The organism is Calothrix sp. NIES-2098 (assembly GCF_963875125.1).
In the GTDB taxonomy this organism is placed as follows: Bacteria; Cyanobacteriota; Cyanobacteriia; order Cyanobacteriales; family Nostocaceae; genus Aulosira.
This window is the reverse complement of record NZ_CAWNKJ010000001.1, coordinates 4,333,020-4,390,690: the sequence shown is the minus strand read 5'-3', so window position 1 is coordinate 4,390,690 and position 57,671 is coordinate 4,333,020. Positions and strand designations below refer to the sequence as shown.

46 protein-coding genes, 1 tRNA gene and 1 pseudogene (2 of these 48 cut by a window edge) are annotated in these 57,671 nt (G+C 41.0%); 24 read left to right on the top strand and 24 right to left on the bottom strand.

Annotation, left to right across the window (positions count from 1 at the left end):
* A protein-coding gene (locus AACU33_RS18335) for an HhoA/HhoB/HtrA family serine endopeptidase (RefSeq protein WP_096595294.1) crosses the window boundary here: on the bottom strand, positions 1–851 show its 5' portion. Its footprint begins 319 nt before the window's first position; only the first 851 of its 1,170 coding nucleotides appear in the window; it begins with the start codon at positions 849–851; its stop codon lies beyond the left edge, outside the window.
* Between the two features lie 448 nt (positions 852–1,299).
* On the opposite strand from AACU33_RS18335, the gene dnaA reads away from it, so the two are divergent.
* Positions 1,300–2,682 (top strand): chromosomal replication initiator protein DnaA, encoded by a 1,383-nt coding sequence (dnaA, locus tag AACU33_RS18330; protein WP_096590029.1) that lies wholly within the window; start codon positions 1,300–1,302, stop codon positions 2,680–2,682.
* A 448-nt stretch (positions 2,683–3,130) separates the two neighbouring features.
* Here dnaA and AACU33_RS18325 read toward each other — a convergent pair whose 3' ends face one another.
* The gene (locus AACU33_RS18325; RefSeq protein ID WP_096590028.1) at positions 3,131–3,433 is read right to left on the bottom strand and encodes an RNA recognition motif domain-containing protein; all 303 of its coding nucleotides are present in this window, start codon (positions 3,431–3,433) and stop codon (positions 3,131–3,133) included.
* 261 nt (positions 3,434–3,694) lie between these two features.
* Between AACU33_RS18325 and infC the strand changes: the two genes are divergently transcribed.
* The 4 genes from infC to dnaN all read left to right on the top strand — a co-directional run bounded on the left by infC (position 3,695) and on the right by dnaN (position 7,825).
* Positions 3,695–4,207 (top strand): translation initiation factor IF-3, encoded by a 513-nt coding sequence (gene infC, locus AACU33_RS18320; RefSeq protein ID WP_096590027.1) that lies wholly within the window; start codon positions 3,695–3,697, stop codon positions 4,205–4,207.
* Between the two features lie 387 nt (positions 4,208–4,594).
* Positions 4,595–4,867: a hypothetical protein gene (locus AACU33_RS18315; protein ID WP_096590026.1), complete on the top strand. Its 273-nt coding sequence runs from the start codon at positions 4,595–4,597 to the stop codon at positions 4,865–4,867.
* A gap of 79 nt (positions 4,868–4,946) precedes the next feature.
* The gene (locus AACU33_RS18310) at positions 4,947–6,536 is read left to right on the top strand and encodes a B12-binding domain-containing radical SAM protein (RefSeq protein ID WP_096590025.1); all 1,590 of its coding nucleotides are present in this window, start codon (positions 4,947–4,949) and stop codon (positions 6,534–6,536) included.
* 131 nt (positions 6,537–6,667) lie between these two features.
* Positions 6,668–7,825, top strand: coding sequence for a DNA polymerase III subunit beta (gene dnaN, locus AACU33_RS18305; RefSeq protein ID WP_096590024.1), 1,158 nt, complete (start codon positions 6,668–6,670; stop codon positions 7,823–7,825).
* A gap of 6 nt (positions 7,826–7,831) precedes the next feature.
* On the opposite strand, the gene AACU33_RS18300 is transcribed toward dnaN, so the two are convergent.
* The 7 genes from AACU33_RS18300 to AACU33_RS18270 form a co-directional block, all read right to left on the bottom strand.
* Positions 7,832–11,143: a GAF domain-containing protein gene (locus AACU33_RS18300; protein WP_096590023.1), complete on the bottom strand. Its 3,312-nt coding sequence runs from the start codon at positions 11,141–11,143 to the stop codon at positions 7,832–7,834.
* Between the two features lie 509 nt (positions 11,144–11,652).
* On the bottom strand, positions 11,653–12,825 hold the full coding sequence (locus AACU33_RS18295) for a TRC40/GET3/ArsA family transport-energizing ATPase (RefSeq protein WP_096590022.1): 1,173 nt from the start codon (positions 12,823–12,825) through the stop codon (positions 11,653–11,655).
* A 188-nt stretch (positions 12,826–13,013) separates the two neighbouring features.
* The gene (locus AACU33_RS18290) at positions 13,014–13,403 is read right to left on the bottom strand and encodes a DUF2358 domain-containing protein (RefSeq protein WP_096595293.1); all 390 of its coding nucleotides are present in this window, start codon (positions 13,401–13,403) and stop codon (positions 13,014–13,016) included.
* 47 nt (positions 13,404–13,450) lie between these two features.
* The gene (locus AACU33_RS18285; protein ID WP_096590021.1) at positions 13,451–14,020 is read right to left on the bottom strand and encodes a hypothetical protein; all 570 of its coding nucleotides are present in this window, start codon (positions 14,018–14,020) and stop codon (positions 13,451–13,453) included.
* 127 nt (positions 14,021–14,147) lie between these two features.
* Positions 14,148–15,071, bottom strand: a complete 924-nt coding sequence (locus AACU33_RS18280) for a phosphodiester glycosidase family protein (RefSeq protein ID WP_096590020.1) — start codon at positions 15,069–15,071, stop codon at positions 14,148–14,150.
* Between the two features lie 105 nt (positions 15,072–15,176).
* The gene (locus AACU33_RS18275) at positions 15,177–16,421 is read right to left on the bottom strand and encodes a DUF4912 domain-containing protein (RefSeq protein WP_096590019.1); all 1,245 of its coding nucleotides are present in this window, start codon (positions 16,419–16,421) and stop codon (positions 15,177–15,179) included.
* Positions 16,422–17,040: 619 nt separating this feature from the next.
* Entirely contained in the window at positions 17,041–19,362 is a 2,322-nt protein-coding gene (locus AACU33_RS18270) for an IMS domain-containing protein (protein ID WP_096590018.1), read from the bottom strand.
* 1,203 nt (positions 19,363–20,565) lie between these two features.
* Here AACU33_RS18270 and pdhA point away from each other — a divergent pair.
* The 3 genes from pdhA (at position 20,566) to AACU33_RS18255 (ending at position 22,769) form a co-directional block, all read left to right on the top strand.
* Positions 20,566–21,603 carry a pyruvate dehydrogenase (acetyl-transferring) E1 component subunit alpha gene (pdhA, locus tag AACU33_RS18265; RefSeq protein ID WP_096590017.1) on the top strand — a complete coding sequence of 346 codons (1,038 nt, stop codon included), beginning with the start codon at positions 20,566–20,568 and terminating at the stop codon, positions 21,601–21,603.
* Between the two features lie 163 nt (positions 21,604–21,766).
* Positions 21,767–22,636: an aldose epimerase family protein gene (locus AACU33_RS18260; RefSeq protein ID WP_096590016.1), complete on the top strand. Its 870-nt coding sequence runs from the start codon at positions 21,767–21,769 to the stop codon at positions 22,634–22,636.
* A 61-nt stretch (positions 22,637–22,697) separates the two neighbouring features.
* Positions 22,698–22,769, top strand: a tRNA-Lys gene (locus tag AACU33_RS18255).
* Between the two features lie 151 nt (positions 22,770–22,920).
* Here AACU33_RS18255 and AACU33_RS18250 read toward each other — a convergent pair.
* A complete protein-coding gene (locus tag AACU33_RS18250) occupies positions 22,921–23,337 on the bottom strand; it encodes a hypothetical protein (RefSeq protein ID WP_096590015.1) in 417 nt (138 codons plus the stop codon).
* Positions 23,338–23,417: 80 nt separating this feature from the next.
* Between AACU33_RS18250 and AACU33_RS18245 the strand changes: the two are divergent.
* Positions 23,418–23,690 (top strand): annotated as a pseudogene (locus AACU33_RS18245) (Uma2 family endonuclease); the annotation flags it as partial.
* Between the two features lie 279 nt (positions 23,691–23,969).
* Positions 23,970–25,049: a class II fructose-bisphosphate aldolase gene (gene fba, locus AACU33_RS18240; protein WP_096590014.1), complete on the top strand. Its 1,080-nt coding sequence runs from the start codon at positions 23,970–23,972 to the stop codon at positions 25,047–25,049.
* 190 nt (positions 25,050–25,239) lie between these two features.
* Here the strand turns inward: fba and hisD are convergent, their stop codons facing one another.
* From hisD to AACU33_RS18225, 3 genes are all read right to left on the bottom strand, one after another.
* A complete protein-coding gene (gene hisD / locus AACU33_RS18235) occupies positions 25,240–26,526 on the bottom strand; it encodes a histidinol dehydrogenase (protein WP_096590013.1) in 1,287 nt (428 codons plus the stop codon).
* A gap of 136 nt (positions 26,527–26,662) precedes the next feature.
* Positions 26,663–27,280, bottom strand: coding sequence for a hypothetical protein (locus AACU33_RS18230; RefSeq protein WP_339376120.1), 618 nt, complete (start codon positions 27,278–27,280; stop codon positions 26,663–26,665).
* Positions 27,281–27,650: 370 nt separating this feature from the next.
* Positions 27,651–27,953 (bottom strand): acylphosphatase, encoded by a 303-nt coding sequence (locus AACU33_RS18225; protein WP_096590011.1) that lies wholly within the window; start codon positions 27,951–27,953, stop codon positions 27,651–27,653.
* A 167-nt stretch (positions 27,954–28,120) separates the two neighbouring features.
* Between AACU33_RS18225 and AACU33_RS18220 the strand changes: the two genes are divergently transcribed.
* Positions 28,121–28,318 carry a hypothetical protein gene (locus AACU33_RS18220; RefSeq protein WP_096590010.1) on the top strand — a complete coding sequence of 66 codons (198 nt, stop codon included), beginning with the start codon at positions 28,121–28,123 and terminating at the stop codon, positions 28,316–28,318.
* A 303-nt stretch (positions 28,319–28,621) separates the two neighbouring features.
* On the opposite strand, the gene AACU33_RS18215 is transcribed toward AACU33_RS18220, so the two are convergent.
* Positions 28,622–29,395, bottom strand: coding sequence for a glucosamine-6-phosphate deaminase (locus AACU33_RS18215; protein WP_096590009.1), 774 nt, complete (start codon positions 29,393–29,395; stop codon positions 28,622–28,624).
* A gap of 224 nt (positions 29,396–29,619) precedes the next feature.
* Between AACU33_RS18215 and AACU33_RS18210 the strand changes: the two genes are divergently transcribed.
* Positions 29,620–30,306 (top strand): HAD family hydrolase, encoded by a 687-nt coding sequence (locus AACU33_RS18210; RefSeq protein ID WP_096590008.1) that lies wholly within the window; start codon positions 29,620–29,622, stop codon positions 30,304–30,306.
* 19 nt (positions 30,307–30,325) lie between these two features.
* Here the strand turns inward: AACU33_RS18210 and AACU33_RS18205 are convergent, their stop codons facing one another.
* A complete protein-coding gene (locus AACU33_RS18205) occupies positions 30,326–31,360 on the bottom strand; it encodes a hypothetical protein (protein ID WP_339376119.1) in 1,035 nt (344 codons plus the stop codon).
* A 205-nt stretch (positions 31,361–31,565) separates the two neighbouring features.
* Between AACU33_RS18205 and AACU33_RS18200 the strand changes: the two genes are divergently transcribed.
* The 5 genes from AACU33_RS18200 (at position 31,566) to AACU33_RS18180 (ending at position 38,155) form a co-directional block, all read left to right on the top strand.
* A complete protein-coding gene (locus tag AACU33_RS18200; protein ID WP_339376118.1) occupies positions 31,566–31,709 on the top strand; it encodes a hypothetical protein in 144 nt (47 codons plus the stop codon).
* A gap of 107 nt (positions 31,710–31,816) precedes the next feature.
* Positions 31,817–33,391, top strand: coding sequence for a CPBP family intramembrane glutamic endopeptidase (locus tag AACU33_RS18195; RefSeq protein ID WP_096590006.1), 1,575 nt, complete (start codon positions 31,817–31,819; stop codon positions 33,389–33,391).
* A gap of 806 nt (positions 33,392–34,197) precedes the next feature.
* Positions 34,198–34,473, top strand: coding sequence for a TM2 domain-containing protein (locus AACU33_RS18190; RefSeq protein ID WP_086760518.1), 276 nt, complete (start codon positions 34,198–34,200; stop codon positions 34,471–34,473).
* 391 nt (positions 34,474–34,864) lie between these two features.
* Positions 34,865–37,435, top strand: coding sequence for a heavy metal translocating P-type ATPase (locus AACU33_RS18185; RefSeq protein WP_096590004.1), 2,571 nt, complete (start codon positions 34,865–34,867; stop codon positions 37,433–37,435).
* A 216-nt stretch (positions 37,436–37,651) separates the two neighbouring features.
* Positions 37,652–38,155 carry an FHA domain-containing protein gene (locus AACU33_RS18180; RefSeq protein WP_096590003.1) on the top strand — a complete coding sequence of 168 codons (504 nt, stop codon included), beginning with the start codon at positions 37,652–37,654 and terminating at the stop codon, positions 38,153–38,155.
* A gap of 386 nt (positions 38,156–38,541) precedes the next feature.
* Here AACU33_RS18180 and AACU33_RS18175 read toward each other — a convergent pair whose 3' ends face one another.
* Positions 38,542–38,889: a hypothetical protein gene (locus tag AACU33_RS18175; protein WP_096590002.1), complete on the bottom strand. Its 348-nt coding sequence runs from the start codon at positions 38,887–38,889 to the stop codon at positions 38,542–38,544.
* 192 nt (positions 38,890–39,081) lie between these two features.
* Between AACU33_RS18175 and thyD the strand changes: the two genes are divergently transcribed.
* Positions 39,082–40,002 carry a thylakoid membrane protein ThyD gene (thyD, locus tag AACU33_RS18170; protein WP_096590001.1) on the top strand — a complete coding sequence of 307 codons (921 nt, stop codon included), beginning with the start codon at positions 39,082–39,084 and terminating at the stop codon, positions 40,000–40,002.
* 21 nt (positions 40,003–40,023) lie between these two features.
* Here thyD and AACU33_RS18165 read toward each other — a convergent pair whose 3' ends face one another.
* The 3 genes from AACU33_RS18165 to AACU33_RS18155 all read right to left on the bottom strand — a co-directional run bounded on the left by AACU33_RS18165 (position 40,024) and on the right by AACU33_RS18155 (position 41,232).
* Positions 40,024–40,266 carry a hypothetical protein gene (locus AACU33_RS18165; RefSeq protein ID WP_096590000.1) on the bottom strand — a complete coding sequence of 81 codons (243 nt, stop codon included), beginning with the start codon at positions 40,264–40,266 and terminating at the stop codon, positions 40,024–40,026.
* 101 nt (positions 40,267–40,367) lie between these two features.
* Positions 40,368–40,790 (bottom strand): tetratricopeptide repeat protein, encoded by a 423-nt coding sequence (locus AACU33_RS18160; RefSeq protein WP_096589999.1) that lies wholly within the window; start codon positions 40,788–40,790, stop codon positions 40,368–40,370.
* Between the two features lie 85 nt (positions 40,791–40,875).
* Positions 40,876–41,232 carry a HesB/IscA family protein gene (locus AACU33_RS18155; protein WP_096589998.1) on the bottom strand — a complete coding sequence of 119 codons (357 nt, stop codon included), beginning with the start codon at positions 41,230–41,232 and terminating at the stop codon, positions 40,876–40,878.
* Between the two features lie 303 nt (positions 41,233–41,535).
* On the opposite strand from AACU33_RS18155, the gene AACU33_RS18150 reads away from it, so the two are divergent.
* The 4 genes from AACU33_RS18150 to AACU33_RS18135 all read left to right on the top strand — a co-directional run bounded on the left by AACU33_RS18150 (position 41,536) and on the right by AACU33_RS18135 (position 47,281).
* Complete coding sequence (locus AACU33_RS18150; protein WP_096589997.1) at positions 41,536–43,173, top strand: DUF6930 domain-containing protein; 1,638 nt, start codon at positions 41,536–41,538, stop codon at positions 43,171–43,173.
* A gap of 1,765 nt (positions 43,174–44,938) precedes the next feature.
* A complete protein-coding gene (locus AACU33_RS18145) occupies positions 44,939–45,115 on the top strand; it encodes a ribbon-helix-helix protein, CopG family (RefSeq protein ID WP_339376117.1) in 177 nt (58 codons plus the stop codon).
* A 249-nt stretch (positions 45,116–45,364) separates the two neighbouring features.
* Positions 45,365–46,804 carry a 9,9'-di-cis-zeta-carotene desaturase gene (gene zds / locus AACU33_RS18140; protein WP_096589995.1) on the top strand — a complete coding sequence of 480 codons (1,440 nt, stop codon included), beginning with the start codon at positions 45,365–45,367 and terminating at the stop codon, positions 46,802–46,804.
* A gap of 42 nt (positions 46,805–46,846) precedes the next feature.
* On the top strand, positions 46,847–47,281 hold the full coding sequence (locus AACU33_RS18135) for an SRPBCC family protein (RefSeq protein ID WP_096589994.1): 435 nt from the start codon (positions 46,847–46,849) through the stop codon (positions 47,279–47,281).
* Positions 47,282–47,399: 118 nt separating this feature from the next.
* Here AACU33_RS18135 and AACU33_RS18130 read toward each other — a convergent pair whose 3' ends face one another.
* Positions 47,400–48,242 (bottom strand): M56 family metallopeptidase, encoded by an 843-nt coding sequence (locus tag AACU33_RS18130; RefSeq protein WP_096589993.1) that lies wholly within the window; start codon positions 48,240–48,242, stop codon positions 47,400–47,402.
* Positions 48,242–48,661 carry a BlaI/MecI/CopY family transcriptional regulator gene (locus AACU33_RS18125; protein ID WP_096589992.1) on the bottom strand — a complete coding sequence of 140 codons (420 nt, stop codon included), beginning with the start codon at positions 48,659–48,661 and terminating at the stop codon, positions 48,242–48,244. The genes AACU33_RS18130 and AACU33_RS18125 overlap by 1 nt, the downstream gene beginning before the upstream one ends.
* Before the next feature lie 1,334 nt (positions 48,662–49,995).
* On the opposite strand from AACU33_RS18125, the gene AACU33_RS18120 reads away from it, so the two are divergent.
* On the top strand, positions 49,996–50,973 hold the full coding sequence (locus tag AACU33_RS18120) for a sucrase ferredoxin (RefSeq protein WP_096589990.1): 978 nt from the start codon (positions 49,996–49,998) through the stop codon (positions 50,971–50,973).
* Positions 50,974–51,053: 80 nt separating this feature from the next.
* On the opposite strand, the gene AACU33_RS18115 is transcribed toward AACU33_RS18120, so the two are convergent.
* Both AACU33_RS18115 and AACU33_RS18110 read right to left on the bottom strand, forming a co-directional pair.
* On the bottom strand, positions 51,054–52,934 hold the full coding sequence (locus AACU33_RS18115) for an ABC transporter ATP-binding protein (protein ID WP_096589989.1): 1,881 nt from the start codon (positions 52,932–52,934) through the stop codon (positions 51,054–51,056).
* Between the two features lie 194 nt (positions 52,935–53,128).
* Positions 53,129–53,848 (bottom strand): class I SAM-dependent methyltransferase, encoded by a 720-nt coding sequence (locus tag AACU33_RS18110; protein ID WP_096589988.1) that lies wholly within the window; start codon positions 53,846–53,848, stop codon positions 53,129–53,131.
* Positions 53,849–54,071: 223 nt separating this feature from the next.
* On the opposite strand from AACU33_RS18110, the gene AACU33_RS18105 reads away from it, so the two are divergent.
* Positions 54,072–54,602: a GNAT family N-acetyltransferase gene (locus AACU33_RS18105; protein WP_096589987.1), complete on the top strand. Its 531-nt coding sequence runs from the start codon at positions 54,072–54,074 to the stop codon at positions 54,600–54,602.
* Between the two features lie 74 nt (positions 54,603–54,676).
* Here the strand turns inward: AACU33_RS18105 and AACU33_RS18100 are convergent, their stop codons facing one another.
* Positions 54,677–57,671 carry the end of a DUF4347 domain-containing protein gene (locus tag AACU33_RS18100; RefSeq protein ID WP_096589986.1) on the bottom strand. 12,317 nt of this gene lie beyond the right edge of the window, so only the last 2,995 of its 15,312 coding nucleotides appear in the window; its start codon lies beyond the right edge, outside the window — the gene reads right to left on this strand; it ends in the stop codon at positions 54,677–54,679.

Sequence of the window (57,671 nt, the reverse complement as noted above, 5' to 3'; positions counted from 1 at the left end):
CCCAAATAAGGATGCTCGACTTTGCCATTAGCAATTAATTCTTGGGCAATTCTTTGTGCAGTATTAATTGGAATTGCAAATCCTAAACCTTGAGCGCCGCGAATAATAGCTGTGTTCATCGCAATTACTTGACCGCGAACATTTAATAATGGGCCGCCAGAGTTACCGGGGTTAATTGCTGCGTCAGTTTGAATATAATCAACACGCTTGTCGCTAGCACCAATATCGCTACTAGAGCGACCTGTTGCACTGATAATTCCAGATGTTACAGTATTATTCAAACCTAAAGGATTACCAATAGCAATTACAGCTTCCCCTGGTTGCAAAGCATCGGAGTTACCTATAGACAGAGTAGGCAAGTTATTAGCAGCAATTTTAATTACAGCTACATCTGTTACTGGATCTTCTCCTAACACTTTGCCGTTAAAAGTCCGCCCATCTTTGAGGGTGACAGTTACAGTGTCAGCACCATCTACGACGTGAGAATTAGTCAAAATTTGACCAGAGGAGTTAATAATAAATCCTGAACCACTACCCCGTTCTACCCGTTGTCTAGGCTGAGATGGTACTGTATCGCCAAAAAACCGTCGGAAAAATGGATCTTCAAATTCTTCTGGGGTTTGGGAGGTGACAGTTCTGGAAGAATCAATCCGAACTACGGCAGATCCCACCTTTTGTACTACTCCCACCACAAAATTAGGATCGTTAGAGGATGCCAAAATTGGCGGTGGGGCAATAGTATTTTGAGGTACTACCTGAGACTGTGGATCGTTTTTTGGTGTCTCAAAGGTCTTAGCAGGTAAAAAAGAGCAGCCGCTAAGACATACCACGGCACTTATCTTAAATAGCATCGATAATATATGAGTTTTACCCCGTTTCTGGGGTAAACCTGGAGTCACAATATCTTGGGTTATACAAATACAGGTGTCGATCTTCATCAGTTTTCCGGCAGGATACCCCATCTAAACTTTGTTTAGGTAGGAAAGAATGCCGTCCTCCATAAGTTGTAAGTTGAAAAGTTAATCACTTAGGACTTGACTTTTTAGTACAGGTGTTTTCCTATGCTTTGAGAACTACCACCTATGTAGCACAAACCCCGTCCATGCTTGGTATAGATGCAGTAATTAACATATCTTTGCTTCTCCGTGTTAGTTAGTGGGTGGTAGGATATTGCCTACCAGGTAATGCCCCAAGATGATTACAACTTAAAAGCTTGTTCCAGGTCTAGAGCATCTGAGTGCTAACTTGGTACTTGCTTATAAATTCTATTGTGACGATGAGCAGCAAAGGTGGTAAAAAATGGAAATTTCCATAGAACATTTGTGGAGTCAGGTACTAGAGCGATTACAGCTAGAACTATCCCGTCCCACCTTTGAAACTTGGATAAAAACTGCTAGTGCAGAGCGATTAGAAAATAATTGCTTGGTAATATGCACTCCTAATCCTTTTGCTCGAAATTGGTTACAAAAATATTACATCAATACTATTGCTAATGTTGTGCAAGATATTTTAGGACATCCTGTGGAAATTTACATTACTGTTGCTCAAGGTGATGAAGTTTCTCATTTGCAGGAACGAGAAGTTTCTTGGGCTTTCCCAGCCGAAAATAATATTGCTGAAACTATTGCTAAACCCAAACAAAAAACTACAGAATTAAACGCTAAATATGTATTCTCAAGATTTGTAGTTGGTGCTAACAGTCGTATGGCTCACGCTGCATCATTAGCAGTTGCAGAATCTCCGGGTAGGGAGTTTAACCCTTTATTTTTATGTGGTGGCGTCGGTTTAGGTAAAACTCACCTGATGCAAGCTATTGGACATTATCGTTGGGAAATTTGTCCTGATTCTAAAATATTTTATGTTTCAACTGAGCAATTTACTAATGATTTAATTACAGCAATCCGTAAAGATAGTATGCAAAGTTTCCGAGAGCATTATCGGGCTGCTGATGTGTTATTAGTAGATGACATTCAATTTATTGAAGGTAAAGAGTATACTCAAGAAGAATTTTTTCATACTTTTAATACTTTACATGAAGCTGGCAAGCAAGTTGTCATCGCCTCAGACCGCCCACCTAACCAAATTCCTCGTCTTCAAGAAAGACTATGTTCTCGCTTTTCTATGGGTTTAATTGCTGATATTCAACCCCCCGATTTAGAAACGAGAATGGCAATTCTTCAGAAAAAAGCAGAATACGAAAAAATTAGGCTGTCTAAAGATGTAATTGAGTATATTGCTTCTAACTTTACTTCTAATATTCGAGAATTAGAAGGAGCTTTAATTAGGGCACTTGCTTATATTTCGATTTGGGGTTTACCGATGACAGTAGAAAGTATCGCCCCAGTTTTAGAAACCCCAAGCGAAAAAGTAGCAGCTACTCCAGAAGTAATATTAAAGGTCATTGCTGGTACATTTGAAGTTTCTATTGAAGACCTAAAAAGTAATTCACGACGGAGAGAAATTAGCTGGGCACGTCAAATAGGGATGTATCTTATGCGGCAACACACCGATTTGAGTCTACCTAGAATTGGCGAAGAGTTTGGTGGTAAAGACCATACAACAGTAATTTACAGTTGTGACAAAATTGCCCAACTGCGAGAAAGCGATCGCGCTTTAGCAACTACTCTTCGTCAACTGAGCGATCGCATTAATATGCATAGCCGTTCGCAAAAATCCACTTGATAAATGGCTTTGTGTTTTCCACAGCGATCGCTCTTGCTTATTCAGCTTTACATTCGATTACTTCAGCAAGAATATTAAGCCAAGTATAAAAATATATTAAAATTTAATTAACTTGTGGAAAATTTTGGGGAAAACTTGATACTTTTTAGCAAAAAAATTAAACTAAGTATAATTACCTTGTGGAAAACTTCGGGGGTTTTTCCACAAGTTTTCCACAAATAGTAAATGTCGAAATTATCTAAATTAGCAATTAGCAACAAGTTATCCACATTTTCCACAACTGCTAGCTAGAAACAGCAAATAAGGGAAAAAGCAAGCCGAAATTTTTGTTTGTAGTCTAAACTTTGTATCAAAAAAGCTCAAGCAGAAATGCCTGAGCCTTAATACAGAAAATTAATTTCCTGGTTTAGCAGATTAACTCAAAGAGTTAAATCTATAAAGCTAAAACTTAATAACGGTTACGTCCACCGCCGTAATTATTGCGGTTCCCACCAAACGAACCTCTATCTTCTCTGGGCTTTGCCTTATTTACTTTTAAGTCACGTCCCATCCACTCTGCACCATCAAGAGCTTCAATGGCAGCCGTTTCTTCAGCATCTGTACCCATTTCCACAAAACCAAAGCCGCGTAAACGACCAGTTTCACGGTCTGTGGGTAGCTGAACCCGCTTTACAGAACCATATTCTGCAAACACAGCATTCAAGCTTTCTTCTGTAACTTCATAAGAAAGATTGCCTACGTAAACTGACATAGATTGTCTCCGAAATCATAAGTATGTAGAGATTTAAGTTTCGGAGAAAAGTCTGTAAATACCAAAAACAAAAAGCCTGTCAATACTAAAAACAAACGAGGTCACCGAATTAACTCTCATTTACCACTATGGCATAGCGATCGAGTTTTAAGAAGGAAACTAGAAAAGCTTTATATAACTTTATGTAAGCAATTAACCCTAAGTAAGAACTTGCCAACTCTGACATTGTGTTACATTAGCATTACTTGCACTAGCAAAGTATTGAACAATAGAGAGGAAACGATTATCGTAGTCCAAAAGCAACTAATTAACTCGCAAATCAAGTCACCTCAAGTCTTCTTGATTGACCATGAAAATAATAACCGTGGTTTGACTGACACCTATGAAGCTTTACAACTAGCACAAAGCGTAGAGCTTGACCTAGTTCTAGTATCCGAAGGCAAAGACGCTCCAGTTGCCAAGATACTCAACTATGGTAAGCTTCAGTATCAAAAGAAAAAGCGTCAGGGACAGAGTGCTAGACCCACAGTTAAGGAAGTCCGGTTCCGTCCAAACGTAGGTGCAGCTGATTACAACTTACGCATCGAGCAAGCGCTTGGTTGGTTAAAAAAAGGCGATTCAGTGAAGTTTGCCATTCGCCTACGAGGTCGAGAACATCAATATCGCGACAAGGCTGGAGAACTACTAGACCGCATTGTCAGCGATCTCAGTCAAGTCGGCAAAGTTCAATCGCTCGATAAACGCTCGCTGATTGCGCAAGTTATTCCTGCCTAAATTAATTTTTTAGCATCATATCTCGATCGCCTCAAGCTCTAAATTAGTCTAAGTGAAGCAGGGGTTTTTGTACTTCAACTTTGTAAAAGTCAAAGTATCGTGCTGAACGTTATCTCACCCAGAACTAAAGTTCTGGGCGGGATGACAACAAAGTAAGAGATTTAAAAGTTATGGGTAATGGCTAGTCTCATAGTCTATGCACATTGAGAAGAATTAACTGTAAATTACCACTCTATAATTCCCTGATATACATTCATCAAAAGTTTGATTTTTTTAAATTAAAAATTGTTTTGCAATTCTTCTGAGATTTTTATCAATAATTAACCTTGAGTTTTTTCTCTCTTGTAATTGTTAAAATGTAGTTAAGCTCAAGGGAGAGACAAACTCATGGTTACAAGCAAATTTGATGATACATTAGCTGCCATCGAGTTAAATGCAGCTAGAAAACTCAACTGGGATTATAACCAGTTCAAAGACTTTTTTAGTTTTACAGTAAATCAGGAAGCTATTGAGATAGCGCTTCAAAATCAAATCGAAGAATCTCAATTGCAAACTTTAAAGCAAGCTTTATTAGATTATGGTTTTCAGTATAAAAAAACCGTAAATGATTTAATTATAGTTTTTGAGCAAGATGTTGAATTAAGAGAGAACGAAATCTGACTTTTGTAAGATTCTTTCTGCATCCGCTTGGGTGATAATCGCCACAGCTGCACTAAGGCTCTTAAAGAGAAAGATCGTAATGAAAACACTCTTGCTCTACCCCAAGTTTCCTCAATCCTTTTGGTCTTACGATCGCGCAATGGAAATGGCAGGACTGAAAGCAGCCATTCCACCCCTAGGAATTATTACTGTTGCAGCACTCTTACCCAAAGATTGGGAAGTGAAATTTTACGACCGCAATGTCAGGCTTGAGACAGAGGCAGATTGGAAGTGGTGTGAATTAGTGATTATCTCTGCCATGCTAGTGCAGAAACCAGATTTCCATGCCCTAATTCAAAAAGCTGTGCGATTAGGCAAAAAAGTGGCGGTGGGTGGGCCTTATCCCACATCAGTTCCACAAGATGCCCAAGCCTCTGGAGCAGATTATCTCATATTAGATGAAGGAGAGATGACCGTTCCTCTATTCTTAGAAGCGATCGCTCAAGGCCAGTCCCAAGGCATCTTCCGTTCCGCTGAGAAGCCGGATGTCACTCAAAGTCCTATGCCTCGCTTTGACCTGCTGCAACGAGATGCCTATTTCATGATGGCGATTCAGTTTTCTCGCGGTTGTCCCTTCAATTGCGAATTTTGTGACATCATCTCTCTCTACGGTCGCAAACCGCGCACTAAAGAACCTTCTCAGACTTTAACAGAGTTGCAATTTCTCTATGATTTAGGTTGGCGGGGATCGCTATTTATCGTCGATGACAACTTTATTGGCAATCAGCGCAATGTCAAACGCCTCTTAAGAGAATTGATTCCTTGGATGCAGCAGCGCAACTATCCCTTCACCTTCATGACCGAGGCCTCTGTGAATTTAGCAGAAGATGATGAACTGCTAGATCTGATGGCACAAGCAGGATTCTATGCTGTCTTTCTCGGCATTGAAACTCCTGACCAAGACAGCCTCTTAGTGACGCGCAAAATACAAAATACGCGCAACCCTTTAGTAGAAGCCTGTCACAAAATCAACGAAGCAGGACTCTTAATCTATGCAGGGTTTATCCTCGGTTTTGATGGAGAACGCTCCGGTGCAGGTGAAAGAATTCAAGCTTTTGTTGAACAAACTAGTATTCCTCAACCGATGTTGGGGATTCTCCAAGCGTTACCCAACACTGCGCTTTGGAACCGACTCCAACAAGAGCAGCGTTTAGTTGAGGGCGTTGGCGTCACAGCTACCGGAGACCAGAACACCCTGATGAATTTCGTTCCCACTCGCCCCATTGCTGAAGTTGCTAGAGAGTATGTAGAAGGCTTCTGGAGGTTGTACGAACCTGCGAACTACCTAAGGCGATGTTTTCAGCAATGCCTCAATATTGTTCCACCAGCAAGGGGAACACAAACAATGCAAATTCCTTTAGGTAGGCAGTTGCGGCTGGTTGCCCAGTTAATTTGGCAACAGGGTTTGCGACGTCCTGAAATTCGAGGGCAATTTTGGCGACAACTATGGACGTTGCTGCTGAAAAAGCCGCAAGTTCTAAATATGTATTTGTCGCTATGCGTTGCGGGCGAGCATTTTTGGGAGTATCGAGTTTTAGCCAGAGAACGCATTACTCAACAGCTAGGCTATGACCCATTAGAAGTTTCTCTGCTACCTAAGCTTGAACCAACGCTTGTCAAGAACATTTGACATAATCAAAATAATTACATTTCACGGCAAATTTTAGAATCGTTCAGCTTGGCAATCAAAGCTGCTTGGTAACAATGACTGAAAAATATTTCTAGAGTGGTAGTATAGACACTCACAAGCTGAATCCGACCATGAAATTAGTTTGCGCTCAAAGCGACCTTAGTACCAACCTCTCCCTTGTCAGTCGTGCTGTACCTTCACGACCGACACATCCCGTACTTGCCAATGTGCTGCTACAAGCGGATGCACAAACTAACCAAGTAAGCTTAACCGCCTTCGATCTCAGCTTGGGTATCCGCACTAGCTTTAATGCTGAGGTCTGGCAAGGAGGAGCGATCGCTCTTCCTGCTAAATTACTTGTAGATATCACCTCTCGTCTACCAGAGGGAGAAATTACTCTAGACGATGAATCAGCAACCGAAACCGCTACAGGTGAGGGATTAATTGTTACGCTGACACCAAAAAGCGGACATTATCAAGTCCGCGCAATGGGGGCTGAAGAGTTTCCCGAATTACCCATTATTGAAAATTCCGAAGTAATTCATTTAACAGCTGCTGCCTTAATTGAGGGATTAAGAGGCTCGCTGTTTGCTACTAGTGGAGACGAAACTAAACAGGTACTTACTGGCGTTCATTTAACAGTAAAACAAGATACCCTAGAATTTGCCGCTACTGATGGGCATCGTTTAGCAGTAGTAGAAACTACTAACGAGCGTCCTATGGAAAATAGTAGTCAACTAGAGGTAACAGTACCAGCTAGAGCGCTACGCGAATTACAGCGGATGTTAGCTCATAGTTCCTCTGATGAAGAACCTGTAGCTTTATATTTAGATCAAGGTCAAGTTGTGTTTGCTTGGAAAAATCAACGCTTGACCAGCCGTACTTTAGAAGGGCAATATCCAGCTTATCGGCAACTCATACCGCGTCAATTTGAGCGCCAAGTTACTATCGATCGCAAACAATTTTTAAGTACTTTGGAACGAATTGCCGTACTAGCCGATCAAAAAAACAATATTGTAAAGCTCAGTATTGATAGCGCTAACCAAGAAATTACTTTGTCTTGTGAAGCTCAAGATGTAGGTAGCGGTAGAGAGTCAATGCCAGCCCAGATATCTGGAGAAGATATAGATATTGCTTTTAATATCAAGTATCTCATGGAAGGCTTGAAAGAATTACCAGCTTCGGAAATTCAAATGCATCTCAATCAAAGCCTAACTCCAGTGATTTTTACACCACTGGGAGGTGTAAAGATGACTTATTTAGCCATGCCTGTACAGCTGAGAAATTAGATCGGGTTAATTATAACTATTTTGATGAATGGGAATTTCAATCCAAAATTCTGTACCTAAACCAGGCTGGGAATCAGATTTAAATATACCACCATGTTTCTCTACCACAATTTTGTAACTAATTGATAGTCCTAAGCCAGTACCCTTGCCCACTGGCTTAGTAGTAAAAAATGGATCGCATATTCTTGTCTTTAAGGCTTCTGGAATACCGGGGCCATTATCGACTATGCGAATTACTGCACTCTTCACATTACCCTTCATTTCTCCAATGGAAGTATGGATAGTAATTTGGCTGTGATGAGGTTCTGATGTAGATTCTCTGTAATCTTCTAGAGCATCTAGAGCATTACTCAAAACATTCATAAAGACTTGATTTAACTGTCCAGCGTAGCACTCTACCAAGGGCAGCCGATCGTAATCCTTTACTATCTCAATACTTGGGCTATCTGGCTTTGCTTTCCAGCGATGTTGCAAAATCAGCAGGGTATTATCAATGCCCTCGTGAATATCAACCGCTTTCATTTCTGCCTCATCCAGACGCGAGAAATTCCTCAAACTCAAGACAATCTGACGGATGCGATCGATCCCTACCTTCATCGAAGTTAGAGTTTTGGGCAAATCTTCGATAATAAATTCTAAATCAATTTCTTCTGCGCGCTTGCTAATCTCAGTGCTAGCATTGGGCAGTTCCTGCTGATAAAGTTCTAGCATACTGAGTAAATCATCAGCATATTCACTTACATGAGACAAGTTCCCGTAAATAAAGTTTACCGGATTGTTAATTTCATGAGCAATACCCGCCACCAATTGACCTAACGAGGACATTTTCTCAGTCTGGATAAGTTGGGTTTGGGTTTCTTGAAGATCCTGTAAAGCTTGAGTTAGCTGTTCTGTTTGCTGTTGAGTTTGCAAAAGTAAGTTTACTTGCTGGAGTGCTACCCCAAGCTGATTAGCAATCTGAGCTAAAAACTGAATTTCTGAGGTTTCCCAATGACGGGGTGCAGAGTGTTGATAAGCGGCCAATAAACCCCAAAGTTGCTGTCCAACAAAAATCGGGGCGATCGCATATGCTTGGATGTGAAATTTCTCTAGCAGTTCAGCATAACATTTAGTATGAGCAGCCTGATAAATGTTATCTACTGCAAAGGTTTCGTTATAGCGATATCGACCACCTTGAGTTTCTTGCAAATAACTATCTTGCCAAATTGTATTGGTCTGTGGACTTACCAATTTCATCCACCCCTCATCAACAAACTCAGCAATAAATTCACCACTCCAATCTGAGTGAAACTGGTAAACAGCCACACGATCTGCTTGTAGCGATTTACAAATTTCTTGAGTAGTTGTCTGGAAAATCGCATCTAAATCAAGAGATTCGCGAATCTTGGATACAACTTCAAACAATACCCGTTGTTGCTTTGCGGCTTGTTGTAAATCTAAAGCCTGCTGCTGTGTTTGCGCGAGTAATTCAGCTTGCTGGAGTGCTACCCCAAGTTGGGCCGCAGTCTGACTAATAAAGTTAACTTCTGAGTCTTGCCATTGACGACTAGCAGAATGTTGATAAGCACATAGCAAACCCCAAAGTTTTTGACCGACAAAAATCGGAGCCAGTACAAAAGCGTAAATGTGATACTCTTCTAAGTTGTCTATATGACACTGAGTAAAGCCCATTTTGTAGATATCATCTACTGCAAACGTTTCGTTGTAACGGTAGCGTCCTCCTTGCGTGTCTTGTAGGTAAGTATCATTCCAAACTGTATTTACTCCTAACTTCGAGTCATTTGACCAGTGGGGACTAGCAACCTCAAAATCACCGACAAATGCACCACCCCAATCAGCATCGAAGCGATAAATAGAAACGCGATCGGCTTTGATTAATTGACAAACTTCTTTAGTAGTTATTTGAAAAATAGTTTTAATATCAAGAGACTCGCGAATCTTGCTAATAACTCCAAACACAGCCTGTTGTTGCTCGGCTGTACGTTGCATTTCCAGCGTGCGCTTTTTAATTTGTTTTTCTAAATTGCTATTAAAGGCTTGTACTTGTTGGTAAAGTTCATATTGCTGAATTGCTGAAGCAAAATGTTTACCAATTTCTTTGGCCATTTCTATCTCTTTATCTGTCCAGTTTTGAACTTGTGCTGTTTTAGTTTCGCGCCATAGCTCAAACGATTGACGAGGATAAAGTTGTCTGCCATCGGGATCGAATCGTCCTGCCCACAAGGTTTCTGTGTCGATTTCATCACGAAAAATGCTTAAATAGCCTACTAACTCTTGACGATATTGGAGTGGGATCATCAAAATGCTGCGAATTTTAGTTGCTTCAAAAGCAAGTTGCAAAATTCGCATATTAGGCATTTGATAGATATCTGAAATTGCCCAAACATCATATACACCAGATTGATAATGCTCTTTCCAGACACCAGACTGTTCTATCAGGGGATAGATGGTTTTTTCTGCTACCGTAGGTTGCTGTCCGCAGATATAAAGTCTGACGTTATCACTTCCAGGAATTAAACATTCTGCTAAGTTTTTAAAGCTACTATTTTGAAAGTTAAAAGCATTATGTCTAATACAAAGCCTACCACCCGAACCCCCAAAGGCAGCTACAGTTGCTTCTAAAGCTGGCTGTAGTACGATTGTAGGCAAGGCATGGAGTAAAGTAGCAACACGGTTAATAGTAGCTTCCCATTCAGCTTTTTGATGGGCTTGGGTGAGGAGGTTACTTTGAGCGATCGCTACTGATAGTTGATCTACTACCATCTGCACTACTTCTATGTCATAGGCTGAAATCTCATACATTTCAGCGTGATGAGACACTAAAAGACCCCAAAGTTCGTTTTGACATAAAATTGGCGCTACTAAAGAAGACTTAACCCCCATTGCCGTTAAGTATTTTACATGGCAGGGATCTACAGTGCGATAATGGATATCTTCTAATGAAAGTTCTCCTGTTTCCCAGTTACGCAGATGGCTGTGACCAATCTGCTGTGTTTCCACATTGACTACAGAACGCACTTGGGACTTGAGAAATAGTTCTCGTGCGTAAAGTGGAATATCGTCAGCAGGAAAATTTAGTCCTAAAAGGGATGGTAATCTATCATTATAAATTGATTCAGCAATGACCTGACCGCTGTTATCGGCATGAAATTTGTAAATCATGACTCGGTCAGTTCTCAGCAGCGATCGCACTTCTTTGGTTGTCGTTTTGAGTATATCTTCTAAATCTAATGTTTGACGAATACTATTTATAATGCGGCGTAATAAGCCTTCTTGCTCAAGGTTTAACCGCAAGTCCGTTTTTGCGATCGGGGTCATTGCTTATAGTTCGATAATTTTTTATTCAAAAAAAATCAAAAAAAATCTATATCTAAAAATATTATTAAATTTAATTTTTGTATCTGTCTTCAGTAAAACTACCGTATAGTAACTAGTGAAAACCTTTATTTATTTTTTAACCAAATATCATTATCTTTAACAGAATAATTACTAACTCTGTTAATAATATTATTGAATCTATTCCTTGAGAAGTATTGACATCATTTTAAGTAAGCAGCAAAAAGAAAGTATTTTACTTAAGTAAGCCAGATCACTGGTATAATATATGGCAAATCAATACTTATTTTTTGGTTGAATAGTAATCAAGAAAGCCAGTATTTGAGCTTTTAAATTAGACATATTTTCTCAATATCTTTTTCCAGAATACCTAACATTAATAGCGTTTCTTATCAGGGATCAAAACAAAAGAGTACAGACACGATTGTGTCTGTACAAATAACAAACTTTAATTTCTGTTAAGTTAGATAGGGAAATTCAACAGTTACATATTAAGCAAAACGGATTTTCAGATAATCTTCATCCATTTTCGCACCAGCAGGTTGGAGTGCTGCTAAAGCTTGTGGCAATACTAAATTCCGGCGGTGATTGCCAATAGTAACATTTAACTCATCCCCAGTTTTACTCAAGTGAACTTGATTTTTGGGAATCCCAGGCAAATACAGTTCTAAGCTGTATTGGTTATTATCTTGTACAACTCTAATAGTTGTTTCTTTATAATAAACTTGCGTGGGATCTTCGTCTTTGTAAAGAGTTTCCTTGAGTCTTTCTAATGCTGCTAAACCACACATTTCTTCCGAAAAAAGTGGAACTTCCTTTACAGGGAGAGGATGAAAATCGTCATGTATTTCCTGACGATATTGCTGTTGATTTTGTTTCCAACGTTGGAAAAAGGGATCTTGGACTTCGGCAGGAATAATGCGGTTAGCTACCACTAAATCTGTGGCAACATTATACAAACTCAAATAAGCATGAGCGCGAAGAGATTCTTTAATCACCATCTTTTCTGGATTAGTGACAAGACGAACTGAAGTTTGGGTGTTGTCTGTCAATACTTTTTCCAAAGCTTCTATTTGTTCGTAAAACTCGTAAGGCGCATCCATTACTTCTTTGTCTGGTAGCGAAAACCCAGCGATTGGTCGAAAAAGAGGTTCCACCAAAGGCCGAAGCGCCACCGAGATGTTCTGAAATGGTTTGTAAAAACGACGCATATACCAACCGCCGACTTCGGGTAAACTCAGCAATCGTAATGCTGTACCTGTAGGCGCTGAATCGATAATCAAGACTTCAAACTCGCCTTCATCGTAATGGCGTTTCATTCTTACCAAGCCAAAAATTTCATCCATGCCCGGTAGAATTGCTAATTCTTCTGCTTGAACTCCTTCCAAACCCCTTGCTTGGAGAACTTGGGTAATGTAACGCTTTACCGAACCCCAGTTTCCTTCTAGTTCTTGCAGTGCATCTAGTTCCGCACCCCATAAATTTGGGCGAATCTCCCGAGGTGCGTGTCCTAGTTCCAGGTCAAAACTGTCTGCCAAAGAGTGGGCGGGGTCTGTACTCAACACAAGTGTGCGATAGCCTAATTCTGCACAACGAAGTCCAGTGGCCGCCGCTACGGAAGTTTTTCCCACACCGCCCTTGCCTGTCATCAAAATTACACGCATGGATGATTCTGTCCTGCCTGAGAGTTGTTTACATTTATTTACGCTATCTCTATTATCAACTCTTTAAAAGGAATAAATGCAGTTGCAACAGTTCTAGATTATTGATCTGAGAGATCGTCAAGCCCAGTTGCTATATGGGCTGCAACTGGCGTTGGGTAAATGAGCAACGATTGCTGCCAGTATTTTAATTAACGATTTTTGAAAGAAAACGAATGTTGTTTCAGCACATCCAACTGCGAACAGTTCCAGTAATCAATGTGAGAAATAATTAAACCTTCGGAGTTGAGGCGTAATTCACTCCAGCCAGGAATAGAAATGCGAGGTTTCCAAGGTAGAGGACTGTTCCAGCTGAGTGTCCACTCGGTTTTAATTGTATCTCCCAAAGATTGAATATTGTGTAAATCCATTTGCGGATTTAAAAAGAAAGTCTTAATGAAATTAATCATCAATGCGTAGAGTTGCACGCCACGAAACTTGAAAACAGCATCTTGAAAATAAACATCTGGAGCGTAAATGCTGTAAGTCTGATTTTGGGGAAATCTTTGATAGTCTTCTTTCAAAATTTGAATTATCTCTATAGCACCCAAAATATTTGCCCTCATTCATTATAAAGATTTTGAATTGTTTATACTTCTATCTCATTCCACAAGCGTTCTAGTTGATATCGCCATACAGCTAATACTTCTTCCCGCGCTTGCTGGGTTTGTTCAATTTCCCCTAGCAATCCTTCTGTATAAAAGCGTTCCAGATTTTGCATTGTGGACTGAAGAGATTGCCCCTGCCGTTTTGCTGCTAGGATAATTTGCCGGATACGATTCTCAATCAATCGATTGAAGGCATTATTTAAACCAGTTTCATGTAAAGATATCAGGCGAGCGATCGCATTTGACAAATCCGCACTCACCAAAGTGCTAATTTTATGCTGAAATACTCCCCACATTAATCCCTCATACAAAGCGTAGCGTACTTCTTGAGTCTCATCAAAGTTGGCTTCGAGAAACTGTTCTAAAAATGCTTGGGCTGCTTCTATTGGCACAATGGGGAGTAAAAGCCGCAACCAAGTTCGATCGTCGTCCAGCAGTACCAACAGCCGAAAAGTCGAAGTTTCCACTTGCCACGATCCAAGTGCGATCGCATCAACAGCTGCTGTACCAAATAATTCTGTTAGCGTACCCGCGATTTCTTCAGGTGTCATAGGTTATCCTTAGCTGTAACCTCTAGAGTACCGCTTTCAGGTATCAACACTGCTCTACTGCTTGCTGAATTACGTCTAAAGGTAAATCTAACAATAGGGCGATGATTATATTTTCACTTAAATTATTTCATTTTTTATATATCAAGAATACTGAACCAATTGGCCCAGCATTTTCTACATATACTTTATTGTTGTAATATAATCCTGGTGACATTCCCCCATCAAACAAAATTCCTTCTTGAATATTCCCTAAACAATTATTCCGAGCGATACCTTCTAAAAGATCGTCAAATTTATCTGGTAGTAGTTCTTGATTAATGGCAGAAAATTCAATATTTGAATTAGCTTTAGCATCATTAACTAACAAAATGACATAACCCTTATCGGTAATAGCTGCTAAAGAACGATTCGTTGCTTCTTTACAGGCAAATTCTCCTAAATCTGTACAAATATCTTTAAACTTCCCAGCCCGATAAAATCTACCGTTACCTCCTACTAAATTGTAATTAAGAATTTGGTTATTTCTCCTACCAGCCTGGATAGTAGCTTTCCTTTCTTGTGGTTTACCTCCAGATATACCAAAAGAGGAACGCTGATTTTTAAATGCTCCAGAATACTCAAAACCGCGAGAAATATTCAGTCCTTGTGGTTTGTTATCAGTACCTATATAGTCGGCATTAATTGCTGCTATTGGTGTTTGTCCGTTTAATTTAGAATTCTCATCAGAGATGATCTCTCGAAATTGTTTTGGTACATATTCCTTACGCAATCTCCCTAAATTATCTTTGGCGTAAAGTTTATGAGAAAGCCCCACATTTACCTTAAAATCTAATTTTTCTGATTGAGGATTAAAAATAATCACATGATTAATATCTTTGTCATATTTTTTTCCTTGATTATTGCTCTTGAAGAACTCAATACTAAAATTAGCATTTTTGCCAATACAAGTAGTTTGGGCTGGTTTTTGGGCTGCATTGGATTCAATATTTTTACAACCTGTTAATAAATTGATAATAATTACAAAAATAGATATTAAGAATAATCTATACATATTTAGATAAATGAAATAATTTTACAAATGCAAAAACCCGCTACAGAATTACTATAGCGGGTAAAAAATTGATTATTCAATCTGGAGTTAATTGAGAATATCCAATTAAGACAGCCATTCTAAAACAGCTTCATCTTTAGTATTGGTATTTCTGGATGGGGTCTCACGGTTAAATTTCATGTGAATCGAACGGGTTTGTTCGCCATCAGCAGCAACAGCCAAGATAGGATAGTCAATTAGACCATCTTGGAAGGACATCTGGAAGCGGAATGTACCATCTGGATTCAGTTTGATGGGACGACCACCAATTGTTACAGTAGCATCAGGCTCGGTTGCACCGTAGACAATCAACTCAGCATCTGCAATTAACCAGAACTTGCGAGGACGCACTGGTACAGCAGAAGCCGAGAAACCAACACCAGACATACCTACACCAGACATGGTTAAACCAGAGGTGGTAGGTACTGCCCACATACCCACGCCCGATGGGAAAATATAAGAGCTGATAGCTTGTTCTGGCGGCACAGAACCAGCTACGTGCTGCATAGAACCGAATAGAGAACCTGCAACTCTTTGTGCTTCAGCAGATTCGGCTAAACCAAAGATTTGATCGTAGATGGGGTTGCCGTTGGCGTAGGCTGTAGCTGCGATCTTCTTGGCAGGGGGAACCAATTCGTAGACAGTCTTACCACGCAAATCTTCTTCAAAGTTGACTGTGACGAAGACATCTTCAATCCAGTCAGAAGGATACACAGGCGGAATGTGGACTCGCGCAGAACGAGCGAGAATGAGCCAGCGTCCATCAACAGAACGATAACCGATATCGATTACATAATCGCGATCGCTCACAGGAACTGGTATATACCATTCTCTAGCCAATTCATCAGCAGGATACTCTTGCAGACTGTGCGGACTTTGGTAATCCAGATTGATGTCGGTGACATCATAAATCCGCAGTGCTAGTTGTTGTCCTCCTTGCCGACGAAGTTCTTCTTTATGTTCGTTAGGAACATCCCAATAGGTATAAGCCCACTGCGGATCTCGTGGTAAGAGTACAATACGGCTTTCACCGTAACCGGCAGGCAGATCTGCTAATCCCTCATCTACATCGGTGAGAGAAGCACCATTACGATCTACTTGACCTAACTCGAATTTTGCTGCTTCCACGGTTTCCTGTGCCTCCAGTGAACGAGATGGACTAAGCGAAAATTTGCTGCGCTGAACTTCTTGAATCGATGCTAGTAGTTGTGATTTACGCATTCGGCTATAGCGAGAAATACCATATTCACTCGCAACCTTGCGTAGTTGCCGCAATGTCATCTCCTCTAGCGGCGGGCGTTCTTTTGCCATTAATTTGGCCTCCAGTAGTTTGAAAGGTTAATGATTTCCCCTGGTTACAGAATGGTATTTAACATCTCATCCACTCCAGATGAATTTCTTATTCCTGACTCCTGGCCTTGCCCAGAGTTTAAGTTTCTTAAACTGTTATTAAATTGAGAGTCACTCCCTTTCAATTCCTTGTTATGCCAAAGTCAGCATTTTTTTGGGATCAGAGGAGTCTTTGTTTAATAAATATTAAGCCGTAACTTTTTGTTGGTATCAAGGGGTGTAAAGACGCTATTTCGGCTGTTGTACGAATCTATCAGCACTTTGGGGATCGTTATGTCATGGTTTTATGACATAACTTCCCTTGAGTACGGTGATATCTGAGTCAAATATCAAGATTACATGACAAAACTCTAGAACTCAGTCAAATGCCGCAATCTTAAGTTTTTGGATATGAGGAATAGTCCATAGAGGAAAGTCATTAATGCCCAATGCTAGGTTTTTTCAGCCGACTTTCTATAAAAATTTATGGGTGATACCGTGAAGTACCACCCAGTTAAAGAGTTATAGGTTTTTAAGTGGAATGAAGTCTGTATTCCTAAAATAGTGGCTAGCAGAAAACTTTCTTAAGTATAAAATACAACTAGAAGTTCATGCCGATCTTATTGACCACTGACATACTCTGGATACGCCACACACCATCTTGCAGAATCAAATTATACCTGACTCTCAGAGTTTCATCTGAAGACTTCTTGATTTGATCGTTTTGATAGAACTGTGTTACTTCCTTGACAGTAGCTTCTACAGATGTATGATTTGAGGCTAAATCAGTTTTCTCTACAGATTCCACCTTCAAGTTATGCTCGTACTTCCGATAGCGGTTTTCTGCCTTATCTTGTTGGGCTATTAACCGCCATTGAGATAAAGATGAACCAGTTAAAATTTGTTGCAAACTATCAACATCATGATTTGGGCCTAAAGCTGAAGCTTTAGTAGATAACCAACTCCGGATGATTTCTTCTGCTGTCGCAGTTGTTAAAGATCCATCTGGAGATTGCGGTTTGCTGTTTTGGTCAGGAATGGGGATTGGTGGTTGATTGATTTCTATTGACAACTGTTCGCCTGGTAATAGAGGTGGCGGGGAAAAAAGATGTCTTACGAATCCAAATGTTGTGGAAACTATCAACCAAAACACGACTATGACAACTAAAGAAACAAACACAGTCCATACTAGACGTGTTTTTCCTTCTAAAGAGTTGGCAAAAGTGCGCCGTCTTTGAGGAGAACGATGACGATTATCTAATGCACGTTCTCGCGTAGTAGCTTGACTAGGCTTGCGCCGCCGTCGCTGTTGTGTTTGCGCTGGTGCGGAGACCTTAGCTGAACCATTCATGCTGTGGTGAGGTTCTTTGGCTATGCGTTCAGCCGCAGGAAACTGTGTGATTGGCGTTTCTGGTGCCTTACCTCCAGTAGATGCTTTATTCCATCTGGATGGTGAGAAGCTGGAATAGTCCTGTCTTTCTCTGGGTAGAGTTTCTGGTAAGTCCGGGTCAGGTGTTCTTTTGTGCTGGAATTGTCGAGAAACTCCAGTGGAATTATTGCGGTGGAAAGTATTGTTCGTTTGTGGAGTAGAAAAAGGCTGGCGGTTAACTACCGACCATTCATTAGTCGGTTCTGCATCTGTTGGTAAGACTTCTAAGTAAGCTTGTACTTGTGGTTCAGCAAAGTAACTTTTTAGAGAAGCTTGCTGCTTTGTCAAATCGCGAAAGTGAGGAAATACTTCGTGTTGTAACCACTGTTCGCCATATAGACAAAGACCCGGTAACAAGTCTGGAGATTCTTGTGATTTTTCGCGAATAAAAGCTAAGGCTTCATATTCTTGACTAAGTTCTAAAACACGGGTGGCTTCTTCGGTTTGACCTAATAAAAGCGCACATAGAGATTGTTCCAAATGTACATCTTGGCGCTTGCCCAAACGCATGAGCATTTGCTTGGCCTGACGGATCAAAGCTGGTTGACGTTGGACAAATCCCCGTGCTATCAAGGCATAGACGGCTAAGTAAGTAGCAACAGCAGAAGGACGTTTGCTTTCTGCTTCAAATAACTTGTGCTGTTCTGCGACTGTTAAGTGATAGCGCAACTGCTGGATAAATCGCAGGAAGTCATCTATGTTAAGACCAGATTCATCATTGCCAGTGCCATCAATTCCACCACGAGCGTCTAAGATGTTCTGCAATAATTCCAAGCCTTGACGACGTTCCGCAGTTTTGGCTTCTGGTAAGGCTAGTAATTCCAGAATCCGATACGGTCGCAATTTATAAAGATCCGCCTGAATTTCAGCCTGCACGATAGGAAATAGCCCTTCGCGAGATAATACTTCTAGACCAGTTTCTAGGGAATTGGCAGCATTTTCGTAATGACCTTGTTGCCATTGCTCGCGGCCCAGTTCTAGACAAGCTAGAGCGATGGTCAAAACAATATCTGGGCGGTCTTCTAGGGCTTCTTCGCTTCCTAAATTATCGCCAGTTGTAGCATCTGCTGCATTGTTTTTATGGACTAAGTAGGGGCGACCTAATTTCAGCACAATTTCGTACTCACCCAAGTCTTGCAGAATCAGTAAAGCACCTACTAATTCCTCTTGGGAAATTTCGATGCTGAGACTCTGTGTGTCAATTGCGCCATTATTGTTTCCTGGGCGATTGTCAACTGCTACTGTCGCAGAGGCAGTACCATCAGGGTCATAGGCATGGGCAAGATACAGCTGATCGTAACTGCTACGTTCTTTCGGATCTGATAAAACCACGTAAGCTTCTTCTATAAGTTGTTTGCGCGAAGAAATTGCTGTTTGAGAATACTCACGCCGCGGCAATTGTACAATGCGATCGCTGTATGCCTGCCGCAATTGTTCCTGACTTGCCGCTAACGGTAGTCCTAAAATTCGGTAGTAATCTAGCGGAATTCGCACAGCCTACTTCCCCTGCACCGTGACAACATAATTCACCTAGAGCATTCCAGGCATGTAAAACCGTGCCATAATAATACCGTGTTGACTTTACACCACAAGTGTATATTGCAACAACCTGTTTTGTATCTTCCCGAAATTTGAGTCATATTCTAGTACCTATATTTTGACTTCGCCTAGAAAGCGTCAGCTTTTTGTTTTAATTCTTAGTATTTTGATTTTTTCTCACCTCTATTAGCCTTTGACACCATAAAATAAAATTTGGTTTTCTAAGCTATATCAGTTTTGTACTTTTAGCAATATTTGACTCTCCCGTGCATTTATGATGACGGGATGCTTCGGAAGATAGGCTAACTGGCAATACCTTAATTTAAGATGTCGGTGTATTCCATCCGTGGGTAAAGGCTATCGCCTATTATTCAGACATAGATTTAGCAACTAAAACTATGCTAACTAGCCTGACTCTGCCTGGTTTTCACCAGTGAGAGGAGATTTGGCGAATTTTATATGTTCGATTTAGTCGAAAAGTTTGAGTATCGCTGTCTTAGCGCTGGAGGTACATTTGGGGTGTACCTATCCTCAACACCTGGAACAACGTTTACTACTCTAATATGTCAACACCTGTGTGTTGATTTTACCAGATAGGAGACAGTCCCTAAAACAGAGGTACTGCATAGCGAACCTTCCCTCACTGGTGAAAAGAGCTTATTTCATATCCACGAGGTTTAATGATGGATTTTTTAAGAATTTCTAAATTAATGCCCTTGCATTCAGTGCGACGATCGCTGCCAGGTAGATTTCCTGCTGATAACTAGAGAAGGCAATCATATCATTCTTAGAATTAAATTACAATTATCTACTTCAGCATTTACTCAATGAGCGAATTTCGGATTGATTTTCAGCAAATTGTTAATGGATATGCAGAAAGCAAGCTATCCTGATTGGTAGCCTATGAAAGAGCGTGGAGTGAACTCACAGGGCGGGTTTAGCCTTGAGAGGCTTATCCGCGCAAAAGGTAGGCGAAAAAATTGATCGTCAAAAATTAAAAGTTAAAAATTCACCCATTCCCTAATGTTCATTTTGGTACATCAGTCTCGATGGTTGACTCCAGCAAACGCTAGCTTGTTAAATAGCTAATGCTGTATGAGAGCAAGTTCTTGAAAATGGTAAATTTCAGTTTGATGCGACAGGGATACTAAACAAATAATGGTTCAAGAACGTATATTACCTACCTTTGATACTGCTAAAGTCCAAATCTCTAAAGAAGAAGGCTTGCGGTTGTATGAGGATATGATCCTCGGACGCTTTTTTGAAGACAAATGCGCTGAAATGTACTACCGGGGCAAAATGTTTGGTTTTGTCCATTTGTACAACGGTCAAGAAGCTGTTTCTACTGGCGTTATTCAGGGAGCAATGCGACCAGGAGAAGATTTTGTTTCCAGCACCTACCGCGACCACGTCCACGCTTTGAGCGCAGGAGTACCAGCTAGAGAAGTGATGGCGGAATTATTTGGCAAAGCTACAGGTTGTAGCAAAGGCCGCGGTGGTTCCATGCATATGTTTTCTGCGGAACATCGCTTACTAGGTGGCTATGCTTTTGTGGCTGAGGGTATTCCTGTAGCAGCTGGTGCAGCTTTTCAAAGCAAATATCGCCGCGAAGTCTTGGGAGACCAAAATGCTGACCAAGTTACCGCTTGCTTTTTTGGCGATGGTGCTGCCAATAACGGTCAGTTTTTCGAGACTTTGAACATGGCGGCTCTATGGAAACTGCCAATTCTTTTTGTGGTAGAAAATAATAAGTGGGCAATTGGGATGGCTCACGATCGCGCGACTTCCGACCCAGAAATCTACAAGAAAGCCAGTGTGTTCAACATGGCAGGTGTAGAAGTGGATGGTATGGATGTACTAGCAGTGCGTGCCGTCGCTCAAGAAGCTGTAGCCCGCGCCCGTGCTGGAGAAGGGCCGACAGTAATTGAAGCACTTACCTACCGTTTCCGCGGTCACTCCCTAGCAGACCCCGATGAATTGCGAAGCAAGGCTGAGAAAGAATTTTGGTTTGCCCGCGACCCAATCAAGAAGTTGGCAGCTTATTTAGTTGAGCATAATTTAGCAGATCAAGAAGAACTCAAAGGCATCGATCGCAAGATTCAGGAAGTAATTGACGACGCGGTTAAATTCGCTGAAAGCAGCCCGGAACCAGACCCCAGTGAGTTATATCGCTTCGTATTTGCAGAAGACGAGTAGATCTGGGGCAAGGAGCATAGGGCATGGGACTGGAAGGTGGAAAATGAGGGCAAGGAAGACAAATAACTATTGCCTATTGCCTTCTTGACCATTGACTTTGGACGATTGACTCTTGACCAATGCCCAATGCCCTATCCCCCATGCCCAATGAGGAGTAAAATTTGTGTTTTCAATTGCAATTCAACAACAACAATACAAAACCTATATTCTGTCTGATGAAGCTGCTGGTTCCCAACTGGAAGTGGTTCCCGAACGTGGCGGTATCATCACTCGTTGGCGCATCCAGGGTCAAGAAATTCTCTATCTAGATGCAGAACGCTTTACTCATCCTGAGTTGAGTGTTAGGGGCGGAATTCCAATTTTGTTTCCGATTTGTGGTAATTTGCCAGAAAACACTTACACTTACAATGGGCAGATCTATACTCTCAAACAACATGGCTTTGCCCGTGACTTACCTTGGCAAGTAAATAACCAAGTAACGAGCGATCGCGCTAGCATTACTTTAGTTCTCAACAGCAACGAGCAGACACGAGAAGTTTATCCTTTTGATTTTCAACTGGCTTATACCTACGAACTGCAAGGCAACACGCTAGAAATTAGGCAGCAGTATCAGAATTTGTCATCGACACCATTACCTTTTTCTATGGGGTTTCATCCTTATTTTTTGACTGCCGATAAAAATCAACTAGAGTTTGCCATCCCTTCTGGAGAATACCAAAACCAAAGAACTAAGGAAATTTCTTCATTTAATGGTAATTTTGATTTTGGTCTGGATGAAATCGATGTTGCCTTTAAGCAGCTAACAAGTCAATCAGCTTCTGTAGTAGACAAAAACAGAAAGTTAAGACTGACTTTAGATTACGGCAAGGAATATCCTATCTTGGTGTTTTGGACGCTCAAAGGTAAAGAATTCTATTGTCTAGAGCCTTGGAGTTCACCCCGCAACGCTTTAAACACTGGCGAACATCTAATTGTGTTAGATCCAGGTAGTAGTTACCAAGCATCTGTACGCTTAACAGCAAATTTTTTCTAAACCCCTTTACAAAACTACAGATGTTAATGCTATAATTGCAAAGTTGCGAAAACAACGGAACGGGTCGCTAACTCAACGGTAGAGTACTCGGCTTTTAACCGATTAGTTCCGGGTTCGAATCCCGGGCGACCCATATCAAAGAAAAAATGCTTGCTGATACTGGAGAAGTGAAAGTTGAGGCGAGCTTTATTGTTAATAGGAAATTTGTGGATTGCAATGTCTACGACGGGCTACGCCTACGTCTAATCCCTACAATAAATTTCCTGCGACTTTAGGCTACAGGATTATTTACAATCAGTATTTAATGGCTCTACATCAAAGAAACTTTCCTCGCTCCAGTTAGTCCATTGACCATTGACTTTAGCTCTAACTTTCCATCTCCATCCTCTGCGATTCCTATCTATGATGTAGCTGCCAAAAGATTGATAAATATACTCTGTAGATTTTATATCAGTCTGATTGATAACTGGATTTTGTGCATTATCTTCTATGACATACAGATGATATGTAGTAGCATTGGGGACTTGAGACCAAATGAATGTCCAAAAAATGCCATTTTGTCGGTTAAGGCAGCCGTTATCTAATACATCTGCTCGATCTGGAAAATTGAGATTAGGTGCAGTTGAGGGACTGGGTAATTGTGAAACGGTGATGGAGTTAAACAGTAACAAAAGAGCGAAATTAGATATTTGTTTTTGCATTGGCAGCGATCGCAGATGGCCTGCAACAACTTTACTGATTTAGGTAGGATAAGCTTAGGCTCAACCCCAATACCATAGTCATGGTGAAAACACCTCCACAGCATTTGAAAATCCTTCCTTTAGAAAATGGTGACAAACTCAATCGATATGAATTTGAGCGTCGCTACAATGCTATGCCCAACCTGAAAAAAGCCGAGTTGATTGAGGGAATTGTCTATATTATGCCTGCGGCTTTACGTTTCAGAAGTCACGGTCAACCTCACGGTTGGATTGTTACATGGCTAGGTACTTACGAAGCAGCTACACCAGGAGTAGCTTTGGGAGTTGAACCAACTGTACGCTTAGACTTAGATAAGTAGCCAGTTGTAGACATTGCTTGTAGTCAATCATCTAGGATACAGGATTACCAAAACCCCAAACTGCGCAGTAGCTGACTGTACAGTAAGTTATTGTGAATATGAGGCACATTTATGAGCTGTAGCGTAAAGTTTTTCAACATAAACACACATCACTAGTTATAATTTCCTATATGTTGAAAAAACTCTTAAGATTAGCGTAACAATTACATTAATGGTAAATAATTACGCTGCTCTCACACCGACTAGCTGACAACCACATTAGGAGGACTATCTATGGCGCTTGTACCATTAAGGCTGTTGTTAGATCACGCGGCTGAAAACGGTTACGGCATCCCAGCTTTCAACGTTAATAACTTGGAACAAATTCAGGCGATCCTGAAGGCTGCTGCTGAGACAGATAGCCCCGTAATTCTACAAGCTTCTCGTGGCGCTCGTAACTATGCAGGAGAAAACTTCCTGCGCCATTTGATTTTAGCAGCGGTAGAAACCTATCCTCACATTCCCATTGTCATGCACCAAGATCATGGTAATGCTCCTTCTACCTGCTACTCAGCAATTAAGAACAACTTCACCAGCGTGATGATGGATGGTTCGCTGGAAGCTGATGCTAAGACTCCCGCAAGCTACGAGTACAACGTCAGTGTTACCCGCGAAGTAGTAAACGTAGCTCATTCCTTGGGTGTCAGCGTTGAAGGCGAACTTGGTTGCTTAGGTTCTCTAGAAACTGGTGCGGGTGAAGCTGAAGATGGTCATGGTTTCGAGGGTACACTCGACCACTCTCAATTGCTGACCGACCCCGACCAAGCTGTTGATTTCGTAGAACAAACTCAAGTAGATGCTTTGGCTGTTGCTATTGGCACAAGCCACGGTGCTTACAAGTTTACCCGCAAACCTACTGGCGAAATTTTGGCAATCAGCCGTATTGAAGAAATTCACCGCCGTTTGCCCAACACCCACTTGGTAATGCACGGTTCTTCCTCCGTACCTGAAGATCTAATTGCTCTAATTAACCAGTATGGTGGTGCAATTCCTGAAACCTACGGCGTACCTGTAGAAGAAATTCAAAAAGGTATCAAGAGTGGTGTTCGTAAGGTAAACATCGACACCGACAACCGTCTGGCAATCACTGCTGCGGTACGTGAAGCTTTAAGCAAAAATCCCAAGGAATTTGACCCCCGTCACTTCCTCAAGCCTTCTATTGCTTATATGCAAAAAGTTTGTGCAGAACGCTATCAGCAATTTGGTACCGCTGGTAACGCTAGCAAGATTAAGCAAGTTTCTTTAGAAGATTTTGCTGCTAAGTACGCCAAAGGCGAACTCAAAATGATCACCAAGGCAGCTGCCAAAGTCTAATTTGGTTAAAAAATAATTAGGAGCATAGGAATATGCTCCGATGAAGCTGGAAATTGTGATTTTAAGAGAAAAAACCGGGTTACAAAGTAATACCCGGTTTTTTTATTTGTCATTTGTCAAAGGTCAAGAGTCAAGTAGATTAATTAATTTTGAATAGTGCGTTTCCCTTGTACCCTTTCTCCCAAGTTTTCTATTCTCCTTCTAGCCGTATGGCCACGCTACCACCGTGGGCTGGTAAACCTTCGGCTTCTGCAAGTGTTACAGCTGCTTTACCTATTGTCTGTAATGCTTGTCGATCGCATTCTAAATAGGTAATACGCTTGAGAAAGTCATAGACACTCAAACCAGAAGCAAAACGGGCAGAACGAGAGGTTGGAAGTACATGGTTTGGCCCGCCTAAATAATCACCAATGGCTTCTGGTGTGTAACGCCCTAAAAATAAACTACCAGCACACTTAATTTGGTTGGCAAGTAATTGCGGATCGTCTACACACAATTCCACGTGTTCTGGTGCTAGCTGGTTGAGTAGAGGAATACTTTCTGCTAGATCGTTGACAATAATTACTGCCCCATGTTTTTGCCAACTGGCGGTAGCCACCTCTTTGGTAGGTAAGTTTGTCAAAATTTGTTCAACAGATGCGATCGCTTTTTGCGCGAATTCTGCTGAATCGGTAATTAAAATGGATTGGGCGCTAGGATCGTGTTCTGCTTGCGATAGCAAATCCCAAGCGATCCATTCTGGATTATTTTTATCATCTGCGACAACAAGAATTTCTGAAGGCCCGGCAATACTGTCAATTCCCACTGTGCCAAATACTTGGCGTTTGGCTTCAGCAACATAGGCATTACCAGGCCCGACAATTTTATCAACAGGGGCAATACTTTCTGTACCGTATGCTAAAGCTGCGATCGCTTGTGCCCCACCAATACCGTATATTTCCGTTACGCCAGCAACTTGTGCTGCTGCCAAAACTGCTGGATTAATCTCGCCACGAGGCATCGGCACTGTCATCACAATCCGATCTACCCCAGCAATTTTCGCTGGTAAGGCATTCATTAATACCGAACTCGGATAGCTAGCGCGTCCTCCGGGAACATAAATTCCCACTTGCGTAAGTGCTACCCAATTTAATCCCAGCCTTACCCCAACGGTATCGGTATAGCCGACATCTTGGGGCAGTTGTTTTTCATGAAACGCTGCAATTCTTTGGGCGGCTAATTCTAAAGCTGCTTTCACTTCAGCCGGACATTTGGCTGCAAGTTCTGCAATAAATGTATCGCTTAGACGCAAAGACTGAGAATTATAATGGTCAAAGCGGCTGGTATAGTCCTGAACTGCGGCATCACCACGTACTTTGACATCAGCCAGAATCTCTCGTACTGTCCCGCTAACATCAACAGTTGCTTCCCGGCGATCGTTCACCAGTGTTTTGAATTTGGCAGAAAAATCTTTGTCGGTTGTTTGAAGTAGCTGCATGGACAGTATCTTTATATGCTCTAAGGTCAAGTATAAATTGGATAGAAACAGTAATATTTTACCTTACATTTCTGCTTAAAAAAGCTGAATTTTCCAGATTATAGGTTGTAACTTTCTTAATAGGACTTATTTACTTTTAGTAAACAGCTTTCCATCCTTCCACAGTTCTTTTACCTATTTCGCTATCCACGGATTCTCCACTTTCAGACAAAAGTCTAATACTCACATTTTTAGCAGGTGAGTTTTTCAGAGCAGTTGCTAATTCGTCGCTAACTTTAAATGTATTGTTGTTTCCTTCTAAACGGAAAACCTGTTCGCCTAGCTTGATATAAAGGTTAGTAATTTTGAATGTGTTATTAGATACTAGACAATCAGGAAATCGTAGTCGGGTATAATAGTACGAGCCATAGGAGCAATTGCGATCGCTATAAGCTAACAGAACGCGAATATAGTTTCGGCTCCAAAGGCTAATTACTTCAACCCTAGCATTAGTATTAACAAAGTTCCGCCAGAAGTAATTACGGTCAAAGATTCCCACAGAATTGCCTTCAAAAGGATCGACAATCCTCACAGGTTTTGACCAAGGTACATCGATATTTGTACTTAAGGCTGCTGATTTCACAACTGGTAGTTCCGCAGACGCTTTGGCTAATCGCTGATTTTGATTTGCCTCAACAGGACGGGAGTAAATTATGCTTGTTGTAGCTAAATTTAAAGATGCTAGACCTAATCCTAGGATTGCAAGTCTAGGCAAACTCCAAATTTTTTGATTTTTACCCTTGGAGTGCATTAACATAACTGAATTAAAAACTTAGCTATTTAACCGATTTGACAATCAAATATGAGTATTTATCCTGATAAGGCTCACTTTAATTGACAGATAGTTCTACTACAAATATAGCTGTAATTTTTATCAGTAATGCTGCACCAATATAGTCTAAATCAAACTTTACCTTGTTCAAGAATTAAATAAGCTATTTCAGAAATTTCTAAGCAAAATAATTAAAAATTCCCCTTCATCTTTAATTTAGTAAAGTATACATAAACTCATGTTTATTTATGTTTGATATCTTCAACTTGCTGTGTAATTGTTCCAAAGCTAGTAATTATCCTAAATGCAAGTTTTAATTTAACCGCTTCACTTCAAATCCTCGCAAACCTTCCGGTTCTTCGTACTCGACCACAACATTTTTTACTACAGCAGCCGGAGGTCCAATGTGACACCAGCGAATCATCTCTTCTATTACTACTTGTGACCCTTCAAACACTGCTTCTACGCGATTATCGGGGAGATTTCCTACCCAGCCAGTTAATCCCAGCTGACTTGCTGTATCTACTGTGGCGTAGCGATAGCCAACCCCCTGGACTCGTCCAGAAATGAATACATGGGCACGGATTAACTTAGGTAGTGGTGTAGAATTCGGCATTGGTTAGTCTATGCTTTACGTTTTCCAGTTTACTGGGTTTTTAGACCATCAAACCAGCCAAAAATCTTCCTTAAGGCTGAGATAAGACATATTCCAAGAATGAAGTTTTTAAATGGTACTACATACACAATGTAGAGACACATTAGTTAAAACTGGTAGTTGCAACTATGTTTAACATTGGGGACTATGTGCTAAATCAGAAAACTGGGCATCTTGGTAAAGTAATTGGTTACGGGCACCAAATAATTAATAATGTCTACACCACAACACTGAAAGTCTTAGTAGCTGAAGCTACAAACTCACAGAAGAAAGAGTTAGTAGTAGAAGATATAATTTCTGAGTGGACGCAAGGTTCACCAGCTTAAATTTAGTACTTGTGGTACTAGCAGGACTAAGCAATATTTGTCATTTTGCGATTCACCGAGGTACAGAAAAAATAACGAACTACAGATCAAATAGACATGCAGCGGCTATCCTGTGGGTAGCCGCCTTTCAGGCGTCTACGTTCCATTCGCAATGACATTGTGTAATTAATTATGTTTAAGTACTTATCTACTTTGAAATCCAAATCACTAATGACAAATCTTTCCTGCTAGGAGATGCTACACGAACACGAGCAAATATGTAACTTAAATACATCACAGCTGATTGAGTAAAAGCTCATTATTTTAAGTTAACAAGCTAGCAGAGTTAGTATCAAGAAATAAAGTTGCTTGAGCTTGTTTGCGCAGAATAGAAGCAGGAAATTTTGTATTAATTGACCCCTGCAATATATCCTTCACTGCATTCGCTTTACGTTTTTCTGGTGCAAGACAGATAATTTTTTTTGCCGCACAAATCAAGGGTAAAGTCACAGTAAATGCGTATTGTGGCACGCTTTCTAAATTAGGAAAATGACCTGTATTGACTTGTTGTTTTCGATTAACAGAATCTAGCTTGACTATTTTAACTTTGTAAGGGTCTTGAAAATCAGCCACATATGGATCGTTGAAAGCCAAATGACCATTTTCGCCTACACCAAGACAGCATAAATCTATTGGCTGTGCTTCTAGTAGTTTGGTATAGCGATCGCATTCCGCCAGAGGTTGTAATGTATCACCTTCTATATAGTGAAATTGTTGAGGATGAACTCGCTGTTCTACACGTTCTCGTAGATAGCGCCGGAAACTAGCTGAATGATCGCCAGAAATCCCTAGATATTCATCTAAATGAAATAAGATAATTCGCGACCAATCTATACCACCTAAAGCAATCAAAGCATCTAGAAATTTAAGTTGAGAGTTTCCTGTCGCTAGCAATATAGCAGCTGATTCCTGTTGCTGAAGAAGTTGCTGTAGATATTGTTGCGTTATTTCTGCAACATCTTGAGCCATATCGGCTTCAGTATTGTAAATCTGCACTGTCAATTTATCGACACGAAAACATTTTGTGGCGGCTAGCATTTGTTTACACAGGTGGCGATCGATAATATGGCTCAATTAAATCAGTTATGACGTTTAGCAGTTGAGTGCAATACAACTTTTAGACTTGGGGAAAGTAGAAACAAATTTAGCAGATTAATTTAGACTTTTTTGCCTTGATGAATATTCAAACAATGACAAACAATAAAAAACAATGTAAACTATGTCAGTAAAGTTAACATTTATTTACATAATAACTAAAAGCCATGCTAGCCGCTATTCTCTTTGACCTAGACGGCACGATTGTCAACACTGACCCCATACACTACCAAGCTTGGCAGCAAAAGCTAGCCAATTATGGCATAGAAATTGATGAAACCTTCTACAAATCTAGAATTAGTGGACGACTCAATCCAGAAATTGTCAAAGATATATTGCCACAACTATCACCAGTAGATGCACAAAAATTTGCAGACGATAAAGAAGCGCTGTTCCGAGAACTTGCACCAAATCTCAAGCCGCTGAGTGGATTTTCGGAACTAATAGCATGGACAGAAGCACATCAGTTAAAACGTGCTTTAGTAACTAATGCTCCTCGATTAAATGCCGAATTTATGCTAGATGTTTTAGGCATCAAGGAAGCGTTTCATACAATTGTTTTGGCAGACGATTGTATAGCAGGTAAACCAGATCCTGCACCCTATCAAGTTGCGCTGAGTAAGTTAGGGATTCAGGCGCATGAAGCGATCGCCTTGGAAGATTCACCCTCTGGAATTCGTGCTGCTGTAGGTGCTGGTATCCGCACCATTGGGATAGCTTCTACTCACGATCCCAAAATATTGGTAGAAGTTGGCGCTTTTATCGCAATTCCTGATTTTACTAGTTTGCAACTGTGGACGCTGCTAAACTCAATGAGCGAGCAAGATTTAAGTAGTATCTCATCTGGTTTTTGAGTGCAAAAGCAGACAAGAGTTATTTCAATACTGACCTTCCTTTAGCGAGTAGACCAATACCAATTAAAGAAGCTAACACAGTTGTTGGTTCGGGAACTTCGCTTGATGGTTTTGCTAAGTTTGGTGTGATTACTCCATTTCCACCACCAATCAAATCCTGGTGGTTATTTATATTAGGAGATCCACCACCAAACAGTTGTGACAATCCGAAGAAAGGAATTAAACTACCTAATATACCTTCTGCTGCTCCCCCCGATCCGGCTGGGATAGTGGGTACCATAGCTCCTTTATCTAACTTTCTCACTGCCCATTCCACAAATCCACCTTCAGCATCCTTAAATTGAGAAAATAGATAAACATAAACAAATTTCTTATCAGTTTTATTAACCTTTGTAAAAAGATTATCGCTGATATACACCAAGTAATCGTGCTTACCATGCTCAGAGTTGATATCTTGAAGCAAAACTGAATTTTGATCGAGATCGAACGTTTTGGTAGCACGACCATCAAAAGTTGGGTAGTTAGTCAGATTGGGAGCATTGCCTAAGAAAATCTGTAATTTCTGTAATACAATTTCTGGTAATTTTGGATTTGCATTTGTTTTCTCTGGCTCGTTGATAGTTAAGATAAACTCGCGATAATCTGTACCACCAATATTGACTAATGGTACATCACTTAACTTCAATGAGTGAGACCATCGCTGTTTTTCTCGATCGCGAGATTTAATTACAGATCCATCTGTGTTGTAACCTTCTTTGGTTGAAGTTTCAGGTAAGGATGAAATCCGTAAAAATGTATCGATTGCTTCATCATCTTTAAAAATATCTTTACCGATCTTTTTGATGCAAGCATCTTTACCTTTAATACAAGTAGACTCGCTGGGATTAATCAGGCTGATCTGGATAGCTGAAGCTTCAGAAACCGCGATTGTCGCTATCAACATCAGGTCACAGATAGCTATAAAGCTAAATTTTGCCAGAATTAGCCAAACTTTTGGCGAAAGTATTTTTTTTGTATTGCGTAAATAAAAATAACTACGTAAATAGTTAAACATAAAAATTCTAGTTAATTCCGCTAACCGTATAATTGATATTTCTGTATAAAAAGGCTTAGTAAGAATCACTAATGTATTCCAAACATTACCAGTATTGATAGGCAATTTTGTGTTTTTTATACAATCTTTATAATAAATACTTAAGTAAAAAATTCTGGTAAAGTATAATTTAAGCAAAAAAAAATGTGATATATCTGAAATATCCGTGAATAAAGCACATAAAGAATTTACGCAATTGCGATCGCCTCTACGTAAAACTGCCAACATTGCGCAATTCGCTAGAGCAACAGAGTGCGATCGCCATTGTCGGCGCTACATCTCCCCCGCCTCATCTGGCACCACTTTGTAGAGAATCGGTATAAATTCCCCAAACTCAAACCTATCCACCTCCTACTTTTTCTTGCGATAATTCCCAAGGGGCATGAGCTTCTACACTGGTTAGTCAAGGGGAGATAGATGACCATAAAACGGTTGGGTTTAATTGGATTGACGCTGATTTCGTTGGTGTTGTCCGGCTTGTCTTTATTTAGCAGTTGGCAAGAACCGCAGTTCCAAAGTCGCTTGGAACTGTACCAAACAAACATTGCACTACAAGCACAAGCTTGGCAACCAGAAGATAACAAAGACGAGAATTTCCAGGTAGTGAGGGATGCCATACTTGGCGAGCAACCTCTGGATAACGCTGTCAAGCAATATCAAGAAGCGCGGAAATCAGCGCAAACCAATTTGGACAAAGCCAAAAGTCAACTGGTAAAATTGCGTTCTCAACCAGTGAATGCGTCTGCGCCTCCTAAACCCCTACCAGAAACTCGTCCTTCAGAAAATCCCTCTAGTCAACAGCAGCGACAGTTGCAGCAGTCCCTCAACCAGCTGCAAAAATTATTAGCTGAATTAGACTTACGTTTAGGAATTTTACAAGCACAGCAAGGAAAGACAGATGTCGCACTGAAAACTTGGAGTGATTTACAGCAACGCTCAGATATCAATCCGGAATTTCAAGAAACATCTGCTGTATTAATTGGTTTGTGGAGCGAACCTCCCCGCCTGCTGCCAAATGCTCAACAGTTGATCCAAAAGAATTTAGACGGTTGGTTTCGCTCTAATGCACTGGTGCAACTCTACAAGCTCCAGCAACGTCCAGACGCATTATCAGCAGTTACAGCCACACAACAAGAAGCTGCTGCTCAAGCTGTCATTAAATTAGCGGTGATTGGGATTGTTCCTACCTTAGCAGCTTTGATCGGTATCATCCTGCTAATTGCTGTATTTGCTCAACGTTTAGTGAAGGGAAAAGCCGCCTTAATCGCTCAAAATGCTGATGTAGCTTGGTCAACGCCTTGGGGTGGTGAAATCATTTTACAGGTATTTATTCTTGGCTTTTTCTTGATGGGGCAACTGTTTGTGCCCCTATTATTATCACTGCTTCCCATTTCGCTGACTGGTGGTAATGTACGTTTTCAGGCTTTCTCAGTCTTACTGCGTTATATGTTAGTAGCAGCAGGTGCGCTATTGGTACTATATTTCTCCATCAAGCGCTTTTTTCCCTTGCCAGAATTCTGGTTTCGCTTCAATTTTCAAGGTAAGTGGTTTTTGTGGGGACTGGGTGGCTATTGTGCTGCTTTACCGATAGTCGTGGTTGTGTCTTTGATTAATCAACAACTATGGCAAGGACAAGGTGGTAGTAATCCCTTGTTGCAACTGGCATTGGAAAGTCAAGATTCTATTGCACTGGGGATATTTTTCTTAACAGCTGCGATCGCCGCCCCGGTTTTTGAAGAAATTCTGTTTCGCGGCTTTTTGTTGCCTTCTCTAACTCGTTACCTACCCGTGTGGGCTGCCATTCTTGCTAGTAGCCTGCTATTTGCTGCTGCTCACCTGAGCTTGTCAGAAATTTTACCACTAACTGCCTTGGGGATCGTTTTGGGAGTAGTCTACACGCGATCGCGTAATCTACTTGCTCCTATGCTGTTGCACAGTCTTTGGAACAGTGGTACTCTACTCAGTTTATTTATCTTAGGTAGCGGTAATTAAATATAAGTAAAATTACGGTTGCCAAAAAATCAAAATATTTGCTTTTATCTCCATATATGGCAATAATATATGGCAAGAGTTTAATGTTTATAAATAGCAATAAGCAAGAGTAAATGCTAGCTTCAAAGTATATATTGCTGAGGGCAAAAGTCACTCTAGCAATACCGAGAAATACATAGCAAAATCTCTATTAGCTTTTCATCTCGCATGGGTAATTTTTGCCCTTTGTCAGATGTAGATTGCCTTTCTCAAGCTTTTCTATACTAAGAATGTTTGGGAAATTATCTAGTAGGCATTGATGGGGTTTCTCAAAATGCTACTATTTTGAACTTTGATGAAGGTAAAATCTGTTTCTATTTTGTGGAACAATGCCTGTATTGGTACTGTCCACAAAATATGTCTTCATCATTGCAGCCATATAAAAAAAAGTCCGGACATAAAACTTATGGACTTGTAGAAAGGGTTATTCCAGCATAAGAGTATTTGCTGATGATTAAAAGTGAATTCTTCTCAAGAGAAATGTCTCACTGGAAAATCTGTAGGTCTCTAAAGTGCTGAAATATCTCGTCCAAAGCTCCGAACATTTAAGCATAGCTCTATAGTTTCAGGCGGTAGCCAATCACCTTCTCTACGCAATTATGAAGGCGTTTCTTATGGAAACGTGACAGATTGGTTGTGGCTATTTATCTAGAAAACTACTTTTTCATTCAGAAAAGTAAAAATATATTTACCTCATAAATATATTCACTTATTTTCTGGAACAATCATTTAAAATTACCCCTATTTATTCAGGAGTACTACTCAATATGGCAAATTTAAACTCCAGCCAAACAACTAAACAACTAATGGCTGGCTACTGCGGGATCATTTTTGGAGGTTTTGGCGTCCATAAATTTGTTTTAGGATACGCTCCAGAAGGCTTTATTATGCTCGTTATATCTGTAGTCGGGGGCACTTTTACTTACGGGTTTAGTTTGTTAATTATGCAACTTATCGGTTTGATTGAAGGCATGATTTATTTAAACAAGCCTCACGAAGAATTTGTAGATACTTACTTCGTCAATAAACAAGGCTGGTTTTAAAAGTTTCTTTTTCAATTTAAGTTTTATTTTAAGCTATGTATCTTAGCTGCATCCTGCCAATTTATATCTACTGATATGCTAATCCTCAAAAATCAAAAGCTTACCTCGGTCTTGTGTTTGCTGATAGGTGTGGGGTATTTCAGTGCTATGTCTAATTTAGAAATCAATTATTTTTTGAAAAGCCTGATTTCCCTTATACCTATACAGGTTGGAGCATTAATTTACATATCTCATCAACGCTCTTGCCGTCGTCATTCCTGAATTGAGCCAGAGAAATTGCGAATTTAATATGTTTGACATGCAGTCTTAGTTCCAGATTTCGCTACCCTCAAATTAGGACGCTTTTCGTCAAGCGTCAGATTTTTGAAGCGAATCTAACTAAACTCTTGCCATGCAACTTGTTCCCAAAACTCAGATCGTCCCAGAACCAATCCCAATTACAGAGAAAATAATTCTGGATGTTGGGGGCATGAAGTGTGCTGGATGTGTAAAAGCAGTAGAAAGACAGCTAACCCAACAACCAGGCGTGAAAAATGCCTGTGTGAACTTGGCAACAGAGGTAGCGGTCGTAGAGTTAGAAGCTGGCGCGGTCGATGCAGAGTTACTGGCAAAGCATTTGACCGCCAACGGCTTTCCCACTCAACCCCGAACAGCCGCAGGTGAAATAGCTGCTGGAGAAGACCTAGAAGCGCGACAGCAACGAGAAATGCGCTCTGCATTCAGGCAGTTAGTAGTTGCTGGGGTGCTGCTAGTCTTATCTGGAATTGGACATTTAGGCACTATTAGCGGCTTAACATTGCCATTTTTAAATAACATCTGGTTTCACTGTGGGTTGGCAACATTGGCTATCTTAGTTCCAGGTCGCCCGATTATAGTTGATGGTTGGCTAGGCTGGCGGCGAAATGCGCCCAATATGAATACCCTGATCGGTTTGGGAACCCTAACAGCCTACACGGCTAGTTTAGTGGCGCTACTGTTCCCCCAAATGGGTTGGGAGTGCTTCTTTGATGAACCAGTGATGATGTTGGGCTTTATTTTACTGGGACGGACGTTAGAGCAACAAGCCAGAGGACGCGCCGCTGCCGCATTTAGGCAACTGCTAGCGTTACAGCCACAGGTGGCACGGTTAATTGCCAACCCAGAGCAAATTGGGCAAGTAACTGATGAAGAAGGTTCGCACCCTAGCCAAGATGCAGTTATGAGTTCGGCCAGCATTGAGATTCCAGCAGAACAGGTGCGAGTTGGTGAATGGTTAAAGATACTACCAGGTGATAAAGTCCCTGTAGATGGTGAGGTGCGCTTGGGGCAAACCACAGTAGATGAGTCAATGCTGACCGGGGAATCTGTACCCGTCATCAAGCAACCAGGGGATATAGTAACAGCAGGCACTCTTAACCAATCGGGAGCGATCGCTATTCAGGCAACCCGTACAGGCAGCGATACAACTTTAGCTCATATTGTCGCTCTAGTAGAAGATGCCCAAACCCGGAAAGCACCTGTTCAGAAATTAGCAGATACAGTTGCTGGTTACTTTACCTATGGAGTCTTAACCGCAGCTTGCTTAACATTTATCTTTTGGTACTTTTTCGGTACGCACATCTGGCCTGATATCACCATATCAGGTGGCATGGACATGATGAGCCATACATCTCATCACGTTCAGCACTCAGCAATGAGCCTTCATCGCTCACCACTGCTCGTCAGTTTAAAATTAGCGATCGCAGTTATGGTAGTCGCTTGTCCTTGTGCATTAGGGCTAGCGACACCCACAGCCATTCTCGTAGGTACTGGTTTAGGTGCGGAACGCGGTCTATTAATTAAAGGCGGTGACGTTTTAGAACGGGTACACCAGTTAGATACTATTGTCTTTGATAAAACAGGCACATTAACTACAGGTAATCCTACCGTAACTGATTGCCTGCTAATCGAAGAATTAGGGGCTGAAGAAGAAACCGAGATACAAAGTAACAGAAGCATAGTAAAGGATTCTCTCCCCCTGCCACGCCAGTTGCCTCAAGTCGGGAAACCCGCCCACGGCACTGGCTCCCCTGCTCCCTGCCCCCCTCTCTCTTCACCCCGATCGCTCCTGCAACTAGCAGCCGCAGTAGAAAGCGGCACATACCATCCTCTTGCCAAAGCGATTCAGCAGGAAGCCCAGCGGCAAGAGTTGGCTATTCCAGAAGCAGTAAATTTTCATACCGAACCAGGGCTGGGCGTGTCGGCTGTAGTAGATGGAGTCAACGTACTATTAGGTAATTGGGAATGGTTAAGCTGGCACGGAATCGCAATTAGCGACACTGCACAACAGTTGAGTCAGAAATTGGCAAATGAGGGCAAAACAGTTGTGTGTGTCGCAGTAGATGGGAATTTAGCTGGAATTATTGCCGTCTCTGATACTCTCAGACCAGATGCGCAAACCACAGTAGATCGATTACGCCAGATGGGTTTAAGGGTAATGTTGCTGAGTGGCGATCGCATAGAAGCAGCTAGCGCGATCGCTAAACAACTGGGGTTAGATAGCACTGATGTGATGGCTGGCGTTCCTCCCAGTAAAAAAGCCGCAGCTATCCAGGAATTACAAACCAAATACGCATCCGTTGTTGCGATGGTGGGAGATGGGATCAATGATGCTCCGGCTTTATCTCAAGCTGATGTGGGAATTGCTTTATACTCCGGCACAGATGTAGCAATGGAAACTGCGGCTATTGTGCTGATGCGCGATCGCCTCAGTGATGTTGTAGAGTCAATTCACCTCAGTCGTGCCACTTTCAACAAAATCCGTCAAAATTTATTCTGGGCTTTTGCTTATAATACAATTGGTATTCCCTTAGCAGCAGGTATTTTGTTACCCAGTGTGGGTTTTATACTGACCCCATCTGGTGCCGCCGCATTAATGGCCTTTAGCTCAGTTAGTGTTGTTAGTAATTCAGTTTTACTAAGGCGTTTAGCTCATAGACCCTAAACTTTTCTTTTGGAGATTAAGTTTCGCAACTCAATCTCGCTCCTATCCTTTTTGGGCACACTAAAATCATAGTCAGGAGTTAAGCATCTACATAAAGCCTCTTAAGAATATTTCAAAAGTTAAACTAAAAAGAGTAGAAAAGTCATACTCTACTCTTTTGGGTCAATATGCAATTTATGCTTATTAAAGCAGTACCACAGACTGTAGTGCGTAAGAATGGCAGGAAACTATATTAAACACAGCTTGATAACTCACAGTTCAACCGATGTTAGCAGCGATGCATCAATGACAGCAGAGACTAATGAAAGCCATCTTCTGATTATTGAAGACGATCAAGGTCGTAAGGAATTTACCCTGGAAAACCCCGTCTACTCCATCGGTAGAGATCGCGAGTGCAACATCCGTTTGGTGTCGCAGTTTGTCTCCCGCCGCCATGCCACATTGGTGAGATTACCACGAGAACAGAATAGCCACAGCTATTATTATCGGATTGTCGATGGTGATGCTAAAGGCAAACTCAGTTCTAACGGTCTGATGATTAATGGACGCAAGATGCCATCTCACGATCTGAGAAATGAAGACGAAATTATTTTTGGGCCTCAGGTACGTGCTATCTATTATTTGCTACGCAACACCCAGCGATCGGGCAATACAGATGCTAGCGAGTATGATATTACATTAATCAACCCTGGCATGACTGAGGATATAGAAGAACTCTAGAATTAATCAGAGACTTTTAAATAGAAAATACCCAACACTGACGTACAAATCCTTTGTTGTGTCCTACTTTGCGGGAAACCACTTAGTTTCTATACACCTTTTGTGATAGCTTGTGGCGATCTGAAAAATATCTAACATGATGAAGTGAAAGGCACTTGCTCAAGAAAAGTCACGCCTTCAATCTTAAATTGCAGCGGTAGGCTAGCAGTTTGTCTTCAAACATCACGCCATCACAATCTTCCTCAAGACGCGATCTTGTCGTGATTTCTTGTCAAAAAAAGTTAATCAGTATATTTTGAGCTTACTGGCAAAGCTGTGCAGTCAAGACTTGAGTTCGCTTTGCCATTCAGCTAGCGGCGACAACGCCCAGATAAAAGTAGCAAAAATCACCCTGCTAGACTTTCAATTAGATGCCAATGGCGACTGTGTTCAATCGCCTGCTTCACAAATTCAAATACTTGTCGGCAGTGATTATCAAGTTGGAGGGGTAGTTCCTCATTTTTAACCACAATACTCAACCGGGTTTCTGTTTCCGTAGCTGTTGATTTATCAATCAGTACTTCCACCTTAACCAGCTTGGAAAAAGGAACAGTACCAGGAATCTCACGAGCCATAATGTAATCGCCCGTGTAGTATTGAACATCTAAATCACAGTCTTGTAGCAGATCTACAAGCAATGGCTGGAGATGCTCAATAGGAACAGAAACAATAAATGAACAGGTATAGCGAGCCATAATAGCCCCACGCCTTGCAACACTCCGTCCATCCTATAATACCGAAGTATGTAAACTGCAAGTCTTTATAAATTCATTAAAGAAATCTGTGCAAAATGTAGAATCAAATTTCTTTCACCCAAAAAGGTAGGGAGTGCAAGCAGAAAATTTGATAAAAAACTTTAAAATAAAACTTTGGGCGAGGAGTGCATCATGAAAGTAGCAATTGCTGGAGCAACAGGATTTGTAGGTAGCCGTCTAGTTGAACGACTCCACCAGGAAGGTAATAGCATCTTGGTGTTAACACGTAACACAGCCTTTGCCCAAAAAGCTTTTCCTGCTCAGGCTTTTCCCAATGTGGAAATTGTTACCTATCAACCGACTGCATCAGGTTCCTGGCAAGATGCCATTGCAGGTTGTGATGCTGTTGTTAATTTAGCAGGTGAACCCATCGCTGAGGAACGCTGGACGGCAGAACACAAACAAAAAATTCTTAATAGCCGCAAGCTAGGTACACAAAAAATTGTAGAAGCAATAGTCCGCGCTAACCCGAAACCAAAGGTGTTAGTAAACGCTTCAGCTATTGGCTACTATGGCACTAGTGAAACTGCTACCTTCGATGAGACCAGCCAGTCTGGAAATGATTTTCTTGCCGAAGTTTGTCAAGCTTGGGAAGCAGAAGCGAACAAAGTTAAAGATGCTGGTGTGCGATTAGTAATTCTGCGTTTGGGAATTGTCTTGGGAATGGGTGGTGCGTTAGGTAAAATGATTACTCCCTTCAAACTCTTTGCCGGTGGCCCAATTGGCAGCGGTCGGCAGTGGTTTTCCTGGATTCACCTAGACGACTTGGTTAACCTCATTCTGCAAGCCTTAAATAATCCAGCAATGGCAGGCGTCTATAATGCTACTGCTCCTAACCCCGTGCGCATGGCAGATTTAAGCCAAACTATGGGGGAAGTGATGCATCGTCCCTCCTGGTTGCCAGTCCCAGGTTTTGCGTTAGAAGCACTTTTGGGAGACGGGGCAAAAGTGGTGTTAGAAGGGCAACAAGTTCTTCCTAAGCGCACTGTGGAAGTAGGCTTTGAGTACCAATATTCTAATTTGCAAGCTGCTTTAACACAAATTTTGGAATAAATTAAGTGTTAAATTCATTGACTAATCAGCTTGAAATTTGCGAGAAATCCAATTGATCAGACCGCTAAGAAGCGCGCCTCCCATGAGAATACCAATGGCTGGATTAAACACAGGTTGCCACAGTTGATGCCATAAATCTAGCCCTAAATTTATACCTGAGGCATCACCAATGACTGCGATCGCAAACCACCCAAAGCCAAAGAAAACCAAAAATACATCTGCAACTAAAATAAAGTTGAGCCAGCTTAAAAATTTATCTTTCATTAACTGTCGTGTTGTCAAATTCTCTCAAACTGCAAATTGCTAATGATGGGAACAGTTAGTTGTCAGTTTTTTGAGCTATTGACAACTAACAAAATTACCATTTAAGCGTCAAACAGCCAGCCTTTGACTTTTGCCAAACTCTGCCAATCTGGTTTTCTAGTTAAACCGTCTTCAATGCTGTTTTTGACTTCGTCCTCCCATTCTTGATTTACAAAAATTAACTGTTGGGCGAAATCAACGTGTTCCCGCAAACCTTTTTGTCCGGTTTCCAACATCGCCACAGCCAGATTAATTCTGGCTTGTGGGTCTTGAGGATTGAGCTTGACTGCTTTGAGTGCGGCTTTATAAGCTAAGTTGCCTTTGTTCTCCAGTAGATACAACCAAGCCAAACAAGTCCAAGCAGAACTGCTTCTAGGAGCGCGATCGCATACTTCTTTAAACACAGGAATTAAAGAAGCTGCACTTTCACCAGCTTTATAGCGTTCTAAACCTGTATCAAACAGGGATTCAACCGTATTAGTCATTGGTCAATTGTCAAGGGTCAATAGTAAAGGATCAGTAGTCAAGGCTCAATAATTGGACTTTTGACTCTGGACTTTTGACTTTTGACTATACACCAAATGACTTACCACAACCACAGGTTTGGCTGGCGTTGGGATTAGTAAATTGAAAACCGCCGCCAATCATGGCATCGCTATAATCAAGCATTAAGCCATAGAGGTATAATAAGCTTTTGCGATCGCAAACGATTTTGAAGCCATCATAGTCAAAAACTTCATCCTGAGGGCCGATCTTGCTAGAGTCTTCAAAATCCATCATGTAAGACATGCCAGAGCAGCCACCTTGTCTGACACCTACCCGCAAGCATAAATCTTGACCTTGCTTGTCCCGTAGCGATTTTACCTGGCGTAATGCGGTTTCGCTTAACTGAATTCCGCGTTGTTGTGGCTGAATTGCTTGTGTCATCTGCTGTTCAACTCCTTAATTGGTTTAACCAGTACCCTAGGCTTGTAATTGGTGTTTTTGTATCTATTCTAGCGAGATTGATGTCCCTGGTTGCCAAATTGTAAAGACTCCGTCAAAAGCGGCTAAATATTTTTATTCTAGAATTGAGAGATTCGGTGCGTTTTGAGATTCGCTATTTTTGGAGATTCAGCCTTGTGGCAGCCTGAATCGCAACCAATCTTCAGGTATAGCTAGGAAAATTTTATCCGCGGCTAACCATTCCCAAAAATTGACGAAGAACTGCTTCTTTTATTAACTTACTCTATGACAAGTTTTAATCGCTCTACCAGTCGTCGGTTGAAGAAATTATCCCAAATTCCTTCTGTATGGGAGGGCGATCGCCGTCCGTTGTCATCATCACAAACTCAGCCAAGAGACGCAGAAGGTAAGGGTGATTGCATATTGTGGGTGGATGGCTCTCAAGGTATTGTCAGAGGTATGGATGTAGTAGCGCCGGACACTGGCCCGGAAGCAGTGGTTCGCACTCTCATGCGAGCAATGGAGCATCCTCATAGTCCGGCTAAACCTGCTCGTCCGCAAAGAATTGTCGTCCGCGATCGCGAGATTCAATTTTATTTGCGTGGAGTACTGCAAGATTTAGATATTGCCATTGACTACGCGCCAGAACTGCCTTTGATTAATGAACTGTTTCGCTCTTTTGGCGAAATCCTCGATAGCCAAATTCCCGATTTACCACCCCAGTTCGCCCAAGCGTTACAAGAAAAGGCATTCGCAATTTGGGAAGCATCCCCTTGGGAGTTTTTGGAAGAACAACAAATTTTGTCTATAGAGATTAATAAGTGGGATGTGGGTAAACTCTACGCCTCAGTCATGGGAATGCTGGGGATGGAATATGGAATTTTGTTGTATCGTTCCGAAGATTCCTTAAAACAATTTCGCGCCGCCGTATTAAGAGATGAGGATTCCCAAGGACGTTTAGAAGAAGCATTCCTCAAACAAGATTGTCTGTTTCTGACTTTTGAGCGTAGTGAAGAAACAGATGAATTTGAGGATGAGGGTGATTTAGCAGATCTGCCGTTATCAGAAATTGACCCTACTTTTGGTAATATCCATCCTTTAGAAGGCCTGCGATCTGTTTTGTATGACGAAGAAGCACTGGTGGTTTTTGTAGCTTTAGAGAGCTTGAACCGCTTCATCCGCGATCACCGTCGCCAACTCTATGGAGACTCATTCCCTAGCCTCAACCATCGCTATCGGATTACGCTTCCTCAGTGCAATGAAGCAACTAAAACCGTATCTGTGACTGTTTCTACTATGCCGGAATTGGCAGCGGAATTAGAGGAAATGGCAGGCTTAGATATTGAGGATGGCGATCTGGGAGAATCTTCCTCAGTCTTCCGTTCGTTGAGAGATGATTTAATTCCAGAAGACTCTTTCCTCAGTTTGGGAGTAGTCTCTTGGGAGATGCTGGAGTATTTACGTCAAGGTGTTACCTATCATCCTGTAGGTGAAATTCAACAAGTCGGTGATGGGTTGCCTGTAATTTTAATTCAAACTTCCCGTCCTAGGGGTAAGACGGTAATTGAACATTTAGAAGCCGCTGGCGGATTGAAAGCAATTTGCTTTAATCCGGGAGCAGATCCCTTTGATGGCAATAACTATGACTTGGGTTTATTGCAAACTCAAAATGATGAATTGTTTCTCTTTGGCGAATTTTTAGATGACGACCCCATTCATGTAGAAGCTCGAAAAAAATGGAATCAGCGGTGTAAAAATACCAAGGGCTACTGTGGTCTAATCATTGCTAAAGGACTCACAGGATCGGCTCGTGGCAACCCGCAATTACGAGATATGATGGCTCTATTTGAAGCGCGATCGCTTTCTCCCAAAGATTTAGGCATCGGTACTCTGCAACTTGTACCGCAACTTCAATTTGAATAGTACTGCCTCAAACGGGGATCAATGCTTGTTGATTAACAATTGGAGAATATTGCATAGCCTTGCATTCAGCAATGGCTAAATTTTTGCTTACCCCTTCAGTGCTTTGGAGTACGCAATTTAGTCGGAATTGTGAGCTTAGATAGCACTGCACATACTTAGCTAGATTCAATCATACAGAACTTACGCAACTGTCATAGATTATTGTTGAGGCTGGCAATCTTCAATGGTTATCAGACGAATAGCACTATGTTCCTGGTTTAGATTGAAGTAGAGATATTTTTGAGTGCATCTGTCTACCTGGCGGGAAGCGTTTCAATGTTGGGCCTGAGGTAGTTGACAACCCTAAACTTTATTGCTGCTCTAGAGGAAAAATCTTCTGATTATCGCTAATAGTTACTTACTCAAAACTTTATGAAGTAACTATATTCCGATCCTTTTATGGCGACTTTCGGAAGCAGCGCGATTGTATAAAATAACACAATAAATAAAATATTTGAGTTGGCTTGGGATAGTTTAAATTAGCCAACTTGTTTCTATAACTGCCTTTTTTCTAATTCATGATTTTGTTACTTATCAATCTTATTCATCAAAAATTTAGCCGATTAAATATTACTTTATAATTCTTTTATAAAGTCAGATAAATACTGTTAATTAGCATTTGAATAAAGATTATTTAAATTTTAGCTAGAATAGCAATAATAAATGCACTTAAAAAATATTGAGGTGTACAATATTTTTTATACAGTGATGGTTATTTGCATCATGTTTGCATAGCAAGCAGTTCTTAGAACAGGTCAAAACTACTTTGATAGCTAGAGGAACTTTGGGAATTAAATTTTGATCCCATGAATAGCTCTGGCTCGATCTCTAAGTTGAATCTACCACATCTCTAGGACACTAGCACTTGAGAAATGACCAATCGGAAACCTAAAATTAATGATTGGAAATATTCATTTAATTAAGAAACTCACTGAGCTATATCAGCAGGTGAACACTTTAAAAAATTGCTGGTAACTATAGATGAGTTATGCAGATGTGAATAACATATTCATGTGTTGATTTTCCTATCCAAATTTCGATCGTTAAAAGCAATCTATGTAATCAGAATGTAGTGAAAGTCTACTAAATACAAGTAACAAATCTATTAGAGGATGTAAAAACAAAAATTACCAAAGCCTGAGTTTCAGAAAAATTGAAATTTACGAGTATGAAGTTTGATGAAGGCAACATGAAGAAGTGCGAAAACTCTTCCTACTCTGGAAACATAGCTAGTTAGTGCGAACTTTACCATGAGCGATCGCAAACTACACATACTACTAAAACATCTTTACAAGTCAGGATTTAACAATAATGATGTTCCCACACTTGATTGTGAGATGTTATGGTATTATGTTCTCTCCAGAGTTTTGTAGCGACTGAGTCTAGAGAGAAAAAAAATGCTTTTGATGAAGAAAAATTTGGGTAATCTTTATTTAGTTAACAGCCTAGATACCCATTGATTTCCACAATTTAACTGCTAGCCTTTAGCCACGATACTTTTGCCAATGTAAATTACTTTTACGGCAAGTGTGCGCTATTTTCGCTGTCACAACAGTAACAAATGAATCAAACCTTTTATATTTTATTGGAAAATGAACAAGATTTGAGAAAACTCGCATTTTTAATATTAATGGCATTGCTTGTTTACTGACACTAATTCTAGGAATATTATCTTTTTATTCTTTAGCTTAGATGTCTTTGATGATGTTAATATATAGCAACTAGCATGATAATGACAAATAAAAAGTGGGCCGTCAAACGTATAACAGTTAATCTTGCAGCACAAGAAGCTGAAAAACTGGAACAATATTGTCAGCAAACTGGTAGACCAGCAACCGATGTCATTCGGGAACTGATTAGAAGTTTACCTATATCTGAAGATACTAAAGAACACAGCAAGTAGGAAGGTGTTTGCCAACAATACTTTAAATACTTGTTTGAATTCAGTTGTTACCAAGTAAGTGCTGAGTTACTCATTCCCAAAACTTGAGCTATTCGATCGGGTATTACTCGTTACTCAAAACTCTTGGGAGATAAAAATATGTAATAAAACACTCTTATGCCTCCATAGTAAGAATCGACTGAACATGAGTAGCAAATTCCGACACCAAGACAGTTACAATCTGTAAAGAAACTGAAAAGGAACGACGGAATGCGCGTTGCAATCGTAGGTGCGGGACTGGCAGGGCTAGCAACTGCCGTAGATTTAGCTGATGCTGGCTGTGAAGTACAAATTTTTGAATCCCGTCCGTTTGTTGGTGGAAAAGTTGGTAGTTGGGTAGATGGCGATGGCAACCATATTGAAATGGGGTTGCACGTGTTTTTTGGCTGCTACTATCAACTATTTGACTTAATGGGGAAAGTGGGGGCGTTAGACAATCTACGCCTTAAAGAACATACCCACACTTTTATCAACAAAGGAGGGCGCACCGGTGCTTTAGATTTTCGTTTCTTCACAGGTGCGCCTTTTAATGGCTTAAAGGCATTTTTTACGACTTCCCAACTATCAGTACAAGATAAATTGCAAAATGCGATCGCCTTGGGCACTAGCCCTATAGTTAGGGGTTTAGTAGACTTTGAAGGGGCGATGAAAACCATTCGCAATTTAGATAAAATCAGCTTTGCCGATTGGTTTCGCAGTCACGGCGGTAGTGAAGGTAGCATTAAACGAATGTGGAACCCTATCGCTTACGCCTTAGGATTTATTGATTGCGAAAACATTTCTGCCCGTTGTATGTTGACTATCTTTCAGTTTTTTGCAGTTAGAACTGAAGCTTCAATACTGCGGATGCTGGAAGGTTCGCCCCATGAATATTTGCATAAACCTATATTGGAATATTTGGTAGCTAGAGGCACTCAAGTTTATACCCGTCGGCAAGTGCGGGAAATTCAGTTTCAAGAACAAGGGGAACAAACCCAGGTTACAGGTATAGTGGTTGCCCAAGGTGATACAGAAGAGGTAATTACTGCTGATGCCTACGTCTTTGCCTGTGATGTGCCAGGAATTCAGCGCATCCTCCCGCAACAGTGGCGTAAGTGGTCAGAATTTGACAATATTTACAAGCTAGATGCCGTGCCAGTTGCCACAGTACAGTTAAGGTTTGATGGTTGGGTGACAGAACTGCAAGATGAACAACAACGCCAGCAGCTAAATCATGCAGCAGGGATAGATAATTTGCTTTACACTGCCGATGCTGACTTTTCGTGTTTTGCAGATTTGGCTTTGGCTAGCCCTGCTGATTATTATCGCCCAGGAGAGGGTTCATTGTTGCAGTTAGTGCTGACACCTGGAGATCCGTTTATCAAACAAAGCAACGAAGCGATCGCCCAGCACGTTCTTCAGCAAGTACACGAACTCTTCCCTTCATCACGAGAGTTGAATATGACTTGGTACAACGTAGTTAAACTGGCCCAGTCTCTTTATCGAGAAGCGCCAGGAATGGATGTCTACCGTCCCGATCAAAAAACACCAGTCCCGAATTTCTTCTTGGCAGGAAGTTATACTCAGCAAGATTACATCGATAGCATGGAAGGAGCAACAATTTCTGGGCGACGTGCGGCAAAAGCGATTTTGGAGAATGTGAAGCAATAACGAACCGCACGCAGCAAGAGAGGACGTAGAGGAAGGAAAAAAATGTCAGACTGGCTAGAGCATAGTGTACAGGTCGAAGTTGAGGCTCCTATTGATTTAGTCTGGAGTCTCTGGTCTGATTTGGAGCAAATGCCTAAATGGATGAAGTGGATTGATTCTGTGAAAATATCGCCTGACGATCCAGATATATCTATTTGGAAGCTGAGTACTGGCGGTCTGGACTTTACCTGGAAATCCCGGATTCTCAAAGTTATACCCAATCAGATTATCCAATGGCAATCGATTGATGGTTTGCCCAATCAAGGCGCGATTCGCTTTTACGATCGCCACGGTAGTAGTATTGTCAAAATGACTATTTCCTACGCTATCCCTGGTTTTTTGGGCAAAATCATGGATAACTTGTTTTTGGGAAGAGTTGTGGAGTCAACAATTCAAGCCGATTTAGAAAGGTTTCGGGAATACGCCCTCAAACAGTAATTTCAACCCAAAATTACTATTTGAAAGCCTGCTTCCGCAGGCTTTGCTCGTTACCGAGGGTGAATGTTGGGCTGAAAGCTCTGGAGAGCTAGAAAACTTTCTCCTAAACTGCAATTAGTCAAGTATGGAATAGTACCGTTACTAACGGTAAAAATGCTAGCAGAAAGCTATGCCAAGAATGTAATGGAGTTGTAGGGATTGGTTCTGGGGGCGCTAACAGAGCTTCGATTCGCTGCTCTAAGCGATCGCCTGTTGCTGGCGAACCTAAGGCAGCACAACAAACTTCTGACAATACAGAGGTATTACTAACCACCAAAAGCAGCGATTCTGCTAGTAGTAAGGGGTCTACTTGCGATGCAGCATAACCATCAGCCCGTAGTTCGCGCAACACTAATAATTCTTCCCACAAAGAGTCTGTGTTAGGCAACCACGCGGTACAAGAACGCACCCAACCCAGCCAAAAAAACCAAAATGTGTCTCGGTAATGATAATGACCTTGCTCGTGTGCCAAGACACTTTCTAAATGTTCGCTGGAGAGAGTTTGCAGTAATCCTTGGCTGACTACTAGTTCGGGGTGCCAAAAACCGATTTGACCAGCGAAAAGTGCGCCTGTGTTGAGCAGCCGGATTTGTCTGTCACCAAAATTTACTAAGGGACAGTTACGGGCAGATTCTACAGACTGCCAGCCTTGAAAGGCGTGTTTAATGCATAAAATGCTAAAAAATCCTAAATATATCAAAGCTAGTAGATAGCTACCCCAACCTGTATACATTCCTCCCATTTTTCCTTGGGGGCCCATGCACAGTACAGCGATCGCAGTCATAAATAGCAGCAAGGGAGGAAAAATAAATAAAAATAGCGATCGCCGCCACCTGAGACTCCAATTTCCTTCAGAGCCAACCCAAGTGGATCTTAACCACCAAGCAACTGCTAAAGCAGCCAAAATCATCATTAAATGCATTATTTCCCCTCCCTGGCTTGACGTGCAGCTTGAATGCGTTTGGCGATCGCTTCAATTTGTTGGCTAGCGGTTTCATCGAGACTATCAGCGAAAGCAGCGACCACATCCGGATTGCTCACCGCCAAAAATCGCTGCAATTGCTCGTGAGCTTTAATTACTTCTGCTTGCTGCTTTGTCAGCAATGGTCGCCAATAAAATGCTTTCCCTTTCTTGTCACAGACTAGCCAACCTTTATCAGTCAGGCGGCGCAAAACGGTGGTGACAGAGGTATAAGCTAACTCCCGGTTTGGATCAGACAGAATGCGATCGTGTACATCCTTCACTGTAGCTGAACCCAGTTCCCAGACGATCTGCAAAATTTCTGCTTCTAGGGGGCCTACGGACAGTTGTTTAGGACGGTAGTCGGGTAAAGGAGCCATATCAATAGTTTAGATTTGAGATTGTGGATGAGTGGATTTATGCGAAAATTCTCCTCTCGATTTGTTAGGCTTCGCCTGAGTGCGCGTAGTCGTCAACGCAAAAGAACTCTTCTTCTTTTTTCAGATTACCTTTGATTGAAACTGCGATTTGCCAACCAGGACTGATTTTGGCAAAATCTCCGCAGATTTTTTTGTATGACTAGTCACTTGCGACTATCTGCAATAACTTTTAACTATTGAGAAAAATTATTATTTGGATAGAAAATAGCAATATCTATCTTAGGCAGCATCCTTAACCGTTAGCTTGTTGTTAACCTTTATTTAACTAGCATTCATCACGCTAGAATTTTTAGTAAAATTTATAAAGATTATCAAATGCTTGCATTTCTTATTGACTTCAGTTACAGTCAAAGCAGGTATCTAAAAAAAGCCTGATGTCAAATTCAGGAGATTAAACCTATAAAATAGTAGATACCAAAACTAAAAATTGAGTAGAGCTAGGAAAATTGCCGTATTTTTTGAAAAATACTATCCTGCTACTCAAGTTTAAATATTTATTAACTAAGATTTACTGGTTATTCCGATCGCCTTGCTTTTAATCAGTAAAGGGGAGAGAACGGAGTATCCTAAATTTTGACTAAAATTTTATTTTTTTCTAAGTTAATTGAGAATAATTTGCAATATGCTTTTAACAAGAGCGAGTAGCGATCAAAAATACCTCAAACTTAATTGCTTACTTATAGCAGTTTGGCAATGTATTACAGAGCAACATCAAGCAATCAAAGTAAATTGGCAAAACGGGATTAATTGCTTCAAGTACTTGGTTAAGCAGTCAAGTTCCTCAGCAAAGTCGTATCGCAGTAAAAGTCTGTCTACAGATGTAGAGACAGAGGCTGTAAATGGCTATATGGATGATTTCATTCAAAATTTAAATAATTACTATAATTTTAGTCAAATTTTTAAGTGTAATTTCCGTTACCTCAATAGATTAAGTAAGGTGAAGTTAACACAGTGTAACTATGGCTCTTCAAGGCAGAGTACGCAAGACTATCTTCAGCAATTGACAGTTAATAAACTGTCGAACTATAAGAGATACAAAATTCACTTTAGGAGTACGGAAGCAGTTTTACGACATTTCCCTACCGATATTGTGGAGATTTTATTAACCGGAAATAGGTTTAATAAAAATGAATGTTATAAAGTGGCTACCTAGTTAATGGCAAGAAATGCTGATTGTTTCTTCTTGTTGCATTTATTAGAGACGATTGTAGCCACAAACACAATTTTAGTTTTTTATAAACTTGTCCATAAAATTTAAGAATGAGAACAGCTAAATGAATACCTTTTTTTGTTCCGATTACTCAAAACAAATAGGAGAAGATGTTATTGGTAGCGCCACCAATTACGAAACTTACATTTTAGTTGAGTGTCCTACTCCTTGGACATCAGAAGCCTTTAATTCCAAATGGGTACCTAATAATCTCAAGCTTTTGGTTGAGGAAGTAAAACGCGCTAAACTACCAATAAGATTTCTATTAATTGCTAACGATTTAACTCATAAAGTAGAGCTAACAACCCTTTTAATTTATCAAAAACAAAAGGGATTAACTCAGGGATACTTGAAGTACGAATTTCAGCTACCAAATATTGAAAATGTCGCTGCGGTTGTCAAAAAATTCTTACGGGGTAGTATTTCTGAGTATGAAAAAGAAACAAGTATTACTAGAGATATTTTAGTATGTACCCACGGCAGCCATGATAAATGCTGTGCTAGACATGGTAATCCTTTTTATTTCCATGCTCAAAATACAATTTCTCATTTAGAGTTAGAAAATGTTCGGATTTGGAAATCAAGTCATTTTGGCGGACATCGATTTGCACCAACAATGATAGATTTACCAGAAGGAAGATATTATGGCATTCTTGACCAAGATTCATTCAAATCGATTTTGACCCGTAGTGGAGATAGTCAGTGCTTAAATAAAGTCTATAGAGGCTGGGGTATTTTGCCAGTTCCTCTTCAGATTTTAGAAAAGGAATTAATCCTTCACTATGGATGGGATTGGTTTAATTACAAAGTAGCAAGTAAAATTCTAGAACAAAGCTTAGATAATAATACAGTGCTAGCTGAACTAACTTTTGAAAAAACTACAGGTGCGCTGTATACTTGCCAAGCTAAATTAGTCAAAGATGAAACTAAAACCTTAGAGATTAGAAGTTCTTGCGATGCAAAACAAGCTTCAGCAGTTGTTAAATATACTGTAGCTAGTCTCTGGCTGGAAGCTAAAAAATTTGCATCTTTGAGTGCTTAATTAAGGAAATATCATGGTGCATTATTTATGCATAACGCACCATAGTAAAATTTAAGCTTTGTTGATACATTGAAAGTTATTTAAGTTCCTAACATTTGTAAGTTATGCAACGTCGCATACATTCCTCCTTGTTGGAGTAATTCTTCATGACTTCCTTGTTCTATCAGTTCGCCTCGCTTTAAGACAAAAATGCGATTGACATTACGAATTGTCGATAAACGGTGAGCAATAATAATTGCAGTACGTCCTATCAAAAGCTGGTTTAATGCTTCTTGAATTAAAGCTTCTGTGCCTACATCTAAGCTAGCTGTAGCTTCATCCAAGACCAAAATTTGGGGATTGCGAATAGCAGCCCGTGCAAAGGCTAAAAGTTGCTTTTGTCCGCTAGAAATATTTGTACCTCTTTCTCGCAATTGAGTGTCATAACCTTGAGGTAATAGTTCAATAAACCGATCGATATTAGTTTGTTGTGCTGCTTGTTGAATTTCTGCAAAAGTATATTTGTCTCCTAAGGAGATATTACTTTTAACATCCCCTGCAAATAAAAAGCCTTCTTGTAAAATTACTGCCAAATAACGCCGTAATTCTGCTTGTGGTAAGTCCCGAATATCTATACCATCAACGAGAATGCGTCCTTGGGTGGGTTCGTAGAGGCGACACAACAGCCGAATGATGGAACTTTTACCTGCACCTGTAGGCCCAACTAATGCTACTTTTTCGCCTGGATGAATAGTGAAATCTAAATCTTTGATTACATAATCATCGTCTTTGTAAGCAAACCAGACATGCTCAAAACGGATTTCTCCTAATTGAGGTAAAGTGTTAGGTTCTGGAGATTCTAAATTAGCAACAACCTCGTCTATATAGCCGAATTTAGCATCATAAATGGAGATGCGAGAATTATAGCGATCGCGGATTTCTATCGGTTCATCTAAAATGTTGGTGACTCGTTCAATAGCAGTGAAACCTGCTTGAATCACCGTGAATTTTTCTGCAAAATTCCGCAAAGGATCGAATAACTGTTGGGCATATAAAACAAATGCCGATAAAATCCCAAAAGTAATACTTTTACCCAGCAGCAACCAACCGCCTAGAACTAACACAGATGCGATCGCAACTAAGCTAATCCACTCTAAAATGGCGGAAACTGCTGAATCGTAAAAGATGGTTTTATCGATTTGCTGTTTGTAACGCTTGTTGGTATTGCGGAACAATTCACTATTAAACTTCTCTCGCCGGAACAATTGCACTACGTTAATTCCAACGATATTTTCTTGCAGTTGGGAGTTCAGCGTTGAAAGTTCTTCTCGTGCTTTGTAATTCGCTTGGCGATACTCTTTTTGCAAGTACACAACTACCAAGCTGATGGGTAACAGCATCACCAACAACAAAGATGCAAGTTCCCATTGCAGAGAGAACATCAAACCGATAATCACCAGCATAGAAAACAAATCGGATACAATGCCGATTGCCCCAGTAGAAAATACATCTCCTAAAGCTTCGACATCGCTGGTGAGTCTGGTAATTAATTTACCAACAGGTGTCCGATCGAAAAAACGTACAGATAAAGATGTTACATGATGAAATAAATCCTCACGAATCACCGCAGTGATTTGTTGTCCTAGCTTCTGTACGAGATAACCTTGAAAACCTGTAAATATCAGTCTGATAGTAATAGCGATCAGTAACAATCCTTCGATGATATTTAGCCCTTGCATCAAAGGACGATTCCTGAGAAACTCATAAACGCTGGGTTCTTTGCGGATGAGCGATATAGCCTGCCCAATTAATAGTGGTTGTACAGCATTAGCTAAAGCGATCGGTACGAGTAAGGACATTGACAGCAATAGCAGTTTTCCACTACGACGGGCGTAAGGTACTAAGCGCAAAAATAACCGCCAGTCATTGTCACGCCGACGGTATTGTGTGTAAGATTTTTTGAGGGATGGGTAGGTGCTCATAGTAAGAGCATTATAATGAACTACCTACACAGTTCGCTACACCATTTGGGGGGTTTCTATTGTTGTATTTGTGGTTGCCGATTGAGCGATCGCAGTAATTTTCCAGATTACCTTGACTAACAGCTATTAAAGAGAATTTTCTTCCATTCTCAAAAATATTGTCGCAGCTATGCTTTGGTTAATTATCCTCAGTTTCAAAACTGCACCTTGTATAAATTAAATAATTCCCCTGATTGCCGGGTGATAATTTTAGCCCCAGCAGCTTTAATTGTTTTTTCCCACTCAGCTATAGACTCAAGAAATACTTCTGCGCCTAAATAAGTTTCCAGAACAGCCCAATCTTCTGCTAGAGGCTGTTCGGGATTGAGGATGTCAAATACAAACTGTCCGCCATATTTTAATACCCGCTTGACTTCCAGCAAGACAGCACTCCAATATTCCAAAGGAAAATAGCAGCTAAATCCTGTGGCGATCGCTAAATCAAACCGATCTGCGGCATAGTTTAAATGATGAGCCGGGCCTAACTCCACACCTTTAAACAGCTTGGAGTTTAACTGGGAACCACGGGAATTCAGCGTATCTCTGGCTACAATGCTAATTTCTTGACCGTAAAAGTATGCTTGCCAATCGCGCCAAGGATAAATCAAAAAGCTGACACCGCAACCAATGTCTAAACAGTGCTGATTCTTTTGCGGTTTAGCAATTTCCCAGAAGCAAGAAGCAATTCTTCCTGGTAACGTGCCAGTAATCCAATCTCGAAATATTGGCATTTCCTGCACTTCTGTCGGTAAATCAAACGGTTGATTTTGATACTGGCGGTTAAAGCGATACGCAACTTGAGCGATTCTTTCCTGCCATTTGTCTGAGTGATGGCTAGAGGTGGTGTATGGAGTTTGGGAAGGCTTTTTAGACATGCGATGCTGTACTAGTTTTTCAAGGCTTTAGTCAAGTTATAGTGTAGACAAAGCCTCAGAAGTAGTTTTAACGCACTAAAATTAATCCAAACGCATCGGCAAGTGCGAAAGGCAAAAATAACTGTCAATGATTTTCAGATCGACAAAATTGTATGTAATATGCTTGGAAGAATGGGGAAGCGCTCATAGTTAGAGCATCATATTGATTTTTGTTGTTGACACCATGCCTGAGATAGAAACTTTGCGACTGCGATTGAGGCACTTCACGCTAGATGATTTCGATGACCTGTTGCGCATCTACACTGATACAGAAATCATGAAGTATCTATCGCCAAGAACAGCAGAACAGACGCAGAACAGCTTATGCAATCATATTCGGCAATGGCAAGAACACAACTTAGGGATGTGGGCTGTAGTAGACAAAGCAACGGGTAAGATGATTGGTCGTTGCGGACTCGGTTTTTTGGCAGATACCCCAGAGGTGGAACTAGGTTATGTATTTGACAAGTCTTATTGGAACATGGGGCTGGCAACGGAAGCGGCGCAAGCGACGTTAAAATACGGTTTTTGGGAAGCGAAATTAGAGCAAATAGTAGCGATCGCTCATCCAGAAAACATTGCTTCAGTGCGGGTAATTGAAAAAGTCGGTATGAAATACCAAAAACATACCCGTTATTACAGCCACGATGTAGTTTACTACACTCTCCCCCGTGCAGAATGGCAACCTAATGATTCTTTATATGTGTTGCATTAGAGGAATGAAAACATAAAGTAAAAAGCCCACATTTGTGGGCTGCAATTACTTACAAGCTGAAGAGGTAGCCTTTATTAAACCTTAGCTTTCTGTAATACTTCTGGTAGTAATGCATCATCTAGTTCGCTAGAAAGGTAATTAACTTGAGGTTGGGATAACAGATTCGAGCTACTTTCTTGAGTATCTTGCATAGAGGTGATTGGAGATTGAGTTAAAGATTGGCTCGATTCCTCAGGATTCAGCGAAACATCTTCTACTGCTGGCATGATATCAAAAGATATTTCTGAGTCTTGGAAAAATAGAGAAATCACCATATCGTTAAAATCTAAGTCTCCTCCTTGAGGCAGATCTTCAAAGCCCCAGGTGTTATCTCCTAATAGGCGAATGTGATCTACTTTATCTGGATTGGCTTGCCTATAAATAAAGTAGACTAGCGAGTCATTATTAGTATTGTCATCAAGTAGCTGGGCTATTGTGCCGTTAGCAATGATGTAAGGTACGTACAAATATCCGCCTTGCCACTTAGCACTCACACCCTGACTATGGCGATCGAAGCTGATACCATAAGCTTGACTATTGCGAATGGCAGCCAGAGTATAACCCGCATCTCCTGGATTAAACGACTGACCAGTGGTGGGATCAATAACCGTACCTTGAGGATTTTCAATGCGGTAGAAGCCTACAGTGTTATTAAAAGCAGCTTCACTCTTGATAATTGGGAACCGAGCAATTAGGGTTTGCCCAACATAATCGCTCAAATCTACGATCTCACGCTCGTGTTGACCTTGAAGGCTAGTTCCAATCGGTGCTTTCGAGTCATTTTGGCTAATTGTCAGCGTTATATTCCCTTGGCTATTATTAGCAAGTTGGTCATTAAAGGTGAGTTGTAAACTATTGAGATCTATACTGCTAACTTGCAACACGCTTCCACCATCTTGGTTTGAACCGAACAGAACTTTATAAGCTTGGGTGGGATCGTTAATGACATCATCTGTACTGCCATCTTGAATTAGGTAGAAAGATAAGAACTGTCCGGCAATGTTTTTTAGAATACGTGTAGGATTGGGAACAAAATCATCAGGAAGCACGGAGAAAATTACCTGAGCGCGTAGTAGAGCTGCTTGCAAGTAGCCTGGAGAATTGGGAAATAAGTCGCCAATGCGTCCTTGAGCATCATCGACAACAAAGAAACCGACTTCGTTAATTACCTTTTGTTGGACATTTTTACCTGTTAAGGTGAACTGCAAACTAGAGTTCTCGAAATCGCCTTTGCGTTGCAGTATGTTGGCCACAGGTGCAGACAGTTCCAAACTAGGTGTAGTCTGGTTAACGATTAGGCGGAAGGTTGTGCTAGTTTGGGCATTACGCTCATCAGTGGCGGTGAGCCGAATTTCTAACGTACCTATATCTGCAAAACTAGCCTTACCAACAAATCTCAGATTTACAGCATCAAAAGATAACCATTTAGGAAGCGGACTACCATCAGCAAGGGTAGCAGAGTAGGTCAGGCTATCACTTCTAGGCGCACCAGTATTATCCTCATTCGATCTATCTTCTGGATCGATATCTCCTTGGGAAACATCATCATTCAGAAACATATCGGCATCATCAAAGATATTCCCAGGTATTTCAATAGTAAATTCTTGTTGCTCATTGATGGCTTGGTCAGCGATCGCTTGTTTTACTTCTGGAGCTTTGTTTGTCAAACTAAATACTAATCGAATGATGCTGCCGTCTTTGAGATTAATTAATTCTAGGCTGCCGTCTTTACTGGTGCCATTGTGAGTGTACTCTAAGATACCATTGCGCAAATCTATTCCCCGCAACAGTACAGGATTGTCACTATCGAAAGTTTGGGTCAGTTTTTGAGTGACTTCATCAAGCGTGAAGGTTAATTCACCTTGTTCCGGTAGTTTATATAGACTATAGATATCTGCTTCTCTAGTTTCTAAGTCATCAATAATCAGGATGTCACCTCGAACCCAGTCAATAATCTCTTCGTTAACTGTGGTTTGGGGCTGTTGAATTTCGTAAGCACCTAAGTCAATCTTATTTCCACTCAGGCGATCGCTACCTCGTCCATCTACTAATATCGCTTCACCAGTATTGCCATCTGCATCCAAATCTCCTAAATCAACCGGACGCAGTCCATTTTCTCCTTTGTCCTTGGCTGGACTATTCAACAACAAGGGATAAACCCAAGCATAATTAATCTCTTGCAGAGGTGCTAATTGCGGATCGACATTCAGCACGCCGTTACCTGTGACGCTACCATCTTCAACAATATTGCTACCTAAAGTGAGGATTTGTGCTTGGTTTTGATTAACCACATCTGTAGATACAGGAGTTCCGCCGATGGGAGTGGTGGTATTTTTGGCAATAATGCTATTTGCTAGTAAGAGTTGTCCGCCTTGGAGATGAATTCCTGCACCGTTTGTAGTTGGGGAATCGTTAATCGCACGATTATAAACTAAGGTGCTGTTGAACATGTTAATGTTGGAGCGATCGCCATAGATTCCTCCTCCCTGTTGTGTAGTTTCATTCAAGGTAATGGTGCTATTAACAATACTGGCATTGCCGCTAACAATGCTAATTCCGGCTCCGGTTTGGGCTAAGTTCTTAAGAATCGAACTATTTTCTACGATTAATTGTCCTTGATTCATCGCGATCGCACCACCAAACAGCGCCGCTGCGTTATGGTTCATTTCGCCGTCAATCAGGCTAACTTTGCCGCCTTCACTGAAGATACCACCACCTGTACCAGCACTTTCAAGCTCGAAGCTGGGTTTACCATTTTCAATACTGATGTATGCGCCTGCAATATTGTCATTAATTGTACTAGAACGCAAAGTGAATGTACCAGTGTTATAGATGCCGCCACCTTTGCCTGTGGTGGTATTGCGGTCGATGTCAGTAAGATTTAAACTGAGAGTACCGCTGTTAGCGATCGCTCCACCAGCTTGGACTGCTGTGTTTTGATATATACCGCTATTTTCAATAGTAATGGTTCCCTTGTCGTTCCAAATCGCTCCGCCAAAATTACCAGCTTGGTTGTGGTTGAGGGTGGTG

What these genes read in the sequence shown, in the direction of transcription:
- AACU33_RS18250 (WP_096590015.1), bottom strand. Translation starts at nt 23,337, where the DNA reads ATGCAAAAACAAATATCTAATTTCGCTCTTTTGTTACTGTTTAACTCC.
- AACU33_RS18150 (WP_096589997.1), top strand. Translation starts at nt 41,536, where the DNA reads ATGACAAGTTTTAATCGCTCTACCAGTCGTCGGTTGAAGAAATTATCC.
- AACU33_RS18285 (WP_096590021.1), bottom strand. Translation starts at nt 14,020, where the DNA reads ATGACACCTGAAGAAATCGCGGGTACGCTAACAGAATTATTTGGTACA.
- AACU33_RS18195 (WP_096590006.1), top strand. Translation starts at nt 31,817, where the DNA reads ATGACCATAAAACGGTTGGGTTTAATTGGATTGACGCTGATTTCGTTG.
- AACU33_RS18160 (WP_096589999.1), bottom strand. Translation starts at nt 40,790, where the DNA reads ATGACTAATACGGTTGAATCCCTGTTTGATACAGGTTTAGAACGCTAT.
- AACU33_RS18135 (WP_096589994.1), top strand. Translation starts at nt 46,847, where the DNA reads ATGTCAGACTGGCTAGAGCATAGTGTACAGGTCGAAGTTGAGGCTCCT.
- AACU33_RS18310 (WP_096590025.1), top strand. Translation starts at nt 4,947, where the DNA reads ATGAAAACACTCTTGCTCTACCCCAAGTTTCCTCAATCCTTTTGGTCT.
- AACU33_RS18295 (WP_096590022.1), bottom strand. Translation starts at nt 12,825, where the DNA reads ATGCGTGTAATTTTGATGACAGGCAAGGGCGGTGTGGGAAAAACTTCC.
- dnaN (WP_096590024.1), top strand. Translation starts at nt 6,668, where the DNA reads ATGAAATTAGTTTGCGCTCAAAGCGACCTTAGTACCAACCTCTCCCTT.
- AACU33_RS18180 (WP_096590003.1), top strand. Translation starts at nt 37,652, where the DNA reads ATGGCAGGAAACTATATTAAACACAGCTTGATAACTCACAGTTCAACC.
- AACU33_RS18300 (WP_096590023.1), bottom strand. Translation starts at nt 11,143, where the DNA reads ATGACCCCGATCGCAAAAACGGACTTGCGGTTAAACCTTGAGCAAGAA.
- AACU33_RS18185 (WP_096590004.1), top strand. Translation starts at nt 34,865, where the DNA reads ATGCAACTTGTTCCCAAAACTCAGATCGTCCCAGAACCAATCCCAATT.
- AACU33_RS18225 (WP_096590011.1), bottom strand. Translation starts at nt 27,953, where the DNA reads ATGCCGAATTCTACACCACTACCTAAGTTAATCCGTGCCCATGTATTC.
- AACU33_RS18105 (WP_096589987.1), top strand. Translation starts at nt 54,072, where the DNA reads ATGCCTGAGATAGAAACTTTGCGACTGCGATTGAGGCACTTCACGCTA.
- AACU33_RS18280 (WP_096590020.1), bottom strand. Translation starts at nt 15,071, where the DNA reads ATGTATAGATTATTCTTAATATCTATTTTTGTAATTATTATCAATTTA.
- AACU33_RS18175 (WP_096590002.1), bottom strand. Translation starts at nt 38,889, where the DNA reads ATGGCTCGCTATACCTGTTCATTTATTGTTTCTGTTCCTATTGAGCAT.
- zds (WP_096589995.1), top strand. Translation starts at nt 45,365, where the DNA reads ATGCGCGTTGCAATCGTAGGTGCGGGACTGGCAGGGCTAGCAACTGCC.
- AACU33_RS18130 (WP_096589993.1), bottom strand. Translation starts at nt 48,242, where the DNA reads ATGCATTTAATGATGATTTTGGCTGCTTTAGCAGTTGCTTGGTGGTTA.
- AACU33_RS18275 (WP_096590019.1), bottom strand. Translation starts at nt 16,421, where the DNA reads ATGGCAAAAGAACGCCCGCCGCTAGAGGAGATGACATTGCGGCAACTA.
- pdhA (WP_096590017.1), top strand. Translation starts at nt 20,566, where the DNA reads ATGGTTCAAGAACGTATATTACCTACCTTTGATACTGCTAAAGTCCAA.
- AACU33_RS18165 (WP_096590000.1), bottom strand. Translation starts at nt 40,266, where the DNA reads ATGAAAGATAAATTTTTAAGCTGGCTCAACTTTATTTTAGTTGCAGAT.
- AACU33_RS18220 (WP_096590010.1), top strand. Translation starts at nt 28,121, where the DNA reads ATGTTTAACATTGGGGACTATGTGCTAAATCAGAAAACTGGGCATCTT.
- dnaA (WP_096590029.1), top strand. Translation starts at nt 1,300, where the DNA reads ATGGAAATTTCCATAGAACATTTGTGGAGTCAGGTACTAGAGCGATTA.
- thyD (WP_096590001.1), top strand. Translation starts at nt 39,082, where the DNA reads ATGAAAGTAGCAATTGCTGGAGCAACAGGATTTGTAGGTAGCCGTCTA.
- AACU33_RS18210 (WP_096590008.1), top strand. Translation starts at nt 29,620, where the DNA reads ATGCTAGCCGCTATTCTCTTTGACCTAGACGGCACGATTGTCAACACT.
- AACU33_RS18215 (WP_096590009.1), bottom strand. Translation starts at nt 29,395, where the DNA reads ATGCTAGCCGCCACAAAATGTTTTCGTGTCGATAAATTGACAGTGCAG.
- AACU33_RS18110 (WP_096589988.1), bottom strand. Translation starts at nt 53,848, where the DNA reads ATGTCTAAAAAGCCTTCCCAAACTCCATACACCACCTCTAGCCATCAC.
- hisD (WP_096590013.1), bottom strand. Translation starts at nt 26,526, where the DNA reads ATGCAGCTACTTCAAACAACCGACAAAGATTTTTCTGCCAAATTCAAA.
- AACU33_RS18155 (WP_096589998.1), bottom strand. Translation starts at nt 41,232, where the DNA reads ATGACACAAGCAATTCAGCCACAACAACGCGGAATTCAGTTAAGCGAA.
- AACU33_RS18190 (WP_086760518.1), top strand. Translation starts at nt 34,198, where the DNA reads ATGGCAAATTTAAACTCCAGCCAAACAACTAAACAACTAATGGCTGGC.
- AACU33_RS18145 (WP_339376117.1), top strand. Translation starts at nt 44,939, where the DNA reads ATGATAATGACAAATAAAAAGTGGGCCGTCAAACGTATAACAGTTAAT.
- AACU33_RS18315 (WP_096590026.1), top strand. Translation starts at nt 4,595, where the DNA reads ATGGTTACAAGCAAATTTGATGATACATTAGCTGCCATCGAGTTAAAT.
- fba (WP_096590014.1), top strand. Translation starts at nt 23,970, where the DNA reads ATGGCGCTTGTACCATTAAGGCTGTTGTTAGATCACGCGGCTGAAAAC.
- AACU33_RS18205 (WP_339376119.1), bottom strand. Translation starts at nt 31,360, where the DNA reads ATGTTTAACTATTTACGTAGTTATTTTTATTTACGCAATACAAAAAAA.
- AACU33_RS18125 (WP_096589992.1), bottom strand. Translation starts at nt 48,661, where the DNA reads ATGGCTCCTTTACCCGACTACCGTCCTAAACAACTGTCCGTAGGCCCC.
- AACU33_RS18120 (WP_096589990.1), top strand. Translation starts at nt 49,996, where the DNA reads ATGAATACCTTTTTTTGTTCCGATTACTCAAAACAAATAGGAGAAGAT.
- AACU33_RS18325 (WP_096590028.1), bottom strand. Translation starts at nt 3,433, where the DNA reads ATGTCAGTTTACGTAGGCAATCTTTCTTATGAAGTTACAGAAGAAAGC.
- AACU33_RS18115 (WP_096589989.1), bottom strand. Translation starts at nt 52,934, where the DNA reads ATGAGCACCTACCCATCCCTCAAAAAATCTTACACACAATACCGTCGG.